56 protein-coding genes are annotated in these 55,597 nt (G+C 56.9%); 33 read left to right on the top strand and 23 right to left on the bottom strand.

Features of this window, described 5'->3' with window-relative positions:
• Nucleotides 1–69: 69 nt before the first annotated feature.
• A complete protein-coding gene (locus OE750_RS10865; protein ID WP_263764206.1) occupies nt 70–450 on the bottom strand; it encodes a winged helix-turn-helix transcriptional regulator in 381 nt (126 codons plus the stop codon).
• 124 nt (nt 451–574) lie between these two features.
• On the opposite strand from OE750_RS10865, the gene OE750_RS10860 reads away from it, so the two are divergent.
• A complete protein-coding gene (locus tag OE750_RS10860) occupies nt 575–1,216 on the top strand; it encodes an NAD(P)H-dependent oxidoreductase (protein ID WP_263764205.1) in 642 nt (213 codons plus the stop codon).
• 24 nt (nt 1,217–1,240) lie between these two features.
• On the opposite strand, the gene OE750_RS10855 is transcribed toward OE750_RS10860, so the two are convergent.
• The gene (locus tag OE750_RS10855) at nt 1,241–1,585 is read right to left on the bottom strand and encodes an antibiotic biosynthesis monooxygenase family protein (RefSeq protein WP_263764204.1); all 345 of its coding nucleotides are present in this window, start codon (nt 1,583–1,585) and stop codon (nt 1,241–1,243) included.
• Nucleotides 1,582–1,905 carry an NIPSNAP family protein gene (locus tag OE750_RS10850; protein ID WP_263764203.1) on the bottom strand — a complete coding sequence of 108 codons (324 nt, stop codon included), beginning with the start codon at nt 1,903–1,905 and terminating at the stop codon, nt 1,582–1,584. The genes OE750_RS10855 and OE750_RS10850 overlap by 4 nt, the downstream gene beginning before the upstream one ends.
• A gap of 144 nt (nt 1,906–2,049) precedes the next feature.
• Between OE750_RS10850 and dapD the strand changes: the two genes are divergently transcribed.
• The gene (gene dapD, locus OE750_RS10845; RefSeq protein WP_263764202.1) at nt 2,050–2,877 is read left to right on the top strand and encodes a 2,3,4,5-tetrahydropyridine-2,6-dicarboxylate N-succinyltransferase; all 828 of its coding nucleotides are present in this window, start codon (nt 2,050–2,052) and stop codon (nt 2,875–2,877) included.
• A gap of 155 nt (nt 2,878–3,032) precedes the next feature.
• Here dapD and OE750_RS10840 read toward each other — a convergent pair whose 3' ends face one another.
• Complete coding sequence (locus OE750_RS10840) at nt 3,033–4,094, bottom strand: transporter substrate-binding domain-containing protein (protein WP_263764201.1); 1,062 nt, start codon at nt 4,092–4,094, stop codon at nt 3,033–3,035.
• Between the two features lie 175 nt (nt 4,095–4,269).
• On the opposite strand from OE750_RS10840, the gene OE750_RS10835 reads away from it, so the two are divergent.
• Together OE750_RS10835 and OE750_RS10830 are read left to right on the top strand one after the other, a co-directional pair.
• The gene (locus OE750_RS10835) at nt 4,270–4,641 is read left to right on the top strand and encodes a hypothetical protein (protein WP_263764200.1); all 372 of its coding nucleotides are present in this window, start codon (nt 4,270–4,272) and stop codon (nt 4,639–4,641) included.
• A gap of 1 nt (nt 4,642) precedes the next feature.
• Nucleotides 4,643–5,641 (top strand): type I glyceraldehyde-3-phosphate dehydrogenase, encoded by a 999-nt coding sequence (locus tag OE750_RS10830; RefSeq protein ID WP_263764199.1) that lies wholly within the window; start codon nt 4,643–4,645, stop codon nt 5,639–5,641.
• A 3-nt stretch (nt 5,642–5,644) separates the two neighbouring features.
• Here OE750_RS10830 and OE750_RS10825 read toward each other — a convergent pair whose 3' ends face one another.
• Nucleotides 5,645–6,079: a c-type cytochrome gene (locus OE750_RS10825; protein ID WP_263764198.1), complete on the bottom strand. Its 435-nt coding sequence runs from the start codon at nt 6,077–6,079 to the stop codon at nt 5,645–5,647.
• A gap of 76 nt (nt 6,080–6,155) precedes the next feature.
• On the opposite strand from OE750_RS10825, the gene cueR reads away from it, so the two are divergent.
• Nucleotides 6,156–6,539, top strand: coding sequence for a Cu(I)-responsive transcriptional regulator (gene cueR, locus OE750_RS10820; protein WP_263764197.1), 384 nt, complete (start codon nt 6,156–6,158; stop codon nt 6,537–6,539).
• Here the strand turns inward: cueR and OE750_RS10815 are convergent.
• Complete coding sequence (locus tag OE750_RS10815) at nt 6,536–7,441, bottom strand: LysR family transcriptional regulator (protein WP_263764196.1); 906 nt, start codon at nt 7,439–7,441, stop codon at nt 6,536–6,538. The two genes, cueR and OE750_RS10815, sit on opposite strands and share 4 nt — an antisense overlap.
• A 123-nt stretch (nt 7,442–7,564) precedes the next feature.
• Here OE750_RS10815 and xdhA point away from each other — a divergent pair, with 123 nt between their 5' ends.
• From xdhA to OE750_RS10765, 10 genes are all read left to right on the top strand, one after another.
• The gene (gene xdhA / locus OE750_RS10810) at nt 7,565–9,025 is read left to right on the top strand and encodes a xanthine dehydrogenase small subunit (protein ID WP_263764195.1); all 1,461 of its coding nucleotides are present in this window, start codon (nt 7,565–7,567) and stop codon (nt 9,023–9,025) included.
• Nucleotides 9,026–11,326, top strand: coding sequence for a xanthine dehydrogenase molybdopterin binding subunit (gene xdhB / locus OE750_RS10805; protein WP_263764194.1), 2,301 nt, complete (start codon nt 9,026–9,028; stop codon nt 11,324–11,326).
• Complete coding sequence (xdhC, locus tag OE750_RS10800; RefSeq protein WP_263764193.1) at nt 11,323–12,138, top strand: xanthine dehydrogenase accessory protein XdhC; 816 nt, start codon at nt 11,323–11,325, stop codon at nt 12,136–12,138. Before xdhB ends, xdhC begins: the two co-directional genes overlap by 4 nt.
• On the top strand, nt 12,135–13,430 hold the full coding sequence (guaD, locus tag OE750_RS10795) for a guanine deaminase (RefSeq protein WP_263764192.1): 1,296 nt from the start codon (nt 12,135–12,137) through the stop codon (nt 13,428–13,430). The genes xdhC and guaD overlap by 4 nt, the downstream gene beginning before the upstream one ends.
• Before the next feature lie 3 nt (nt 13,431–13,433).
• Complete coding sequence (gene ade, locus OE750_RS10790; RefSeq protein WP_263764191.1) at nt 13,434–15,140, top strand: adenine deaminase; 1,707 nt, start codon at nt 13,434–13,436, stop codon at nt 15,138–15,140.
• A 150-nt stretch (nt 15,141–15,290) separates the two neighbouring features.
• Nucleotides 15,291–15,608 (top strand): ATP-dependent Clp protease adapter ClpS, encoded by a 318-nt coding sequence (clpS, locus tag OE750_RS10785; protein WP_412176223.1) that lies wholly within the window; start codon nt 15,291–15,293, stop codon nt 15,606–15,608.
• A gap of 31 nt (nt 15,609–15,639) precedes the next feature.
• Nucleotides 15,640–16,632: a class I SAM-dependent methyltransferase gene (locus OE750_RS10780; protein WP_318527997.1), complete on the top strand. Its 993-nt coding sequence runs from the start codon at nt 15,640–15,642 to the stop codon at nt 16,630–16,632.
• 57 nt (nt 16,633–16,689) lie between these two features.
• On the top strand, nt 16,690–17,493 hold the full coding sequence (locus OE750_RS10775) for an SDR family NAD(P)-dependent oxidoreductase (RefSeq protein WP_263764189.1): 804 nt from the start codon (nt 16,690–16,692) through the stop codon (nt 17,491–17,493).
• Between the two features lie 22 nt (nt 17,494–17,515).
• A complete protein-coding gene (gene hemF / locus OE750_RS10770) occupies nt 17,516–18,394 on the top strand; it encodes an oxygen-dependent coproporphyrinogen oxidase (protein WP_263764188.1) in 879 nt (292 codons plus the stop codon).
• Nucleotides 18,395–18,659: 265 nt separating this feature from the next.
• Nucleotides 18,660–19,703: a cytochrome-c peroxidase gene (locus OE750_RS10765; RefSeq protein ID WP_263764187.1), complete on the top strand. Its 1,044-nt coding sequence runs from the start codon at nt 18,660–18,662 to the stop codon at nt 19,701–19,703.
• Between the two features lie 65 nt (nt 19,704–19,768).
• Here the strand turns inward: OE750_RS10765 and hemE are convergent, their stop codons facing one another.
• Entirely contained in the window at nt 19,769–20,803 is a 1,035-nt protein-coding gene (gene hemE / locus OE750_RS10760) for a uroporphyrinogen decarboxylase (protein WP_263764186.1), read from the bottom strand.
• Between the two features lie 98 nt (nt 20,804–20,901).
• On the opposite strand from hemE, the gene hemC reads away from it, so the two are divergent.
• From hemC to rpsO, 5 genes are all read left to right on the top strand, one after another.
• Nucleotides 20,902–21,864, top strand: a complete 963-nt coding sequence (gene hemC / locus OE750_RS10755; RefSeq protein ID WP_263764185.1) for a hydroxymethylbilane synthase — start codon at nt 20,902–20,904, stop codon at nt 21,862–21,864.
• Nucleotides 21,861–22,367, top strand: coding sequence for a DUF1643 domain-containing protein (locus tag OE750_RS10750; RefSeq protein ID WP_263764184.1), 507 nt, complete (start codon nt 21,861–21,863; stop codon nt 22,365–22,367). The genes hemC and OE750_RS10750 overlap by 4 nt, the downstream gene beginning before the upstream one ends.
• Before the next feature lie 12 nt (nt 22,368–22,379).
• Nucleotides 22,380–22,658, top strand: coding sequence for a DUF5665 domain-containing protein (locus OE750_RS10745; RefSeq protein ID WP_263764183.1), 279 nt, complete (start codon nt 22,380–22,382; stop codon nt 22,656–22,658).
• A 75-nt stretch (nt 22,659–22,733) separates the two neighbouring features.
• The gene (locus tag OE750_RS10740; protein WP_263764182.1) at nt 22,734–23,678 is read left to right on the top strand and encodes a calcium-binding protein; all 945 of its coding nucleotides are present in this window, start codon (nt 22,734–22,736) and stop codon (nt 23,676–23,678) included.
• A gap of 144 nt (nt 23,679–23,822) precedes the next feature.
• Entirely contained in the window at nt 23,823–24,092 is a 270-nt protein-coding gene (rpsO, locus tag OE750_RS10735) for a 30S ribosomal protein S15 (RefSeq protein ID WP_089886928.1), read from the top strand.
• A gap of 142 nt (nt 24,093–24,234) precedes the next feature.
• On the opposite strand, the gene OE750_RS10730 is transcribed toward rpsO, so the two are convergent.
• Nucleotides 24,235–24,948 (bottom strand): SGNH/GDSL hydrolase family protein, encoded by a 714-nt coding sequence (locus OE750_RS10730; RefSeq protein ID WP_263764181.1) that lies wholly within the window; start codon nt 24,946–24,948, stop codon nt 24,235–24,237.
• Nucleotides 24,949–25,249: 301 nt separating this feature from the next.
• On the opposite strand from OE750_RS10730, the gene pnp reads away from it, so the two are divergent.
• A complete protein-coding gene (gene pnp / locus OE750_RS10725) occupies nt 25,250–27,391 on the top strand; it encodes a polyribonucleotide nucleotidyltransferase (RefSeq protein ID WP_263764180.1) in 2,142 nt (713 codons plus the stop codon).
• A 151-nt stretch (nt 27,392–27,542) separates the two neighbouring features.
• Nucleotides 27,543–28,238: an aquaporin Z gene (gene aqpZ / locus OE750_RS10720; RefSeq protein ID WP_263764179.1), complete on the top strand. Its 696-nt coding sequence runs from the start codon at nt 27,543–27,545 to the stop codon at nt 28,236–28,238.
• Nucleotides 28,239–28,307: 69 nt separating this feature from the next.
• On the opposite strand, the gene OE750_RS10715 is transcribed toward aqpZ, so the two are convergent.
• The 6 genes from OE750_RS10715 to OE750_RS10690 all read right to left on the bottom strand — a co-directional run bounded on the left by OE750_RS10715 (nt 28,308) and on the right by OE750_RS10690 (nt 31,647).
• On the bottom strand, nt 28,308–29,087 hold the full coding sequence (locus OE750_RS10715; RefSeq protein ID WP_263764178.1) for an energy transducer TonB: 780 nt from the start codon (nt 29,085–29,087) through the stop codon (nt 28,308–28,310).
• Nucleotides 29,084–29,479, bottom strand: a complete 396-nt coding sequence (locus OE750_RS10710) for an ExbD/TolR family protein (protein ID WP_263764177.1) — start codon at nt 29,477–29,479, stop codon at nt 29,084–29,086. Before OE750_RS10710 ends, OE750_RS10715 begins: the two co-directional genes overlap by 4 nt.
• Before the next feature lie 3 nt (nt 29,480–29,482).
• Nucleotides 29,483–29,845 carry a biopolymer transporter ExbD gene (locus OE750_RS10705; RefSeq protein ID WP_263764176.1) on the bottom strand — a complete coding sequence of 121 codons (363 nt, stop codon included), beginning with the start codon at nt 29,843–29,845 and terminating at the stop codon, nt 29,483–29,485.
• Nucleotides 29,838–30,398: a MotA/TolQ/ExbB proton channel family protein gene (locus OE750_RS10700; RefSeq protein ID WP_263764264.1), complete on the bottom strand. Its 561-nt coding sequence runs from the start codon at nt 30,396–30,398 to the stop codon at nt 29,838–29,840. The genes OE750_RS10705 and OE750_RS10700 overlap by 8 nt, the downstream gene beginning before the upstream one ends.
• A gap of 53 nt (nt 30,399–30,451) precedes the next feature.
• Nucleotides 30,452–30,871: a hypothetical protein gene (locus OE750_RS10695; RefSeq protein ID WP_263764175.1), complete on the bottom strand. Its 420-nt coding sequence runs from the start codon at nt 30,869–30,871 to the stop codon at nt 30,452–30,454.
• Between the two features lie 122 nt (nt 30,872–30,993).
• Nucleotides 30,994–31,647: a peroxiredoxin gene (locus tag OE750_RS10690; RefSeq protein ID WP_263764174.1), complete on the bottom strand. Its 654-nt coding sequence runs from the start codon at nt 31,645–31,647 to the stop codon at nt 30,994–30,996.
• Between the two features lie 136 nt (nt 31,648–31,783).
• On the opposite strand from OE750_RS10690, the gene OE750_RS10685 reads away from it, so the two are divergent.
• Together OE750_RS10685 and OE750_RS10680 are read left to right on the top strand one after the other, a co-directional pair.
• On the top strand, nt 31,784–33,229 hold the full coding sequence (locus tag OE750_RS10685; protein ID WP_263764173.1) for an aldehyde dehydrogenase family protein: 1,446 nt from the start codon (nt 31,784–31,786) through the stop codon (nt 33,227–33,229).
• A gap of 643 nt (nt 33,230–33,872) precedes the next feature.
• Nucleotides 33,873–34,376: an AAA family ATPase gene (locus OE750_RS10680; protein ID WP_263764172.1), complete on the top strand. Its 504-nt coding sequence runs from the start codon at nt 33,873–33,875 to the stop codon at nt 34,374–34,376.
• A 225-nt stretch (nt 34,377–34,601) separates the two neighbouring features.
• On the opposite strand, the gene OE750_RS10675 is transcribed toward OE750_RS10680, so the two are convergent.
• From OE750_RS10675 to OE750_RS10665, 3 genes are all read right to left on the bottom strand, one after another.
• Nucleotides 34,602–35,246: an RluA family pseudouridine synthase gene (locus OE750_RS10675; protein WP_263764171.1), complete on the bottom strand. Its 645-nt coding sequence runs from the start codon at nt 35,244–35,246 to the stop codon at nt 34,602–34,604.
• Between the two features lie 2 nt (nt 35,247–35,248).
• Nucleotides 35,249–38,578: a carbamoyl-phosphate synthase large subunit gene (gene carB / locus OE750_RS10670; protein WP_263764170.1), complete on the bottom strand. Its 3,330-nt coding sequence runs from the start codon at nt 38,576–38,578 to the stop codon at nt 35,249–35,251.
• Between the two features lie 134 nt (nt 38,579–38,712).
• Entirely contained in the window at nt 38,713–39,927 is a 1,215-nt protein-coding gene (locus OE750_RS10665; RefSeq protein WP_263764169.1) for a glycosyltransferase family 87 protein, read from the bottom strand.
• A gap of 183 nt (nt 39,928–40,110) precedes the next feature.
• Here OE750_RS10665 and aspS point away from each other — a divergent pair, with 183 nt between their 5' ends.
• The 3 genes from aspS (at nt 40,111) to OE750_RS10650 (ending at nt 44,768) form a co-directional block, all read left to right on the top strand.
• Nucleotides 40,111–41,961: an aspartate--tRNA ligase gene (gene aspS, locus OE750_RS10660; protein ID WP_263764168.1), complete on the top strand. Its 1,851-nt coding sequence runs from the start codon at nt 40,111–40,113 to the stop codon at nt 41,959–41,961.
• 188 nt (nt 41,962–42,149) lie between these two features.
• Nucleotides 42,150–43,535, top strand: a complete 1,386-nt coding sequence (locus tag OE750_RS10655) for a DUF1800 domain-containing protein (protein ID WP_263764167.1) — start codon at nt 42,150–42,152, stop codon at nt 43,533–43,535.
• 3 nt (nt 43,536–43,538) lie between these two features.
• Entirely contained in the window at nt 43,539–44,768 is a 1,230-nt protein-coding gene (locus tag OE750_RS10650) for a DUF1501 domain-containing protein (RefSeq protein WP_263764166.1), read from the top strand.
• Nucleotides 44,769–44,783: 15 nt separating this feature from the next.
• Here the strand turns inward: OE750_RS10650 and OE750_RS10645 are convergent, their stop codons facing one another.
• Nucleotides 44,784–44,972 (bottom strand): hypothetical protein, encoded by a 189-nt coding sequence (locus OE750_RS10645; protein ID WP_263764165.1) that lies wholly within the window; start codon nt 44,970–44,972, stop codon nt 44,784–44,786.
• Nucleotides 44,973–45,119: 147 nt separating this feature from the next.
• Nucleotides 45,120–45,836: a response regulator gene (locus OE750_RS10640; RefSeq protein WP_263764164.1), complete on the bottom strand. Its 717-nt coding sequence runs from the start codon at nt 45,834–45,836 to the stop codon at nt 45,120–45,122.
• Between the two features lie 169 nt (nt 45,837–46,005).
• On the opposite strand from OE750_RS10640, the gene mce reads away from it, so the two are divergent.
• Nucleotides 46,006–46,410, top strand: a complete 405-nt coding sequence (mce, locus tag OE750_RS10635; RefSeq protein WP_263764163.1) for a methylmalonyl-CoA epimerase — start codon at nt 46,006–46,008, stop codon at nt 46,408–46,410.
• A 30-nt stretch (nt 46,411–46,440) separates the two neighbouring features.
• Nucleotides 46,441–46,740, top strand: a complete 300-nt coding sequence (locus tag OE750_RS10630) for a DUF1467 family protein (protein WP_263764162.1) — start codon at nt 46,441–46,443, stop codon at nt 46,738–46,740.
• Here OE750_RS10630 and OE750_RS10625 read toward each other — a convergent pair.
• Both OE750_RS10625 and OE750_RS10620 read right to left on the bottom strand, forming a co-directional pair.
• Nucleotides 46,691–47,407, bottom strand: a complete 717-nt coding sequence (locus tag OE750_RS10625; RefSeq protein WP_263764161.1) for an EI24 domain-containing protein — start codon at nt 47,405–47,407, stop codon at nt 46,691–46,693. The genes OE750_RS10630 and OE750_RS10625 overlap by 50 nt on opposite strands.
• Nucleotides 47,398–47,970 (bottom strand): nitroreductase family protein, encoded by a 573-nt coding sequence (locus tag OE750_RS10620; protein ID WP_263764160.1) that lies wholly within the window; start codon nt 47,968–47,970, stop codon nt 47,398–47,400. Before OE750_RS10620 ends, OE750_RS10625 begins: the two co-directional genes overlap by 10 nt.
• A gap of 248 nt (nt 47,971–48,218) precedes the next feature.
• On the opposite strand from OE750_RS10620, the gene OE750_RS10615 reads away from it, so the two are divergent.
• Nucleotides 48,219–49,880: an ABC transporter substrate-binding protein gene (locus tag OE750_RS10615; protein WP_263764159.1), complete on the top strand. Its 1,662-nt coding sequence runs from the start codon at nt 48,219–48,221 to the stop codon at nt 49,878–49,880.
• A gap of 54 nt (nt 49,881–49,934) precedes the next feature.
• On the opposite strand, the gene serB is transcribed toward OE750_RS10615, so the two are convergent.
• On the bottom strand, nt 49,935–50,804 hold the full coding sequence (serB, locus tag OE750_RS10610; protein ID WP_263764158.1) for a phosphoserine phosphatase SerB: 870 nt from the start codon (nt 50,802–50,804) through the stop codon (nt 49,935–49,937).
• 263 nt (nt 50,805–51,067) lie between these two features.
• Between serB and OE750_RS10605 the strand changes: the two genes are divergently transcribed.
• Nucleotides 51,068–51,454 carry a hypothetical protein gene (locus tag OE750_RS10605; RefSeq protein ID WP_263764157.1) on the top strand — a complete coding sequence of 129 codons (387 nt, stop codon included), beginning with the start codon at nt 51,068–51,070 and terminating at the stop codon, nt 51,452–51,454.
• Nucleotides 51,455–51,477: 23 nt separating this feature from the next.
• On the opposite strand, the gene OE750_RS10600 is transcribed toward OE750_RS10605, so the two are convergent.
• A complete protein-coding gene (locus OE750_RS10600; protein ID WP_263764156.1) occupies nt 51,478–52,320 on the bottom strand; it encodes a M15 family metallopeptidase in 843 nt (280 codons plus the stop codon).
• 365 nt (nt 52,321–52,685) lie between these two features.
• Here OE750_RS10600 and OE750_RS10595 point away from each other — a divergent pair, with 365 nt between their 5' ends.
• Together OE750_RS10595 and serA are read left to right on the top strand one after the other, a co-directional pair.
• Nucleotides 52,686–53,828 (top strand): phosphoserine transaminase, encoded by a 1,143-nt coding sequence (locus tag OE750_RS10595; RefSeq protein WP_263764155.1) that lies wholly within the window; start codon nt 52,686–52,688, stop codon nt 53,826–53,828.
• A 69-nt stretch (nt 53,829–53,897) separates the two neighbouring features.
• Nucleotides 53,898–55,493 (top strand): phosphoglycerate dehydrogenase, encoded by a 1,596-nt coding sequence (gene serA / locus OE750_RS10590; protein WP_263764154.1) that lies wholly within the window; start codon nt 53,898–53,900, stop codon nt 55,491–55,493.
• Nucleotides 55,494–55,597: the final 104 nt, after the last annotated feature.

Raw genomic sequence — 55,597 nt, 5'->3', positions numbered from 1 at the left:
CGTCTCCGTCATATGATGCTGAGGTGAAAGAACATAGCAGAACGGTAAAATCAAGCGCGATACGGCTGATTAACCGGCCTTGGCGGCCAGTTCGTTGGTGATGTCATAGTCTGCGCGGGCGCTGTCGATTGCTGCGAGATTGTCGAGCGCCCATTTGCCAAGGACTTTTACAGGCTCGCGAAATGACTTGCCGAGTTCGGTGAGGGAGTATTCTACTTTCGGGGGGATCACTGCATGGTAGGTGCGGCTTACCAGCCCGTCGCGCTCAAGCTCTTTCAGGGTCAGGCTCAGCATTCTTTGTGAAATGCCGAGGTGTCGCTTGAGCTCGTTGAAGCGAAGGGTTTCATAGCGGGACAGGGAAATAACGATCAGCACGCTCCAGCGATCACCGACGCGGGCGAGCACTTCGTTGATGCGCTGACAGTCGGGGCATTCGGGGGCTTCAGCCATGGCGGTTCCCTTTTTGATACCTAGGCTCAAGAATGTGCCTTCTTGTTTCATTTTATGGTGCTGACTATATCGTCGGTTACAAATGTATACCATTTTACACACACAGCCAATAGGACGAATGACTATGACAAATACGCCTCTGCAAGAGCGACTCAACTGGCGCTATGCAACCAAGAAGATGGACCCGAGCAAAACTGTTCCGGAAGACAAGGTCGCGCAGATTGTCGAGGCTGTCCAGCTTGCGCCAACATCGAGCGGAACGCAGCCGTTCGAGCTGTTTGTCATCAGCAACCCTGAAGTGCGCGCCGAGATTCGCAAAGTTGCCTGGGACCAGACGCCGATTACCGACGGTTCGCATCTGCTGGTTTTTGCCGCGTGGGATAATTACTCGGAAGCGCGGATTGATGCGGTGGTTGCCGACATGACGGGAGCGCGCGGCGAAATTCCGAAACTCAACGCTTACTATGAAAATCTGAAGCAGATGTATCTGCCACGGGATGCGGACGTGAACTTTGATCATGCCGCGCGGCAAGCTTATATCGCGCTGGGGTTTGCTATGATGGCGGCGGCCGAACTTGAGGTGGATTGCACGCCGATGGAAGGCTTTGAGCCCGACAAAGTGGATGACATTCTCGGCCTGAAAGAGCGCGGGTTGCGCTCGGTTGTGATTTTGCCGCTGGGCTACCGTGAGGCTGGTGCAGACTGGCTCTTGCCGATGAAAAAAGTGCGCAAACCGCTGGCGGAAATGGTCACGCGGGTTGATTGACAGGTAACGAACCGACCCCAAGCGTCAGCCGTGCATCTCGCGGCTGTCGCTTGGGGCTTGGGCGCGCTCGTATTTGCCGTAGTCGCGGATGACCGAGACAACGCGCAGGCGATAGTTGGAGAACATATGATTGCGGCCTGCTGTTTGTGCGCCGCGGTGCTCTTGCAGAGCGCGCCAGCGCTCGACGGCGGCTTCGTCTTCAAAGAAGCTGAGCGAGAGAAGCTTTTCCGGACTGGTAAGGCTTTGGAAGCGCTCGACCGATATAAAACCTTCGACCTGTTCCAGTAACGGGCGCATTTTTGCGGCCATGGCGAGGTAGGCGTCTTGCTGGCCTGCTGCGACTTCAACTTCGAATATCACGCCGATCATTTTTCTCTCCCGTGTGGTGTTGAGGCGAGCTTGAGAAAGGTGCTGTCTTCTCGCAAGAGAAACTTTTCTTTCTGGGCGAACTCATAGTTTTCGCGGCCCAGCGGGTCGGCCGAGAGGCGGGCGCGGTAGGCTTCGTATTCGGCCAGAGACGGGATGTTGTAGATACCGTAGGCGAGTGTCGAGGAGCCTTCGTGCGGGGCGTAGTAGCCGACAAGATCGGCGCCGCAGCGGGGAATGGCCTGCCCCCAGTTCCGGGCGTATTGCTGAAATTGGGCGTGCTTGGTCGGGTCAATCTGATAGCGGATGATGCAGGTGAGCATGGAACTTTCCTTTAGGGTGTGAACCCCTTGTTTAGCCTGAAGGTGGCGCGGGGTGTTTCGCCACGGGGCGAAACGATTGCGCGACGGCAAGAAGGCAGCTAAAGGGAAAGCTGATTTTTTGAACACGCGATTGGGGAGACAGATATGTCTAACGCACAGCTTGAGACAGCGATCGAGGCGGCATGGGACGGGCGCGATGCGATCACGCCAGCCACAACGGGTGAGACCCGTGAGGCTATTGAAGACACGCTCAACGCGCTCGACAGCGGCAAGCTGCGTGTGGCGGAAAAGCAGGCGGACGGCAGCTGGCACGTGAACCAGTGGGCCAAGAAGGCGGTGCTTCTGGGCTTTCGTATCAAGGATATGGAAATTCAGGAAGGCGGCCCGCAGGCCGGCGGCTGGTGGGATAAGGTTGACAGCAAGTTCGCGGGCTGGGGCGAGAACCAGTGGAAATCAGCGGGCTTTCGCGCCGTGCCGAACTGTGTTGTGCGCAAGAGCGCTTACATCGCGCCCGGTGTTGTGCTGATGCCGAGTTTTGTGAATATCGGGGCTTATGTCGACAGTGGCACGATGGTTGACACATGGGCGACTGTCGGCTCCTGCGCGCAGATCGGCAAGAATGTGCACCTTTCAGGCGGCGTTGGCATTGGCGGCGTTTTGGAGCCGATGCAGGCGGGGCCGACCATCATTGAGGACAACTGCTTTATCGGTGCGCGCTCGGAAGTTGTGGAAGGCTGCATTGTGCGTGAAGGATCGGTGCTGGGCATGGGTGTTTTCATTGGCCAGTCGACCAAGATCGTGGACCGCGAGACAGGCGAAGTGATGTATGGCGAAGTGCCCTCGGGCTCTGTGGTTGTTGCAGGTTCGATGCCAAGCAAGAACGGTGTAAACCTTTACTGTGCCGTGATTGTGAAGCGCGTGGACGAGCGCACGCGGAGTAAGACCTCGATCAACGAGCTGCTCAGGGACTGAGCTTTAATCTGTCAAAAAACATCCAATGCGCGGCGACGGAAGTTACCGCGTTTTGCGTTTAAGGCCTGAAGACAGGGAGAATACGCTATGATCAGGCCGGTATTGTTGACAGTTGCGCTCGCATTGGGGCTATGGATGCGAGCGCATGGAATGGCCTAGTTGCCGAAATACTTGCGCTGGATTTCATCGTGCTTTCCGCTTTCGCGCAGGGCAAGTAGGGCGCGGTTTATTTGCTCGGTGAGTGGGCTGCCTGTGGGCAGAACCATGCCATAGTTCTCCCGTTTGAAGACGCGCTCCACAAGGCGGCCTTCGCCATCGCCGCGGGTTTGAAGATACCAGGACAGGACCGGTCCATCAAAAACGATGGCGTCGATTGAGCCACTTTCAAAAGCATCCAGCATTTCCGACAGGGAGGTATAAGCGGTATGGCTGACTTCACGCGTGATGAGGTAGGCTTCGCCAGTGGAGCCTACCGTTGTGGCGACGGTGCGGCCTTCGATATCATTGATGCTGTCGACATTTTCAGCGATGGCCGCGATGGTCATGGCGGCTGTGATTTTCGCGACGAAAACGGATACCACAAAAAGCGATGAGACGACGAGCAGAACACCGAAGAACCGCCCGACGCGCGACTGTGGCACACGCTCTTCAAAGCCGCCGTTGACCACAAGGTTCAGCGCCCACCAGAATGAGGGAAACAGTGCTTGGCGGAAGGAACGCTGGAAATAGGGTGAGTGCTCGCGTTCGAAATACCACATGAGAAGCCCAAAGAAGAACAGGCAGCCGAAGGCGGAAAGCAGGAAAAAGGCGACATCGCGCGTGGCAATGATGGCATAGAGACTTGCGGCGCTGTCATCGCCATGAAGCATAATCTGGAGGCCACCTTCATAGATGGGGTGGCTGAAGTCTATGATCTCTTCGCGTGCGGTGGTGATTGAAATATTGGCGACAGCTCCATCGGCGCGGCCCTCGGTTACGGCTGCAAATAATTCCGGAAACGAGGCGACGGTCTCAAAGCGCACGGGGCGGCCCAGCTCAACGGCGAGCGCCTCGGTTAGGTCAATCGCGAAGCCTGTATGTGTGCCGCTTTCGGAGTGCATTGAGAAAGGTGGCCGCTCTACTGTTACGAACGTAAGGGGCTCAGACTGCGCAGAAGCGTCGAATGCTGATAAGAGCAGGGAGATTCCCCAACTCAGACAAAGGACAATGTGTTTCATTTATAGCGTTCCCCAGTTGCTGCCGTTTATTCGGGCAGATGTTGATGGGTCAAGGGTTAACGCAGGGAAAAGGCCAGAATTGGCCTAGTCATGTGCGAAACGCCGCGTGTGGGCGGGTTGACTTGGCGCACGCGTTTCGACAAGCCTCGGCTGAACATGGCAGAGAGGCTGGAAAATGGCTGAAAAGACGAAAGAGAAAAAGGCCAAGAAGCCTCAAAAGGTTTACACCCTGCTTGTCGAGATTGGCCGCAAGGACGGTGACGGGCTGCCCAAGGGTGCGACGGGCGCGGCACTGGTGATTTATGCCAGCGGCGTGGATGAAGAAGAGGCCGTGCGCGAAACGGTGGCAATTCTGAAGCAGGCCGATACTGCGCCTCTGGATGTGACGGGCTATGGAACGCTGGAAGAGCGTTTGGAGCTTGGCCATGATATTCCTGAAGAAGAGCGCGACTTGATGGCGCGGGCTTTAGCGGAGAACTCGGTGATTGTAGCGCAAATGGAGCCTTACTTCGAGGGGCAGGGTTACAAGAGCGAAAGTGAGCATTGAGATGAACGATAAGCCGGTACGTATTGCGATCAACGGGTTCGGGCGGATTGGCCGCTCGATATTGCGGATGTTGCATGGTGCACGCGCGGGCGAATTCGAGGTTGTGCTGATCAATGATATCGCACCGCTTGAGAGCTGTGCCTATCTGTTTGCCTATGACAGCATTTTCGGCCCGTTCCCCGGCAAGGTGAGCCACGGTGAGCAGAGGCTTGATGTCGATGCGAAGAGCTACCCGTTTCACGACGAAGCGGACATTCGTGCGCTGGATTTGAGCGATGTCGATGTGCTGCTCGAATGCACCGGCGCTGCGGGCAACCGTGCAGTGGCCGAGCGCGGGCTTGAGGCTGGCGCGAAGGCTGTGCTGATTTCGGGTCCATCTGAGGCGGCGGACAAGACTGTGGTTTTGGGCGCGAACGAAACCGAGATTGGCGCGCATAAGATAGTCTCCAACGCCAGTTGCACGACCAATGCGCTGGCGCCATTGTTACGCTTGCTGGACGAGCGTTGGGGGGTCGAGAGCGGGCATATGACGACGGTGCATTGCTATACAGGCTCGCAACCGACGATCGACAAGCCGAGGGGCGATTTGGTGCGCTCGCGGGCTGCGGCGCTTTCGATGGTTCCGACGACGACAAGTGCAGCGCGGTTGATTGACGATGTGCTGCCAAGGCTGGCAGGGCGGATCGAGGCGCGGGCGGTGCGCGTGCCCACAGCGAGTGTTTCGGCGATTGATCTGGCGTTGCAGGTGGCGAAACCTGCGCGTGTTGAGGATGTGAACGCTGTTTTTTCCGACGCTGCCGAGGCAAGCCCGCTATTTGGCTATATCACCCAGCCGCTTGTTTCGACCGATCTGCGCGGGCGGCCCGAGAGCATCATCCTGTCAGGCCGCGAAACGAGTGTATCTGTAGGCGGTTTGTTGCGGGTTTTTGGCTGGTATGACAATGAGTGGGGCTTCTCCAGCCGAATGCTCGACATGGCTGCCTTGATGGCGCGGCGGTAGGGATTAGAAAATTCCGTTTTCGCGTTGAACTTTGCGAATATAGGTTATGATGGTTTCGACTTCGGCGCGGGTGATCCCTTCGATGGGGGGCATATTGCCAAAGCGCCAGTGATGCGCCTGAACACCCATGGCTGCGGCACGCTGGAAGCTTTCATCGCCGTGGTGGCCTGGCTCATAGATTTTGTGAATGAGGGGTGGGGCGGCGTTTACATTGCCTGCTGCATTTAAGCCATGACAGGCGGCGCATTTTGTTTCGTAGGCGATTTTGCCAAGTTGGGCTTGTGCCGAAAGCTCGGTGGGAAGGGTGACTTGCACCATCTCCGTACCGGATGAGAGGGTGACAGGTTCTTCGGCTTGTGGTGTGGCCCGTAAAAGCGTGTAGCCCAGAAAGGCAGCCGCAGTGGCGAAACCTGCGATTATGAGGTGGCTTGTGCGCATTGAGGTATCCTTTTTGACTCCTGTTCAACCTCTGTGTAAGGCTTCCCCTAACTGGAAGGTCAAGCGGGAGTTGGTCATGAATATTTCGGGAGCGGCAAAGGCGGCCGGACTGCCTGTGAAGACGGTGCGGTATTACGCCGACATTGGACTTGTTGAGCCTGCGGCGCGAACGGCGGCGGGGTATCGCGATTATGATGATACCAGTTTGCGCAAGCTTTCTTTTGTGGGCCGTGCGCGGGGGTTTGGCTTTTCGATTGCGCAGTGTCGCGAGCTTTTGGGGCTGTATCAGGACGAGCACCGCACGAGTGCTGAAGTGAAGCAGATTGCGAGCGCACGTTTGGACGATATCCGTGCCAAGCAGCGTGAATTGCAGGCTTTGCACGACGAGTTGGAGCATCTGGTGGGGGCCTGCTGTGGAGACGAGCGGCCTGATTGCCCGATCCTTGATTATCTGAGTTAAGACATCGCTCGAAGCTGGGGTTTGAGCGCCTCGGCGACATAGTCGATGAAGAGACGCACCTTGGGGTCTTGCAGCTTGCGGTGGGGGTAGAGGCAGAGGAAACTTGTGGGCATGGGGGGTGTGTCCGGCAGAACCTCGACAAGCGCACCCGAGGCCAGATGCGCGGAAACTTCAAAGCGCGGCTTGTTGGCAATGCCCTGGCCTGCGAGCGCCCAGTCGGTCAGGATATCGGAGTTGTCAGCATCAAAACGGCCTTGCACATTGAGCTTGAGCGGGCCTTCGGCTGTATTCAGTGTCCAGAAATATTCGGGCGAGCGCGGGTAACGCAGAAGGAGGCAGTTGTGTTGCATGAGCGCTTGTGTGCTATCGGGCGCGCCGTGTTTGGCGAGATAGCCTGGCGCAGCAACGAGCGCGCGGGGCACATCCGCCAGTTTGCGCTGTTTGAAGTTGCTGTCGGGCGGATTGCCGAGCATGAAAGCAATGTCGAGGCGGTCTTCCAGAAGGTCGACCTTGCGATCACTGAGGCGGAGCTGGACCTGCACGTCGGGGTGCGATTCGGCGAAGGTGGGCACGAGCGGAGCCAGCAGCCTTTGACCAAGGCCAAGGGGCGAGGAGACGCGCAGTGTGCCGCGGGGTTGGCCGGAAAAGCCTGCAATGGCGGCTTCGGCATCTTCCAGAGTGTCGATGACTTTGCGCGCGTGATCATAGAAAAGTTTTCCCGCCTCTGTGGCGCGCAGTTTGCGGGTGGTGCGGTCAAACAGGCGCACGCCGAGGCGCTTTTCGAGCTCTTTGATGCGATTGGAGGCAACGGCGGGTGTGAGACGCATATCGCGGCCTCCTGACGTGATGGAGCCAAGCTCGACCACGCGGCAGAATACCTTTATACTTTCGACGTAGGGCATGTGCGGCCCCTCCCTTTTGCAGTCACTTTATAATTATTGTTGAAAGTGTCTAGCCAAAGACACGGTTTCGTTGAAAGCTGGACGGGCGTATTCAAAAGGCAAAGCCAGCGCGGAGGGCAAGACATGACGCAGACGCGACATGAGATCAGATTTTTGTTGAACGGTGAGGATGTACGGCTGCCAGAGGTGGGAGCGCAGGACACTTTGCTGGATTTTCTGCGTATCAATCGGCGGTTGACCGGCACGAAAGAGGGTTGTGCCGAAGGGGATTGCGGCGCTTGCACCGTGCTTGTCGGGCGGCTGGCGGAAGATGGTCTGCGTTACGAGACGGTAAATGCCTGTATCCGCTTTCTGGCGAGCCTTGATGGCTGTCATGTCGTGAGCATCGAGCATTTGCGCGGGGCGGACGGCGGGTTGCATCCTGTGCAGCAGGCGATGGTAGATGCGCATGGCAGTCAGTGTGGTTTTTGCACACCGGGGATTGTGATGTCGCTTTATGCGCTTTGGATGGAGCGGCCTGAGCCCAGCGAGACCGAGATTGAGACCGCTTTGCAGGGCAACCTGTGCCGCTGCACGGGGTATGAGCCGATTTTCAAGGCGGCGCGGGCGGCGGCGGCTTTGGGTGATCCTGCGGCTGATCCGCTGGCACTTGAGCGGAAGGATGTGACAAAGCGGCTTGAGGCATTGGCCGATGGCGTGCGGGTGGATGTGAGCCGTGCAGGGGACCGCGCGATTTTGCCTGGGAATGTGGCTGATTTGGCCGATGTTTTGGCCGTGCATCCTGATGCGACGATTATTGCGGGGGCGACAGACGTTGGCCTCTGGGTGACGAAGATGATGAAACCGATTACGCCTGCTGTGTTTATCGGACATCTGGTCGAGCTGCGCCGGGTTGTTGAAACTGGTGCTACTCTACGGATTGGTGCAGGAGCGAGTTATAGTGAAGCCGAGGCCGCGCTTGGCCGTGTTTATCCGCATTTGTTGCCATACTGGCGGCGGATTGCGGGCTGGCAGGTACGCAATATGGGGACTGTGGGTGGCAATATCGCTAACGGCTCGCCAATTGGGGACACGCCGCCTGTGTTTATCGCGCTGGGGGCGAAGCTTCATTTGCGCAGTGCTTCGGGCGTGCGGGAGCTGCCGCTGGAAAAGTATTTCATCGACTACGGCAAACAGGATTTGCGCGCGGGCGAATTTGTTGAAGCTGTCGAGCTGCCGCTGGCGAGTGCGGGGGTGCATCATGCGGCTTACAAAGTTACCAAGCGACGGGATGAGGATATTACCGCCGTTGCAGCGGGCTTTGCTGTGACTGTGCGGGACGGTGTGATTGCTGAAGCGCGAATTGCTTTTGGTGGAATGGCGGCAACGCCTAAGCGTGCAGCGAATGCCGAGGCAGCGCTGGTGGGTAAACCCTTTGCGAAAGAGAGCTTTGAGGCGGCGGCGATGGCCGTGGCCGAGGACTTTGCGCCGTTGAGCGACTGGCGCGCGAGTGCGGAGTATCGCAGCCTTGTGGCCGCGAACCTTTTCAGGCGCTTCTGGGCAGAGCAGGGTGCTGGCGAAGTGGCCAAGCTGGAGGGTGTGTAAATGACCAAATTTGGACATACGGGCACAGACGCCAACCACGACAGCGCGATAAAGCAGGTGATGGGGCGGGCGGAATATACTGATGATATTCCCGAGCCGATTGGAACGTTGCACGCTTATCTGGGCTGCTCCAAGGTGGCGCATGGCACACTCAAATCGCTTGATCTGAGCGCGGTGATGGCGGCCAAAGGCGTGATCGGGGTTCTGACGGCCAAGGACATTCCCGGGATCAACGATGTGTCGGCGGTTCATGCGGGGGATGAGCCTGTCTTCCCCGAAAACACTGTCGAGTTTTATGGTCAGCCACTTTTTGCGGTGATCGCCGAGAGCCGTGATATTGCCCGCCGTGCGGCGGAGTTGGCAAAAATAGAGATCGACGCGCTGCCGCATGTGTTGGGGCCGCTTGAAGCGATCGCCGCAGGGTATCCTGATGTGACTGCGCCGCTCAAGCTTGAGCGCGGTGATGTAAAGGCAGGGTTTGAGCGTGCGGCGCACCATATCGCAGGGCAGATGGCGATTGGCGGGCAGGATCACATGTATTTGGAGGGGCATATCTCGTTTGCGATACCCGCCGAGGACGATGATGTGGTCATTTATGCCTCAACCCAGCACCCGACAGAGGCGCAGATGATTGTTGCGCAGGTGTTGGGTGTGCCTGCGCATTCTGTTGTGGTGAATGTGCGGCGCATGGGCGGCGGGTTTGGCGGCAAGGAAAGCCAAATGAACCTGTTTGCAGCTGTGGCGGCTATTGCGGCGAAGAAGTGGAATCGCCCTGTGAAGATCCGCCCTGATCGGGACCAGGATATGAGCTCGACCGGCAAACGGCATGATTTTGTTGCAGACTATGAGGTGGGCTTTGACGAGAGAGGCCGTATCGAGGCTGTTGAGGGGCAGTGGGCGGCGCGCTGCGGTTTTGCGGCGGACCTGTCGGGGCCGGTGACAGACCGTGCGCTCTTTCATGCGGACAACGCTTACTTTTATCCGCATGTGCGACTCACATCGCGGCCTATGAAAACCAATACGGTGAGCAACACGGCCTTCAGAGGCTTTGGCGGGCCGCAGGGCGTGATTGTTGCCGAGCGGATGATCGAGGAAATCGCCTATAAGCTCGGGCGCGATCCGCTTGATATCAGAAAGGCGAACTTTTACGGCGTGGGCGAGCGGGACGTGACACCATACCACCAGACAGTTGAAGACAATATACTGGAGCGGCTGATTGGTGAGCTTGAGGAGACATCAGACTACCGTAACCGGCGCGAAGAAATTGTCGCGCACAATGCCAAGGGCGGGATTATCCGCCGAGGGATTGCGCTGACGCCTGTGAAGTTCGGGATAAGCTTTACCGCGACTTGGTATAACCAGGCGGGCGCTTTGTTGCATGTCTATAAAGATGGCTCCTTGATGATCAACCACGGTGGCACGGAGATGGGCCAAGGGCTCAACACCAAGGTTGCGCAGGTGGTGGCGGAGGCGTTTGGCGTGCCGCTGGAAACCGTGAAGATTACTCGCACGACGACGGAGAAAGTGCCGAATACAAGCGCCACGGCAGCCTCTTCGGGCAGTGACCTCAACGGGATGGCGGCGCTGGATGCTTGCGAGCAGATCAAGGCGCGGCTGGTGGCCTATGCCGCGGAGAAGTGGGGCAAGGTGTGCAGCGATGTGCAGTTTGTCGGGGGCAGGGTGCTTTGTGGCGACAAGGATATGAGCTTCAAGGAGTTTATCGCGGGGGCCTATATGGACCGCGTACAGCTCTCTGCGGCGGGGTTCTACAAGACGCCCGAGATTCACTGGGACAGGGCGACAGGCAAGGGGCAGCCGTTTTTCTATTTCGCTTATGGCGCGTCATGCTCCGAGGTCGAGATTGACACTTTAACAGGCGAATACCGCGTGTTGCGCGCCGATGTGCTGCATGATGTCGGCCGCTCGCTGAACTCTGCGATTGACCGTGGGCAAGTGGAAGGGGCGTTCATCCAAGGGATGGGCTGGCTGACAACCGAAGAGCTTTGGTGGGACGACAAAGGACAGCTCAGAACCCATGCACCGAGCACCTATAAAATCCCGCTGGCTTCCGACAAGCCGCGCGAATTTAACGTGCGCCTTGCAGAGTGGAGCGAGAACCCCAAGCGGACGATCAAGCGCAGTAAGGCGGTGGGCGAGCCGCCGTTTATGCTGGGGATTTCGGTGTTTGAAGCGATTGGCCATGCGGTGGCTTCAGTGGCTGATTATACCGAGTGCCCAAGGCTTGATGCGCCAGCAACGCCAGAGCGGGTTTTGATGGCTGTGGAGCGGCTCAAGCGATGAGTGGGCTGGCGGAGTTTCTTGATGCTGAAAGCGCGGTTGTAGAGGTGCGCATTGTCGAGGTGCGGGGCTCTTCTCCCCGTGAGGTGGGGGCTTTTATGCTTGTGCATGAGTCGGCGCTTTGGGGCACTGTAGGCGGCGGGCAGCTTGAATATCTGGCGATGGACGAAGCGCGCGCGCTTGTTCGGTCGGGGGAGCGCAATCGTGAACTGAATGTGCCGCTGGGCCCCGAAATTGGCCAGTGTTGCGGTGGCCGCGTGCGGCTTGAGCAGCGGGTTTTGGAGGCAGAGGATAAGGCCGCTTTGCTAAGGCAAGAGGCCGCACGGACTGCGGCTTTGCCCGAGGTTCTGATCTTCGGGGCAGGGCATGTTGGCCGTGCTTTGGCATATGCGTTTGCGCCGCTTCCCGTGCAAGTGAAGCTGATCGACAGTCGCGCGGAAGAGCTGGCGCGTGCGCCGTTGGGTGCGGGGCGGATTTGCACGCCCCTGCCTGAGGCAGAGTTGCGCAAAGCGGGGGGCGGCGCGGTTTTTATCGTGGCTACGCATGAGCACAGCCTCGACTTTTTGCTGACACAGGAAGCGCTTGCACGGGGGGATGCGGCCTATGTTGGTATGATTGGCTCCAAAACCAAACGCGCGCGATTTGAGAGCTGGACCGAGGGGCTGACAGACGCGCTTACCTGCCCGATGGCAGCGGAAAACAAGGGCGACAGGCGGCCAGAGGTGATTGCCGCTTTTGTTGTGGCCGAAGTGATGGCGAGGCTGGGCGCATCTAAAGGCGCCGTTAGGAAGCAAGCGGTTAAAGGTGATCTATGAGTGAGACGTTAGTTCTGGGCCGCGTGCTGAGCTTTCATCGCCGTCCCGAGGGTGTGGGCGATGAGGCCGCGTTTGCCTATCATGAGGCGGGCGCTGTGCATGTAAACGACGGGCGCATTGTGGCTGTAGGCGAGGCCGAAGCTTTGCGTGCGGGTGCCAAGAGTGCCATGATCGTTGATCATGAAGAACACCTCATTCTGCCCGGTTTTATTGACACACATTTGCATTTTCCGCAGGTGCAGGTGCTGGCGAGTTGGGGCAAGGATTTACTCGACTGGCTCAACAGATACACTTTTGTCGAGGAGCAGCGCTTTGCCGATTTGGCGCATTGCGAGGCGATGGCGCAGGGGTTTTACGACGGTCTTTTGAACAACGGAACCACAACGGGGGTTGCCTATGGTTCGGTGCATGCCACGAGTGCCGAAGCGATGTTTTCTGAAGCCGAACGGCGCGGTATGTGTATGATTGGCGGCAAGGTGATGATGGATTGCCACGCGCCAGATGCGCTGCTTGATACGGCGCAGAGGGGCTATGACGAGAGCCTTGCGTTGATCGGGCGCTGGCATGGCAAGGGGCGGCTTCACTACGCTATCACGCCGCGTTTTGCGCTTACTTCAACGCCTGCGCAGCTTGAGGCGGCGGGGGCTTTGTGTGCCAAACACCCCGAGTGCTACATGCAGACCCATGTGAGCGAGAACCTGCGCGAGATTGAGCGCGCGAAGGAACTTTACGAGGACGCGCCTGATTATGTGGGCATTTACGAGCGCTATGGGCTGCTGAGCGAGCGGGCTTTGCTGGGCCACGCAATTCACCTTGAGCCACGCGAGATTGATGTGATTGCCGACACAGGCGCGAAGCCGGTGTTTTGCCCGACCTCGAACCTTTTTCTTGGTTCCGGACTGTATGACGATGCGGGGTTGCGTGCCCGCGGGATTCACGGCGCGATTGCAACCGATATCGGCGGCGGAACGTCTTATTCAATGTTGCAAACGCTGAATGAGGGTTACAAGGTTTTGCAACTGCGGGGTCAGCAGATGCACCCTTATGCCGCGTTTGACTGGATCACACGGGGCAATGCCGAGGCGCTGGGGCTGACTCACGAGATCGGAACGCTTGAGGTGGGCACGGCTGCGGATATGGTTGTGCTCGATGCCCGCGCGACACCCGAGATGGCCTTGCGGGCAGACCGTATCGAGACGCTGGCGGAAGAGCTTTTCCTTTTGATGATCATGGGCGATGATCGTGCAATTGCGCAGACCTATGTGGGAGGCGCTGCGCAGAAGAGCGGGTGAATTATGCGGCAAAAACGACCAGAACTGGAAGAGTTGATTGCAGTGGCGCGTGGCGAGCGTGCGGCTGACACTGTGCTGCGCGGGGGCGAGGTATTTGATGTTGTCACAGGCGCGCGGATTGCCGGCGATGTGGCCATCTATCGGGGAGTGATTGCAGGGATAGGTGAGGTCTATGAGGCCGAAGAGATTGTCGAAGTTGCAGGGCTGACGCTTGTTCCGGGCTTTATTGATACGCATCTGCATGTGGAAAGCTCGCTTGTTACACCGTTCGAGTTTGACCGCTGCGTTGCGCCGCGCGGTGTGACCACGGCGATATGTGACCCGCACGAGATTGCCAATGTGGTCGGGGTTGCGGGTATCCGGTATTTCCTTGAGGCCTCCGAGCGGGTCTTGATGGATTTGCGGGTGAATCTCAGCTCTTGTGTGCCGTCGACCGAGATGGAAACTGCTGGCGCGCGGATCGAGGCGGATGACTTGGCGCTTTTGATGTCTCACCCTCAGGTGAGCGGGCTGGCCGAGGTGATGAACTATCCCGGAGTGATTCACCGCGATGCGGGGATTATGGCTAAGCTCAAGCTCTTTGAAGGGCGGCACATTGACGGCCATGCGCCGCTTTTGTCGGGGATGGACCTGAACGCTTACGCAAGCGCGGGCATTCGTACAGAGCATGAGGCCACGAGCGCTGAAGAGGCGCGGGAGAAGTTGCAAAAAGGGCTGCGGGTGCTCATTCGCGAAGGTTCTGTGAGCAAGGATCTGGAGGCGCTGGCGGAGATGCTCGATGACTTCACCTCGCCTTACATGTGCTTGTGCACCGATGACCGGAACCCGCTCGACATCGCCGAGCAGGGGCATCTGGATTACATGATCAGGCGTCTGATCGAGCGCGGCTGTTCGGCGCGGGCGGTTTACCGTGCTGCGAGCCTTTCGGCAGCGGAGGCTTTCGGGTTGAAGGACCGAGGGCAAATTGCCCCAGGCAAGCGCGCGGATATTGTGGCCGTGAAAAACCTTGAGGTTTGTGATGTGCAAGCGGTTTGGGCGGGCGGCGTGAAGCTGACCGGTGCAGCCTTTGCAGCGCGGCAGGTTATTGAACCCGTCGGGCGTGGCTCGGTCAAAGCACCGAAGGTGACAGCAGAAGCGTTTCGCACGGGAGGCAACCGTAGCGAGACAGATGTGATCGGGATTGTTGAAGGCAAGATCATCACCGAGCATCTGCACGAGGATATTCCGATTGTGGACGGAGACAAGCGGCCTGATGTGGCGCGTGACCTGGTGAAGATTGCCGTGATCGAGCGGCACGGGAAGAACGGGAATATCGCGACAGGCTTTGTGCGAGGATTTGGCCTCAAGCGCGGGGCGATTGCCTCGACAGTATGCCACGATCATCACAACATTGCCGTTGTGGGTGCGGATTATGACGACATGGCACTTGCCGCGAACCGCTTGGGCGAGATCGAGGGCGGGTTTGTTGTAGTTGAAGACGGCCGCGTGCTGGCCGAGCTGGCGCTGCCGTTGGCGGGGCTTATGAGCCTTGAGAGCTACGAGGAGGTGCGCGAGCAGCTTATTCCGCTGCGCGCGGCGGCAGCAAGCCTTGAGGTAAGTCTGCACGAGCCGTTCCTGCAGCTGGCGTTTCTGGCACTGCCGGTGATTCCGAACCTCAAGATCACCGATCGCGGGCTTGTCGATGTGATGAAATTCGAGATCATCGGGTAGATGAACGCACAGTTTTTTTAAGGTGTTTGCCAGAGTTTGAAAGGCATTCTCGGCGCTGCCTCTTTTCAGTACCTTATCAAGCGTTATATAGAGCGGTGCGCGAGCACATTGAGACGAACGGAACCGATGCAAGAGATTGCGATCATTCGAATGGGTGATGATGATGATAATGGGGGCGACACCTCGGTTATCACCAAAACAAAACCCAAGACCAAGCGGCCACCACTTTATAAGGTGATGCTGCTGAATGATGACTATACGCCTATGGAATTTGTCGTGCATGTGCTGGAGCGGTTTTTTGGCATGGATCATGCGCAGGCGTTCGAGATCATGCTGACGGTGCACAAGCGCGGGCTTGCTGTTGTTGGCGTTTTCTCGCATGAGATTGCCGAAACGAAGGTGACGCAGGTGATGGACCTTGCACGTCAGCACCAACATCCGCTGCAATGCACAATGGAAAAGGAGTGAGGCGCGGCCTCACCCTGAAGGGAATACGGACATGATGGATACACGCTTGTCACTCGCGCTTGAGGCGGGGCATGTGAGCTTGCCCGAGGCGGGCGAGATTGTTGTTTTGGGCGCATCTGGGCAGAGCCTTGCCGGCTTGTCTAAGGAGCGGCTTTTGCTGGTGGTTGATGATGTGATCGCGGCGAGTGCTTACGAGGCGCAGGGGTATGTTGTGAAAAACACCCTACCCGAGGCAGCGGCAGATGCGCTGGTTTTTGTGCCACGCGGGCGGCTTGAGGGGCGTGTGCTTTTTGCGCAGGCGGCCAAGCTGACAGACGGTGCCTTTATCGTTGATGGTGTGAAGACAGACGGTGTGGACAGCCATTTCAAGGAGCTGCGCAAACGTGGCACATGTAGTGCGGCTTATAGCAAGGCGCATGGGAAGATCTTTCGCTGTGAGCTTCCTGCGGGTGCGACGGACGACTGGCTCGAAGCCGGCAAGGGAGGTGAGAACGCTGAGGGTTTCTTCACGGTTCCGGGCGTTTTTTCGGCGGATAAGGCCGATGAAGGATCACGCCTTTTGGCGGCGGTTTTGCCTGAAAAGCTGGGCAAGGAAGTGGCCGACCTTGGCGCAGGCTGGGGCTATTTGGCGCGATCTGTTTTGGAACGTGAAGCTGTTGAAACTCTGCACTTGGTAGAGGCGAGCCACGCCGCGCTGAGCTGTGCCAAACACAATATTACAGACGCCCGGGCGCAATTTCATTGGGCCGATGCAACACGCTGGCAGCCGCGGGCCTCGCTTGATTCTGTTGTAATGAACCCGCCGTTTCACACGGGACGCAAAGGTGTGCCAGAGCTCGGGCAGGCCTTTATTGCTTCGGCAGCAGCGGCTTTGAAGGGCGTGGGGCATCTCTATATGGTGGCCAACCGCCATTTGCCTTACGAGGAGGCTTTGCGCGCCAGATTTGGCTTTGTAGAGGAGCTTGACGGGGGCAACAGCCGCTTCAAGATTATTCACGCGGCCAAGCCGTCTCGCAAGCGCTAGAGTTTTGCGCTAGCATTCCTGTCAGCTTCGGCTGTGGACTTCATGAGAGGAGCGGACATGTCGCTTTCGATAACTGGAAAAACCGCGATTGTGACTGGCGCTGCCAATGGTGTCGGTCTCGCGATTGCGCGGCATTTTGTCGATAAAGGCGCGAATGTGATGTTTGCCGATATGGATGACGCGGCGCTGACCAAAGAAGTGGGCGCGCAGGGTGAAGACAGCCCCATTCGGGCCTTTGCGGGCGACCTGCGGGAAAAGTTGACACTGGCCAATCTGCTCTCGGCCACGATTGATGCGTTTGACCGTGTTGACATTCTGGTCAACGCCTCGCGGCAGGTTATCGCATCTGATCCCCTCAACCCTGATGATGATGCGGTAGAAGTGGCGTTGGAGCAGAACCTTATGACCTCGCTGCGCTTGTGCCAGTTGATCGCCAAGCGGATGATCAAGCAGGCCAAGGATGATGGCGGTGAGGGGCCGGCGGGCTCTATTATCAACCTTTCATCAATCCTGTCACGGCGCGCGCACCCGCAGCTTATGGCACTGTCGATTTCGAATGCGGCTCTGGAGCAGATGACGCGTTCGCTTGCGGTTGCGCTGGCGCCCGAGCGGATCAGGGTCAACGCGGTTGCCATGGGCTCGGTAATGAGCGCGAGCTTGCAAGAGCATCTCAAGGACAACCCTGATTTCCGATCGGTTATCGAGAAGGGCACGCCTATGGGCCGGATTGCGAGCCCCACCGAACTTGCGGAAGCGGCGCAGTTTCTGGCTTCGGACGGGGCCAGCTTTATGACAGGTCAGGTGCTGACGGTGGATGGCGGGCGCACCTTGCTTGATCCTGTCACTGCCCCTGCACACTGACTTGCACACCGAGGAAGACACGATGAGCGATATGATTGATGAGAAAGCCCGCGCGAGTGCTTGGTTTCGTGAGCTTCGCAATCAGATTGTGGCCAGTTTTGAGCGCCTTGAAGATGCTTTTGGCGGCGATGAACCTGCGGGGCGCTTTGAAGTCAGTGAAACCACGCGTCAGTCAGACGATGGCTCTGATGCGGGCGGAGGGCTGATGAGCGTGATGCGAGGCGGACGTGTGTTTGAGAAGGTCGGGGTGAATATCTCGACAGTTTATGGAACACTTGGCGCACGCGCGCAGGCCGCGATGGCGGCTCGCAAAGGGCTTGCGGGCATGGCCGAAGATCCGCGTTTCTGGGCTTCGGGCATCAGTCTTGTAGCGCATATGCAGAACCCGCACAGCCCTGCCGTTCATATGAACACCCGCATGTTCTGGACCCCGCATGGCTGGTGGTTCGGGGGCGGATCAGACCTTAATCCCTGTATTGAATATGCCGAGGACACTGCGCATTTTCATGCTGTTCAGAAGGAACATTGCGACAAGCACGGAAGCGCGCTTTATCCGCGCCTGAAAGAGTGGGCGGACGAGTATTTCTACATCCCGCATCGTAAGCGTGCTCGGGGTGTTGGCGGTATCTTCCTGGACGATCACAACACGGGTGACTGGGAAGCAGACTTTTCCCTTATTCAGGATGTCGGCCGCGCATTTCTGCCTGCCTTCGTGCCGCTCACGGAAAAGCGTATGGCGCAGCCTTGGGGCGAGGCCGAGAAAGACAGGCAGCTCGTGCACCGCGGTCTCTATGCCGAGTATAACCTCGTCTATGATCGCGGCACGAAATTTGGCCTTGAAACGGGGCATGATGCCAATGCTGTTTTGATGAGTCTCCCGCCTATGGCGAAGTGGGTTTAGGTATTTCTCCTCATTCTAGAATGTAATTCTAAAGCTGGCCAAGCGACCTGAGTGGCTATGAAGCTTGCTCGTGCCAGCTTGCATCGCTGGGAAGTTGGACGCTTCTAAAGTGGTTATCCTGTTAAGTATTTGTTGTTATGTAATTTTTTTGTAAGGACATAGATTAGAATTGATCTAAGTCATATTACGCCTGCCTGACTCGCGATACATTGAGAGCAATCGGAAGCGCGCAAGTTCTGACTCTCTTTGGCTAATGGAGGCCTCTATGAAATTGTTTCATCTAATGACCGCAACAGCGCTGAGCTTGTCACTTGCGGGAGCCGCGACAGCAAATGAACTGCGTAACGATGCGCTTGATCTTTTTGCGCCGCTCCCCTCGACAACGCCTGCGGTTAAAGACAACCCCATCACCCCAGCAAAGATCGACCTCGGCAAAGCGCTGTTTTTTGATCCGCGTATGTCAGCATCTGGTGTGTTTTCGTGTAACTCTTGCCACAATCTGGCAACAGGCGGCGATGACAACATGCCAACATCGATTGGTCACGGCTGGCAAAAAGGCCCACGTAACTCTCCTACTGTGCTGAACTCGGTGTTCAACGAAGCGCAGTTCTGGGATGGCCGCGCAGAAGACCTGCGTGAGCAAGCCAAAGGCCCTGTGCAAGCGGGTGTAGAGATGGCGAACACGCCTGAAAACGTTGTCGCAACTTTGAATTCGATGCCGCAGTATGTTGACTGGTTCAAAGCGTCTTTCCCCGATGAAGCGGACCCTGTGACATTTGACAATTTTGCTAAGGCGATTGAGGCCTATGAAGCCACACTCATCACACCCGCGCCGTTTGATTCATGGCTCAATGGTGACGATGCCGCGCTGAATGAGATGCAGACTGCCGGGCTTGAACTGTTTGTTGAAAAGGGCTGTGCGTCTTGCCACAACGGCATCAACCTGGGCGGCACAGGCTACTATCCGTTCGGTCTCATTGAGAAACCAGGCGCAGATATTCTGCCCGAAGGTGACAAAGGCCGCTTCGCTGTAACCGAGACAGCAGATGATGAATATGTTTTCCGCGCCTCGCCTCTGCGCAACATCGACCAGACAGCGCCTTATTTCCACTCCGGTATTGTATGGGATCTGAAGGTTGCTGTTCAGGTTATGGGTGAAAGCCAGCTCGGTGAAGACCTGAGCGATGATGAGGCCGACAAAATCGTCGCGTTCCTCGGTAGCCTTACTGGCGAATTGCCCGAGGTTGTTTATCCGATCTTGCCAGCTGAAACTGCGGATACACCGCGCCCGACTGGTGAAGTGAAATAAACAAGACGCATCATAAACGAAAAGGGCCAGCATTTAGCTGGCCCTTTTTTCTCGTGTAGAATTGTCTAATTCCCGCGCACTGTATCAATCATAAGCTGCACATTTTCGGGGTCGGCATCGGGTGTGATGCCATGGCCGAGGTTGAAGATATGCGGTCCGTTCTTGAATGCATCTACAATTTTGCGGGTTTCACGGACAAGATCATCGCCGCCTGTCACCATGTGCGATGACTTGAGGTTGCCTTGCACGCAGCCGCCTGTTTGCACGTTGGCGGCGGCCCATTCGGCTGTAACACCATCATCAAGTGCGATGCAGTCTGCTCCGATGGCTTCGTGCAGACCGACATAGCGCTCGCCCGCGCCGCGGGGGAAGGCAATGACTGGTGTGTCGGGGTGCAGGGCCTTGAGCGCGGCTGTGATTTGTGCGGCAGGTTTTACGGCGTAGTTGAGAAAGTCGTTGCCTTTGAGAGAACCTGCCCAGCTGTCAAATATTTTGACAACTTCTGCACCCGCTTTGATCTGCTCGGAGAGGTAAAGTATTGTCGCCTCTGTGATCCGCTCCAAAAGCACTTCAAAAACCTCGCGGTTGCCATCTTTTAGCGCGTGGGCCGGGCCTTGGTCGGGCGTTCCGCGACCGGCGATCATGTAGGTGGCCACAGTCCACGGTGCACCGGCAAAGCCGATAAGGGTTGCTTCGGCTGGCAGTTCGCGACTGAGCAACTTCACGGTGTTATAGACAGGTGAGAGGTGTTCATGGATCGCGTCAGCGGGTTTAAGCGCGTCAAAGCCTGCTTTGTCGGTGATTGTGGAGAGCCGTGGTCCTTCACCCGTAACAAACCAGAGATCAGCGCCCAAGGCTTGCGGCACGAGCAAGATATCGGCGAAGAGAATCGCGGCATCAAAGCCGTAGCGACGGATTGGCTGGAGTGTGACTTCGCAGGCGAGATCGGAATTGTAGCAGAGTGAGAGAAAATCACCCGCCTGAGCGCGTGTGGCTTTGTACTCGGGCAGGTAGCGGCCCGCCTGGCGCATCATCCATATTGGCGGTGTTTCAAGCGTTTCGCCTGCCAGTGCGCGCAGGATTGTCTTTTGCTGTGCCATGATACTCTCCTCTTGGGTTTGCCTCTCGTCCCTTGGCTGCGGCGCGATGTCAAGCAAGAGCCGCTTGAAAGGACAAAGCGCCGCGTCTAACAGGGGGTATGGTAAAACAACTTCCAACACCCGCCACACCCCTCAAGATTGGCACCCGCGGCTCGCCGCTCGCTCTGGCGCAGGCCTATGAGACGCGTGCGCGCTTGGCCGAGGCCTTTGATCTGCCACATGAGGCCTTTGAAATTGTCGTGATTAAAACGACAGGTGATGATGCCGCGCTCATTGCCAAAGACAAGCCTTTGAAAGAGCTTGGTGGCAAAGGACTGTTCACAAAAGAAATTGAGGAGCAGTTGCTTGGCGGCGGTATAGATATTGCGGTGCATTCTATGAAGGACATGCCCACATTGCAGCCGGCGGGCTTGTTGCTTGATACCTACCTGCCGCGTGAAGATGTGCGCGATGCGTTTGTGTGCCTGAAGTATAAGTCCTTGGCCGAGGTGCCTGCGGGGGCTGTGATGGGTTCGTCTTCCCTGCGCCGTCGCGCACAGCTTTCGGTGAAACGGCCTGACCTTGTGCTCACGGAGTTTCGCGGCAATGTGCAAACGCGGCTCAAGAAGCTGGAAGATGGTATCGCAGATGCGACTTTTCTCGCGATGGCCGGACTCACGCGGTTGGGTATGATCGGACAAGTGCCTGCAACGGCGATTGAGCTGACAGATATGTTGCCTGCCGTTGCGCAAGGCGCAATCGGGATCGAGCGGCGCAGTGATGACACGCGCGTGGCCGATATGCTTGCTGCTATTCATCACGGCGAGACAGGTCAGCGCCTTGCGGCCGAACGCTCCTTTTTGGCCGCGCTCGACGGGTCATGCGAGACTCCGCTTGCAGGGCTGGCCGAGCTTGACGGCAGCACATTGCGTTTGCGGGGCGAAGTGCTGCGCCCTGACGGAAGTGAAGCGATCAACGATGACCAGAGCGCACCGATTGAAGATGGTGCTGCGCTTGGTCGCGAGATGGCCGCAAAGCTGCTTGAACAGGCCGGCGAAGGCTTCTTTGACTGGCGCGAATGATAGAGCGGACACATATCAAGGGCGATGCGCCTTCGACAGCTGTTTACTCGGATTGTGAAAATTATCGCTACTTGCTGACGCGGGTTTGGGAGCCTGAGGGGCGCAAGGCGTTGTTTATCATGCTCAACCCTTCAACTGCGACAGAGGTGCAGAATGACCCCACGGTTGAACGCTGCGAGCGGCGGGCACGGGCACTCGGGTTTGGCGGCTTCCGAGTCACCAATATTTTTGCGTGGCGTGACACTGACCCGAAGAATATGCGCGCCGCGGCAGAGCCTATTGGCGGCGAGAATGACAAAAGCATTGCCGAGAGTTGCGCTTGGGCGGACCAGATTATCGCGGGTTGGGGTGCACATGGTGAACACTTGCAGCGCGGGCAGGCCGTGGAAGCGCTATTGCGTGCCACGAGGTTGCCTGTGTTTCATTTGGGGCTGACAAAGGCGGGCCACCCCAAACATCCACTTTATATTGCCTATACACAGCAGCCGGAGCGCTGGTTTTGAAGGGAGCCTGAGATGACCGAAAAATCCGATGCCGAGATGAAGCACTCGATTGAAAGGCTGACTCAGGAGGTTGAACGCCTGAACACACACCGATTTGTGCGCATCCATAATTCGATTTGGCGGCTGGTGTCCTTTCAGTTTGTGCGTGGGTTGGCCTTCGGACTCGGGTCTGTGATTGGGGCCTCTTTGCTGGTGTCCATGCTCGTTTGGTGGGCTTCGCAGATCGAATTCATTCCTGTGATCGGTGATTGGGCTGCGCAACTTGTAGAGGAAATACAGACAGATCGTTAACCAGTTTGGCGGTATGGTTTTGACCTTGGCGCGGGTTTCGGGCTTACTGAGCGGGGTTTAGTGTGGAGCGCGGTTATGATATTGCTCGCAGGTTTGATGGGTATGGCTCTTGTTGGTGCGACTGTCTTTATTGGCTTTGATGGTGGCGAAGAAGATGGATTTGTGCCGACGCCTCCCCAAGACAATTCTGATATTGGCGAGGTTATGTCAGGCGGGGCTGGTGATGAAGAGATTACCGGAACAACCGGCGCGGACCAGATTAACGGATATGACGGAGCAGATACGATTGATGGCGGCGCGGGCCGCGATGATCTGCATGGCTGGGCAGGCGCCGACCGTTTGATGGGGGGCTCTGATGCCGATACGCTGCACGGTGAGGATGGCAACGACTTGTTGATGGGTGAAGCGGGCGGTGATGCGCTTTATGGTCACAACAATGATGATACCCTTCTAGGTGGCTCGGGAAATGATATGTTGCAAGGCGGCTCGGGAAATGATGCGCTTTCGGGCGATGAAGGCGATGACGCACTTCACGGAGGCCTGAATGAGGACACTCTCATAGGCGGGGCAGGTCAAGACACGCTTTTTGGAGGCTGGGGAGGCGATATGCTCGATGGCCGCGAGGCTGGAGATGCCGAAGAAGATTATCTCAACGGTGGCGGTGGTGATGATAGTATCGTCGCTGGCGGGCACGACATTGTAACAGCAGGCGAAGGTGTGGATTCGATTTTTATAGGAGATTGGATCGCAGAGGGTGAAGAAGCGCAGTTGAAGGACTTTGACCCGATGGAAGATAGCTTGATCATTGTCTACGATGATGAAGCAAGTGATGCTGTCGAGCCGGAGATAACTATTGCCCGTGACGGTCTTGACCCGGATGTGACCCACATTCTCATGAATGGCGAGATGATTGCAGCGGTGAGTTCTGATATGTCTTTCAGCCTTGGTGATCTGTTGATTATGGCGCAGAGCGACGCAGAGCAGCTTTTTGGCGCCTCAAGCTTGGCAGCGCAAGCATAAGCCATAGAAAGAGGCTTCCCAAACAAGAAGAATCCGCCTATATGGCGCTCTTGCACTCCCGCTTTGCGAGTTTGCACATCTTATGGACCTTGCTGGACGACATCCCGGCTCGTGCCCGAACCCTTAAATTTGAAGGAGATCCTGATGTCGATCACTGTTGAAGAAAAAGCACGCGTTATGAAAGAGTTCGCCACCAAAGAAGGCGATACAGGCTCACCCGAGGTTCAGGTTGCTATCCTGACATCACGAATCACAACGCTGACAGAGCATTTCAAGACCCACAAAAAAGACAATCACGGTCGCCGTGGTCTTCTTAAGATGGTTGCGCAGCGTCGTAAGCTGCTCGACTTTCTGCGTGGAAAAGATGAAGGCCGTTATCAGGACCTCATCAAGAAGCTTGGCATCCGTCGCTAAGACATCCGTCGAAGCTAAAGTTTAGAGAGCCGCGTCCCGATTGGGGCGCGGTTTTTTTGGGCCAGGGCATAAAAACCGCCCTTTCCGGGAGCGTGGTGCCAAGGCGTGCTTCGCACGCAACACCTGTGCGTTCACGTTCGCATCAGCGGGACTGATCGGCGCGCTTGATGATTTGGGCGATCTGCTTGCCTATGATCGTGCTCGCCTTTTTGGAGGGGTGTATCATGTCAAAGCTATGAAAACTTCTGTCTCCCGATGGCACGAGCTGCGCGATGGAGTGGAAGTGAATACCATTGTCGCGCTCGGCCAACGCCGCGAGACGCGCTTCAAAAACGTCACCTTCATCTTTACATTTTTCGATAGGAGATCCCATGCCGGGGCTGCGCAGATAGCCAAGGTAGATGACCTGAGCGCCGGTTTTGCGGATGCGCGCTATCAGCTTCAGCACATCTCCGCGCTTTGTGTCGGCGGTGAGGAGTTTGTTCATGCGCCGCTCGCACCGCGCGCAGCCGCAACCCAACATGAAATCATTGCCACCGCCTGTCACAATTACCCAATCATAGCGTTCGCGCTCGCGAAACTGGTTGGAAATACGCATACCCATCGCGCCCGAAATGGGGAGGGCGTAGACGATACGCGCACCTGAAACAGCGCGGTTCAGCACAGGCTCGCCCAATTCTGCAGCTAAAGAGTCAGCGATCGAGAGATCTTCCCCCCTGTGCCAAGCCATGAGGCTGTCGCCAATGGCGAGTATCTTGGGTTTGGCAGTTTGTGCTGCCTCACCCGTTTGCGCGATCAGAACAGATCCGCTGAACAACACCGCAGCAAACGCGGTTATCAAGAATCGTGCAGCCATGGAAACTCACCTCGTTTGAACGCCAGATTTTACTCATATTGCTGCTCAATACTACCTAGGGCTGATAAACACTTTGTTGCCAAATCGGGTATTTTGCAGCCGGGTGGCCGTTGTGGGCGGGCTATAGGCGCTAAATCCCTTTCATTGCGGGCAAAACTCCTGTAAGGCCGCTCCATCTGAGACGTCGCGCCACGACCCCAGCGCTTCAATTAGGATACCGAAGGGGTCGGCGGCAATGGGGCCGCCATTCAAACAGGAGACACGGGATACGCCCGTGAGTGCTCCGACACAGGAAACGAAAATGTTTAACATTACGAAGAAGACCATGGAGTGGGGCGAAGAAACGCTCACGCTCGAAACGGGCAAGGTTGCCCGTCAAGCCGATGGCTCCGTCATCGCAACACTCGGCGAAACATCTGTCATGGCCAACGTGACATTCGCCAAGCAACCAAAGCCTGGGCAAGATTTTTTCCCGCTGACGGTTCACTACCAAGAGAAATATTATGCGGCCGGCAAAGTGCCAGGTGGCTTTTTCAAGCGCGAGGCGCGCCCGACTGAAAAAGAAACGCTGACAGCGCGTCTTATTGACCGTCCGATCCGCCCGCTGTTTGTTCCCGGTTTCAAGAATGAAGTTCTGGTCATGTGCACCGTGCTTTCGCACGATCTGGTCAATGACCCCGACATGGTTGCCATGATCGCGGCTTCAGCAGCACTGACGATCTCCGGCGCGCCCTTCATGGGCCCGATTGCGGGCGCACGTGTTGGCTTTGTTGACGGTGAATATGTACTCAACCCGACAGTTGATGACATGCAAGACCTGCGTCAGAACCCTGAGCAGCGCCTTGACCTTGTTGTCGCAGGCACAAAAGACGCCGTCATGATGGTTGAATCCGAAGCATACGAGCTGACCGAAGCTGAAATGCTCGGTGCGGTAAAGTTTGCTCACGAGCAAATCCAGCCTGTGATCGACCTGATTATCGAGCTTGCAGAATCTGCGGCCAAAGAGCCGTTTGACTTCCAGGCGCCTGACTACGCCGACCTTTATGAAGCCGTGAAAAAAACGGGCGAAAAAGAGATGCGCGCGGCCTTCGCGATCAGCGACAAGCAAGAGCGCACAGCAGCTGTTTCAGCCGCCCGCGAAACCATCATGGGCGCGCTGACAGAAGAGCAGCTCGCTGATGCGAACCTCGGTTCGGCGCTCAAAAAGCTCGAAGCTGGTATCCTGCGCGGTGACGTTGTGAAAACGGGCAAGCGGATCGACGGCCGTGCTCTGGACACAGTGCGCCCTATCGTTTGTGAAACAGGCCTTCTGCCCCGCACACACGGCTCGGCGCTGTTTACACGTGGCGAAACACAGGGCCTCGTTGTGACAACGCTGGGCACGGGCGATGATGAACAGTTCATCGACGCGCTGCATGGTAACTTCAAATCAAACTTCCTGCTGCATTACAACTTCCCGCCCTATTCGGTTGGTGAAGCTGGTCGCGTGGGCCCTCCCGGCCGCCGCGAAATCGGTCATGGTAAGCTTGCTTGGCGTGCGCTTCAGGCTGTTTTGCCTGCCGCGACAGACTTCCCATACACCATCCGTCTTGTGTCAGAGATCACAGAATCAAACGGTTCGTCTTCCATGGCGTCAGTTTGCGGTGGTTCCTTGTCTATGATGGACGCGGGTGTTCCGCTCAAGTCTGCCGTTGCCGGTGTGGCGATGGGCCTTATCCTTGAAGATGACGGCTCCTATGCTGTTCTGACAGACATCCTTGGTGATGAAGATCACCTCGGCGATATGGACTTCAAAGTTGCAGGGACAGCCGAAGGCATTACCTCGCTTCAGATGGACATCAAGGTCGCAGGCATCACGCAAGAGATTATGGAAAAAGCCCTCGAACAAGCGAAAGCGGGTCGTCTTCATATCCTCGAAGAGATGAACAAGTCGATTGATGGCGCACAGGATTTCTCAATCCACGCTCCACGCATCGAGACCATGCAGATCCCAACGGATAAAATCCGTGAAGTGATCGGCTCGGGCGGCAAAGTCATCCGTGAGATCGTTGAAGTGTCTGGTGCGAAAGTCGATATCAACGACGAGGGCATCATCAAGATTGCTTCGCCAAACGGTGAAGCAATCAAGACGGCTTATGACATGATCCATTCGATCGTCGCAGAGCCAGAAGAAGGCCAGATCTATGACGGCAAAGTTGTGAAGATCGTTGATTTCGGCGCCTTCGTTAACTTCTTCGGCAAGCGTGACGGCCTTGTGCACGTCTCCCAGATCGAAAACCGCCGCCTGAACCATCCTTCAGATGTTCTGAAAGAAGGTCAGGACGTGAAAGTGAAGCTCCTGGGCTTTGACGATCGCGGCAAGGTGCGTTTGGCCATGAAGATGGTTGATCAGGAAACAGGCGAAGAAATCGCGCCTGAAGCGAAAAAAGCCGACGAAGAGTAAATCTTCTTACAAGATACTGAAAAGCCCTGGCCGAAACGCCGGGGCTTTTTGCTATTCGGGTGCAAGAGTTGAAAAATTCCCCGTTCAACATGTTAGGAAGTTTTGCAGGGTCTCAGCGTAAATAGTTTTTTGGTTCGGGAGGGTTAGAGCCATGAAGAAAATGACGGCCGAATTTATCGGCACTTTTACGCTCGTGTTGTTTGGGTGCGGCGCAGCGGTGATTGCGGGTGCGGACGGAACAACAGGCATTGGCTTGACAGGTATTGCATTCGCTTTCGGTTTTGCACTGATCGGAATGGCCTATGGTATCGGCCCTGTATCAGGGTGTCACATCAACCCCGCTGTTTCTCTCGGCGCTGTGGCTGCTGGCCGTATGCAAATGGGAGAAGCCGTACAATACATAATAGCGCAGGTTGCAGGCGCAATCGGGGCTGCGTTGGTGCTTATGATTATCGCATCAGGCAAGGCTGATTACTCTGTCGCAACAAACGGGCTTGGCCAGAACGGCTGGGGCACTGGTTATCTTGGCGAATACAATATGGCAGCTGCCTTCGTGTTCGAGCTTGTTGCAACATTCCTATTTGTGGTGGTGATCCTTGGCGCAACAGCTTCCGGTGCACCGGCCGCTATGGCCGGTCTTGCCATTGGTATTATGCTGACGGTGATTCACCTCGTCGGCATCAAGGTGACAGGTGTTTCCGTTAACCCTGCGCGTTCGATCGGGCCAGCCCTCTTCGCAGGCGGTGCTGCGATCAGCCAGCTCTGGCTCTTTATCGTAGCACCAATCCTTGGGGCAATCGCGGCGGGCTTGCTCTTCAAGTCGGGATTTGGCAGTTCTGCCGAATAACCAGCCCTTATAACTGGTTGAAAAGCCGCGCTGTCACAGGCGCGGCTTTTTCATTCGGACGCTCCCGGTTTAGCGTGCACCTTTGATCTTTAGCGTGAAGCTGCGCTGCGCGCCTGCGGGGGGCTTGGGGAAAGGCGCTGCGCGCTGGATAACCTTAAGCGCGGCACGATCCAGTGACGCAATACCCGAGCTCCGCGCGATTGAGGCCGAGGCCAAGCCGCCATTAGCCGATATTGTAAAGCGCACAGTGGCAGTGCCTGTCGAGCCGACACGCGGCTTGGGCACGCGGGAAATTTTGCGCATGACCGTCCCCGGGTAGTTCGACGCAGCGGCATTCCCTTTTGTGCTGGCTTTGGCGGTGCCTGTCGATTTGGGCTTTTGGGTCGCCTTTGGCCTGCCTTCAGTACTGCCTTTGGTGGCCGCTTTCTTTGCACCTGTCTTTGGTTTTTGCGGCTTGGCCTTGGGTGCTTGCTTTTCCAGCGATTTGGGCCGCTGTTCGGGGCGGCGGGACGACGTGGGTGAGGTATCCTCAACCGTTTGGGCCACCAGAGGTTTTGCGGGCTGCGCAGTTAAGGCGGGTGCCGGGATGGCTGTGTTTGTGCTGGGTGCGGGCTGTGCCGCATATGTCGGTGTAACAGGTTTCAGAGCTTGGGTTGAGGCGGGCAGAGGTGTTAGCACACCTTCCGTCATGTCGGCAAAACTGTCCCCGAGGCGGGTTTCTACTGCAGCGCTTGCGCCTACTGTGCGGGGTGTTTCTTCTGACTGGGCCAACCCCCAGACAAGCGCGCCGTGCACGGCGAGGGCCGCGGCAAGCGCACTCCCTTTGGCCATGAAAGACGAGGCAATCATCGTAGCGCTCTTTCTGTCACAATAAGCACGGAACCGGCACCAGCGGCCCTAAGCTCGGCCCCGATACGAACGAGTGTGGCAGCGGGTGCGGCACGGTCAGGCACAAGGCGTATCGTGGTGCGTTCGGCTTCAGGCAAGCCTGCGACATAGCTTGCGGCGTCGATTTCCTCGCTGCGGAAGCTGAGCCTGCCTTCAGGGCCTAACACAATAGCATCCGGCGGGGTTGCACCTTCGAGATCAGCCGTTTCCACGAGCCTTATTTCACCATCCAGTGGAGCGGCGATTGTTCCGGCAATTAAAAAGAAAATCAGCATGAGAAAGACGATGTTGATCAGCGCGATTGTCGGTTCGCGTCGGCTGGAGAGGTTTGATTTGCGCAAGCTTTTTGCCATGTCTCACCCCGATCCCAGAACAGTGACGCTGAGCCCGTCAAAGCGGCGCAGAGCGACAAGAAGATCGGTCAGCCGCTGGGCCGTTACATCGGGCTTCAGCGATACAATTATGCGTTCTGAGCCATCAGGTAGCACAAGCGTATCAAGGCTTTGTGTTGTGCCGTTCACGGTTATCGCATCGGGGCCAAGCTGCACAAAAAGCGGCGGTGTGTCTGAGGGCGCGCCACTTGTGCCTGCGGCAACAAGCTCTACCTCGGCAAAACGCGAGAAGGTGGATGAGAGCATAAAAAACAGCAAAAGCAGGAAAATCACATCGATGAGCGCAGTCATCGAAAGCCGCCTGCGTCTGCGCGTGGCTCTAAGCATCAGCCTGCTGGCCACGTGGCGCTGACAAAGTCTGAATTGCCATGTCGGCAAACACGCGCTCGGCGTCCATTCGCGCCTCAAACCAGCTTAGGATCACCGCTGTTGGCATAGCGACAGCGAGACCCACTGCTGTTGTGAGAAGCGCAACCCAGATGCCGCCTGCGAGAAGCGAAGGGTCAACCTGACTGCCCGCAGACTGGAGCGATTGGAACGCTTCAATCATGCCAAGCACCGTGCCGAAAAGGCCAAGCAACGGCGCAAGCTGTGCTACAGTGTCGAGCGCGCGGAAGCCGCCTTCGAGGGTTGCGAAACGCTCTTCTGCCTCGGCTGTCAGGCGCTCGGGCGGGGTGCTGTCAAAGCCCGAAGCAATGAGCGGGGCAAGATAGCTGCGGGACTGTTTCAAAGCCGCTTCGGCGTCTTGTTTCTTGCCCGCGTCCCATGAAGCAATCGCACGGCGCAGGGCTTTGTGCTTGCCCACGGAAGAAGCGCGGAACTGCCAAAGCTTGTAGAGCACAAGTGCAAGCGTGAGCACAGAAACCGCCATAAGAACCATCACCACTGGCCCACCCAAAGCAGCAACCTGTGCGAGCGATGTGTAAAGCGCGCTCACCCCTGCACCTTGATGCTCGTGCGGCTGTGCAGTGTAAGCCCGTCTATGCAAGCGTTGCCTTCGACGCCGTCAGCGTGACAAACCTGCGTGCCGTTAAACAGCACTTGCCCAAGCCCTTCACATGCAAGGTCAGGCAACACAAACTGGCGCACGCGCGGGCTGGCGGCGGGCAGTTCGCCCATGTCAAACAAAGTCATCTGCATGACCGTGCCGGAGGAGTCGAACAATACGGTTTCAAACACGGCTTTGGCAATGTCCTGTTCATGGCCGTTGATGATCAGAAACGAAAGCTGGCAGCCTGCGTCTGTTTGTGCGGCAGCGTTCAACTCGATATCGAGATGTGCACCAACGACGGCTTCTTCGGCCTGCGCGAAGACGGCTGTAAAAATCAGAACAAGAGGAAGAATAGCGCGCATATCGGTCTCGTATCACGGTTCAAAAGAATCGTGGGGAGAGTGCCCCAAACAGGCCCGCGCATAAAGGCTTAATCGGGTAGGTGAGCTGCGCGCCGCCGCTTGGACTGCGCGCAGCAGATGTCTTACTTAGGCGCTTTTGTTTTGCGCAGGTAAGGGAAGACAGTTTCAATTTCGCCGAACTTGGCTTTTGCGTCTTCATCCGAAACGCTTGTCGGAACGATCACATCATCACCGATGTTCCAGTTGGCAGGTGTTGCAACACCCTTGCCATTAGCCATTTGCAGCCCGTCAAGTGCACGCAGAACTTCGGCGAAGTTACGGCCAACGTTCATGGGGTAGGTCATGGAGAGCTTCAACTGTTTGTCTGGCCCGATGATGAAAACAGAGCGCACAGAAGCGCTGTCTGCGGCGGTACTGCCATCAGGCAGGTAGGCCTCGGCGGGAAGCATATCAAAGGCTTTTGAAACGGCGAGGTCTTCGTCTGCGATGATAGGGAAACCGGCATTTGTGCCAGCATAGCTTTCGATATCGGTTTTCCAGCCGTGGTGCTCTTCCACGCTGTCAACTGACAGGCCGATCACTTTGCAGCCGCGCTTTTCCCATTCTTCGGAAAGCTGGGCAACAGCGCCAAACTCGGTTGTGCAGACGGGTGTAAAATCTTTCGGGTGCGAGAAGAGAATTGCCCAGCTGTCACCGATCCAATCGTGAAATTTGATCTCGCCCTTGTCGGTCTGGGCCGTGAAATTGGGGACAGTGTCATTGATGCGAAGGCTCATAGCTTGGCTCCTTAGGTGGTTAGATATTAAATTCTGATTTCAGAATATATATTCACGTTGCGTCCGAGTAAAAGGGGCGTCTTGCAGCTATTGCCTCGGAGTGACAAAGTGCCTCGAAATTCTTGGGAGAAATCAGATGATCGAGAAACGCGACTTTTATATCGGCGGCCAATGGGTAGCACCTCAGGCTGGCAAAGACTACCAAGTCATCAACCCTTCAACAGAAGAGCCGTTCGCGGTGATTTCACTGGGCGGACAGGCCGACACTGACGCAGCCGTAGCAGCAGCCAAGGCCGCGCTGCCGGCATGGATGGCGACACCTGTTGAAGAGCGAATCGCGCTGGTTGAGAAGCTGCTCGAAATCTACAAGGCACGTGGTGACGAGATGGGTGAGACCATGTCGCAAGAGATGGGCGCGCCTATTGATATGGCGAAGGCTTCGCAAGTTGGCGCGGGCACTTGGCATTTGTCAAACTTTGTTCAGGCGGCCAAGAGCTATCCGTTTGAAGGTCCGCTGGGCGACCATGCTCCGAATGACCGAATCATTCATGAGGCCGTCGGTGTTGCCGCGCTGATCACGCCTTGGAACTGGCCGATGAACCAGGTGACCTTGAAAGTTGGGGCTGCCGCTATTGCGGGCTGCACTATGGTTCTCAAACCTTCGGAAGAAACGCCGCTTGATGCGATGCTTTTTGCCGAAATGATGCACGAAGCAGGCTTTCCGGCAGGCGTGTTCAACCTGGTAAACGGCGATGGCGCAGGCGTTGGCAGCCAGCTTACGTCTCATGCAGATGTCGACATGGTGAGCTTCACAGGCTCGTCGCGCGCGGGCAAGCTGATCAGCAAATCTGCTGCCGATACGCTGAAGCGCGTAGCGCTTGAGCTGGGTGGCAAAGGCGCGAATGTGATCTTTGCAGATGCCGATGACAAAGCCGTCAAGCGCGGTGTTTTGCATATGATGAACAACACAGGCCAGAGCTGTAACGCGCCGAGCCGTATGCTTGTGCAGCGCGATATCTATGACCAAGCTGTTGAAACGGCTGCAGAAGTTGCCAACAAAGTCACGGTCGGCCCTGCAAGTGAATCGGGCCGCCACATTGGCCCCGTGGTCAACGCTGTTCAGTGGGGGAAAATTCAGGACCTTATCCAGACAGGAATCGACGAAGGCGCGCGCCTTGTGGCAGGCGGTGTTGGGCGGCCGGAGGGGCTCAACAAGGGCTTCTATGTGCGCCCCACGGTCTTTGCCGATGTGACCCCTGATATGACGATCGCGCGCGAAGAAATCTTCGGTCCAGTGCTCTCGATCATGGCGTTTGATACCGAGGAAGAGGCTGTCGCGATGGCCAATGACACGGTCTATGGCCTCACCAATTATGTGCAGACGCAAGATGGTGCGCGGCTCAACCGTATGGCGCGCAGCTTGCGCTCTGGCATGGTTGAAATGAACGGTCAGGGCCGCGGCGCTGGTTCGCCTTTTGGCGGGATGAAACAGTCAGGCAACGGCCGCGAAGGCGGCAAATGGGGGCTTGATGACTTCCTCGAAGTGAAGGCTGTTTCAGGCTGGTCGAACGAAGCCGAGTAAGCTTCAATCGTAAAGCCAGCGCGCGGTGGGATTAACGGCGCGCTGGCGGCTCAAAACGGGGGGGTGAAAAGCGTGCACAAGGCGTGCACCTCCCGTGCACCGCACAATCGTTAAAATCTGTTAACAGAATCAGGTTAACGCTGCGTGCGCTCTGAAGCGTTTCCAGTTTGTTTTGGATCACCAATACCCTGTCACGCCTTCGGCGTTCCCGGAACATTGGCGATGCCTTGTTTCAATGAAAACGGGAAACGCTCTCGTGTTCTGCACCTGATACAAAATGCCCGCGTGAAAGCAGGCCTGACGCCGGGTTATAAAGATCCCGACAGGAAATGTCAGATGACCGCTCCCAGCCCAAAGCGGACCCAAGGCCCTTGGCGCGAGTTTACGATAGCTGACCTTCACCATGAGGGTTATGAAGGGGTAAGATGCGGGACAAAGTGACCTTTCGCTGCAGCTGCGCCAAGGTCCGCTCCACCGCTAGACACTAAGACCCCCACGTGTCACTATAGGTGCATGAAAACCTTCGTTCAGAACTTTGGTCGTCAGGATCAAAATCGAATTACCTTCCCGGTCTGAAAACCGGGCCGGGCTAACTCGTATTTGAACGTCAACTGCGCACGCCGCGCTGAACAAGGTTATTCATATGTCTACGACAACACCAACTCTGCACTTGTTGTGCGGAAAAATTGCCTCTGGAAAATCCACTCTGACTGCCCAACTTAGTCGCACGGCTGGAACTATTGTGATTGCTGAAGATGAGTGGTTGAATGGTCTTTATTCTGAAGAAATGTCGTCGATTTCGGACTACATACGGTGCATGTCAAAGTTTCGCGAGGTCATGGGACCACACGTCGTCTCATTGCTAAATAGTGGAATTTCAGTCGTTTTGGACTTCCAAGCAAACACGATTTCTTCGCGTGATTGGATGCGGAGCATCTTGGAACAGACGCAGGCTGCACACAAACTTCACGTTTTAGATGTCCCTGACGAAGTCTGTATCGCGCGGCTTCATGCTCGCAATGCGCAAGGTGATCATCCGTTTGAGGCAACCGAAGAGCAATTTCGGCAGATTTCGAAACACTTCGTCGCTCCTTCATCGGAGGAAGGATTCAATATCGTGGTGCATCATGTTGGCACGAAACTCTGAGTTAATCGGACCTTTGTCGATGGTGCAGCATTCGGCAAAATGGGCTCCAAGCGGCCTTTCGCTGCACTCTGCACGAATGGCCGCTGCCGTGAACTGGCCATGGCTTTGCAAAGCCCGCTTCCTGCGCAAAGCGGACACTTGGTCCTTCGTTCAAACGACACAAGCGCAGCGGAGGCAGACTGGGACATTGTCGATACATTTGTTTCAGGTTAAAGGCGAGACGCTTTAGAAGGGCGCTTTGGCGAAAAACCGCATGCCTTTGCCGCCGTCGGGGTGGCGCAGGCGCAGGTCTTCGGCGTGGAGCATGAGGCGGGGGTATTTTTCGAAATCATCTGAATAGAACGGATCGCCCAGAATCGGATGCCCGAGGGCCAGCATGTGGATACGCAGCTGGTGGCTGCGGCCCGTCTTGGGGAAGAGCCGCACGCGGGATTCTTCATCCGACGCTTTCAGCACTTTCCAGTCTGTCTGCGCTTGCTTGCCTGTTTCGTGGCAGACCATCTGCAGGGGCCTGTTGGGCCAATCGACGATGAGCGGCAGATCAACAGTGCCTTCCTTCGGCTCAAGCCGCCCGAAGACGCGGGCGATATAGGCTTTCTTGGTTTGGCGCTTTTCAAATTGCAGCCCCAAGTGCCGCTGTGCGTGGGGCGTGGCAGCAAAGATCATGACGCCCGATGTGTCACGGTCAAGCCGATGCACAAGCAGCGCGCCCGGAAAGGCGGCTTGCACGCGGGTGATGAGACAATCCGACAGATGCTCGCCCTTGCCCGGAACGGAGAGCAGGCCTGAAGGCTTGTTCACACAGATCAGTTCGTGATCCGCATGGAGGATATCCAGCGGGTCTTGGGGCGGGTTGTAGTCGCTCGACATGCTCACCCTTGCAGGCTCACCACTCCGAAGTCGCCCTCGCTGCGGGCTTTCATGGCCAGTGCGGCAGAGTGCGCGCCCGAGGCTGTGGTGAAGTAAGGGATGCGATCATAGAGCGCGACAGAGCGGATTTCGCGGCTGTCTTCCACGGCGGCGGCGCCTTCTGTGGTGTTCATCAAGAGTTGGATGTCACCGTTTTTGAGCATATCAACCACGTTGGGGCGGCCTTCGTAGACCTTTTTAACCACTTCGCAGGTGATGCCGTTTTCCTCAAGAAACGCCGCTGTGCCACCTGTGGCGACAATGGCAAAGCCCAAGTCGACAAGCATTTGTGCCGTTTCGATGAGCTGTTTTGTTTTGTCTGCATCCTTGATCGAGAAGAACACGCGGCCCTCGAATGGAAGCACTGTGCCTGCGCCCATCTGTGCCTTGAGGAAGGCCAGCGGGAAGGAGCGATCCCATCCCATAACCTCGCCTGTGGAGCGCATTTCCGGCCCCAGGAGTGTGTCGACACCGGGGAAGCGGGCAAAGGGCAGCACAACTTCCTTGACCGAGAACCAAGGCATGTTCGGGTCGGCCAGTGTCATCGGGTCGGTGTTTTTGATTGTGCCGGGCTTGGCATCTGCGGGGTAAGGGCCGCGGTGTTTGAAATCATCCAGCGTTTCGCCCGCCATGAGGCGCGCGGCGATAGAGGCGATGGCGCTGTCTGTTGCTTTGGCCACGAAAGGCACGGTGCGCGAGGCGCGCGGGTTGACCTCGATGAGGAAAATCTCGCCGTCTTTCACAGCGAACTGGATATTGCAGAGGCCGCGCACTTCGAGAGCGAGGGCAAGCTGGACTGTCTGCTTTTCGATCTCTTTGATGATCTCGGAGGGCAGGGAGTGTGGCGGCAGGCTGGAGGCGCTATCGCCCGAGTGAACGCCGGCTTCTTCGATATGCTCCATCACACCTGCGATATGCACTTTTTTGCCGTCGCAGAGCGCGTCAACGTCAAGCTCGATGGCGCCGGAGAGGTAGCTGTCAAGCAGCACGGGGCTATCGCCCGAGACAACCACCGCTTCGGAAATATAACGCTCCAGATGCGCCATATCGCGGACGATTTCCATCGCACGGCCACCGAGCACATAGGAGGGGCGGATGACCAGCGGGAAGCCGATATCTTCAGCAATGGCGAGCGCTTGGGCATCGGTTGAGGCGATGCCGTTTTTGGGCTGTTTGAGGCCCAGCTTGTTGACCAGCTCCTGAAAGCGCTCGCGGTCTTCGGCGAGGTCGATCGCGTCGGGCGTTGTGCCGAGGATCGGGATGCCTTCGTCTTGCAGCGCTTGTGCGATCTTGAGAGGGGTCTGGCCGCCGAACTGCACGATGACACCGTGGAGCGTGCCGCTTTCCTGCTCGACGCGGAGGATTTCCATCACGTGCTCAAAGGTTAATGGCTCGAAATAGAGGCGGTCGGAGGTGTCATAATCTGTTGAGACAGTCTCGGGGTTGCAGTTGACCATGATGGTTTCATAACCCACATCCGCGAGCGCAAAGCACGCGTGGCAGCAGCAATAGTCGAACTCGATGCCTTGGCCGATACGGTTGGGCCCGCCGCCGAGGATGACGACTTTTTTGCGCTCGGAGGGGCGCGCTTCGCATTCGACTTCGCCCATCATCGGGGATTCGTAGGTGGAATACATGTAGGGCGTTTGGGCCTCGAACTCGGCGGCGCAGGTGTCGATCCGCTTGAAGACGGCTTTCACACCTTTGGCGAGGCGGGCGCGGCGCACGTCATTCTCGGTCTGGTCTGTCAGCTTGGCGAGGCGGGAATCGGTGAAGCCCAGCATTTTGAGGTCGCGGAGGCCTTTTTCGTCGGTTGGCAGGCCGTTTGCGCGGACCACCTCTTCGGCATCGACAATCTCGCGGATGCGATCAAGGAACCAAGGGTCAAACATGGTGACGCCGTGGATTTCGTCGTTGGAAAGGCCGTGGCGCATGGCTTGGGCGATTGTGCGCATACGGTCGGGCGTTTGCTGGCTGATGGCTTTGGTGAGCGCGGCCTTGTCGGGCGCGCCCTCGATCACCACCTCGTCAAAGCCGGTGAGGCCCGACTCCATGCTTGCGAGGGCTTTTTGCATGGATTCGTGAATGGTGCGGCCGATGGCCATGACCTCGCCAACCGATTTCATCGCGGTGGTGAGGTATGGCTCGGAGCCGGGGAATTTCTCGAAGGCGAACTTCGGAATTTTTGTCACGACATAGTCGATGCTTGGCTCGAAGCTTGCGGGGGTCACTTTGGTGATGTCGTTGTCGAGTTCATCAAGGGTGTAACCGACAGCCAGCTTGGCGGCGATTTTGGCGATCGGGAAGCCCGTGGCCTTGGAGGCCAGCGCCGAGGAGCGCGACACACGCGGGTTCATCTCGATGACAACCATGCGGCCATCGGCAGGGTTTACAGCCCACTGGACGTTGGAGCCGCCTGTCTCGACACCGATCTCGCGCAGAACTGCAATCGAGTGGTTGCGCATCACTTGATATTCTTTGTCTGTCAGCGTGAGGGCAGGAGCCACTGTGATGCTGTCACCGGTGTGCACACCCATTGGGTCGATGTTTTCGATCGAGCAGACAATGATGGCGTTGTCGGCTTTGTCGCGGACAACTTCCATTTCAAACTCTTTCCAGCCGAGGAGTGATTCATCGACGAGGATCTGGTTTACGGGGCTGGCGTCCATTCCTGTGCGGCAGAAGTGAATATAATCTTCGCGGTTATACGCCACGCCGCCGCCTGTGCCGCCCATGGTGAAGGCGGGGCGGATGATGGCGGGGAGGCCGATGTCTTCCAGCTCGGCCAGCGCCATTTGCACACCTGCATCGAGATCGGCGCTGCCGTTGTCTTTCTTGGGGGCGGTGATGATTGTGGCTTTCGGGTTTTCGATCCCGAGACGGTCCATCGCTTCGCGGAAGAGCTTGCGATCTTCGGCCATCTCGATCGCTTCGCGGCTTGCGCCGATCATCTCGACACCGAATTTCTCCAGCACGCCCATTTCCTCAAGTGCCAGCGAGGTGTTGAGGCCTGTCTGGCCACCCATTGTTGGCAAGAGCGCGTCGGGGCGTTCTTTTTCAATGATTTTGGCTACAACTTCGGGAGTGATCGGCTCGATATAGGTTGCGTCGGCCAGCTCGGGGTCGGTCATGATCGTGGCAGGGTTCGAGTTTACCAGAATGACACGGTAGCCCTCTTCCTTGAGCGCTTTGCAGGCCTGTGTGCCCGAGTAATCAAATTCGCAAGCTTGCCCGATAATAATAGGCCCCGCTCCGATGATCATGATCGATTTGATATCGTCTCTCTTCGGCATTGGGGACCCCATCTTTTATGCAGCACAAGGGCGCGCCAGCAGGTGCGCGCAAATCGTTGTGGGTTATAGCTGTGGGGGCCGTGGGCGCAAGCCCAAAGCGCTTTATAGTTGAGACGTTTTGGCACAACGCGAGCTTAGCGGAAGTGCAGCGGAACCTCGGGCTCAAATCGTACGGCGCGAAACACCGAAGCAACAAGCGCAAAAAGCAGCCCGCCAAAGCAGAGCACGCCCATGAGCGTGGTCACATAAAGCGCCTCACTCATCGCGAAATAGACGAGATAGGCAGGAAAACTCTGCAAAATACCCAATGCGATAATCCAGCGCCAAGCTGCAAGGCGGGGAAGGATGTGAAAGAGCGTGGGCAATAGAAGAAGCGGCAACACAAAGTAATGCCCCCAAGACGCCGGCCCGAAAAGTGCTGTGGCCAGTGTAAAGCCCGTAAGCAAAACAGGCACAGCCGTGCCGGGCACGAGGCGCGGGCGCATGAGGATGAGCGCTGCGAGGGCTGCGAGCATCAGCGCTGCCATGAGGGTGCTCAGCCAGAACGGCTCGGGTGCTGTGGCCGTTTGGGCCATGTTCCAGCCGGAGCTAGCTGTTCCACCGATAAGCGCTTGCAGTTGATAAAGCAAAAGCTCGGGCGCGTAGTTTGTATTGTCCAGTATGATCAGGTTATCGATCTGGCTGACGAGCTCGAGGAAGCGCGCGTGCTGCGCCCAGCCCGCCAAGGCAAGGCTCAGCGCGGCCAGCGCAAGCCCCGTTGCCACGAAAGCACCTGTTGCGCGCGCGTTGCGCTCCAGAACAAAGATCAGCACCAGAAACAATGGTGAGAGTTTGAACGCCGCCGCTACGGCAAGGATCATTCCCGCCATGGCAAAGCTGCCCGCGCGGTAGCGCTCAAAGGCCAGCAGCACAAGAAACAGCGTGAGGATTTGCGGCTGGTTCTGCCCCAAAGCCTGAAAGAGAGGGGCCGAAACGGCAAGCAGCGCAAAGCTGACAAGCACGAAATGCTCAAGGTTCATATGCGGCGGGTGCACCACTTTCCATGCCAGCCCGACAGAGGTGCAGAGCATCGCCACATGCAAAACCAGTATGGTTTTCGCAAACATATCAAAGCTCACAAGCTGGGTGGCAGGGGCGATAAGCCAAGCCCAAAGCGGCGGGTAAACATAGGGTGCTTCCGTGCTTAGAATGTCGGGGCCGACAGGATAGATCGTTTCGGGCAAACCCGCACTCACGGCTTTGCCGGCCAAGAAGAGCGCCAGAAGGTCAGGTGAGGCCGAATTGATAAACACCGGGGTAAAAAGGCCTGCGAAAATCAGGGCGCAGACAGGGTAGGCAAAACGCTTCATTTAAAAGGGACCGCTCGTTATTTTGCGTGAAAATGGCATATCTGCCGCGCCTTGGATAGAAACGCCGTGAAAAGCGCGGCGCGACAGAGTCTTCCGTGCCACATGGCTTGACTTTTGCCTTTGGGCCATGTGTATCGGCGCGAGCTTTATATGCACACCAGATGCCCTGAAAAGGATAGACCTATGCACGCCTACCGCAGCCAGACTTGCGCTGATCTGACCAAAGCAAACGTTGGCGAGACTGTTCGCCTTTCAGGCTGGGTGCATCGTATCCGTGACCATGGCGGCGTGCTTTTTATTGATTTGCGTGACACCTACGGGATGACGCAGCTGATTTGCGACCCTGACAGCCCTGCTTTTGCCGAGGTCGAAAAGCTGCGCTCGGAGTGGTGTGTGCGCATTGATGGCGACGTGAAAGCGCGCGACGAAAGCCTCGTGAACCCCAAGTTGCCCACGGGCGAGATCGAAGTATTTGTGCGCGATATAGAGGTTCTGGGGTCGGCGGCCGAGCTGCCGCTTATGGTGTTCGGCGATCAGGAATATCCCGAGGAAACCCGCCTGCGCTATCGCTATCTCGATCTGCGCCGCGAGAAAATGCAAGCCAACATGCACCTGCGCTCCGATATGGTTTCGAGCATTCGCCGCCGCATGTGGGACAAGGGCTTCCGCGAATACCAGACGCCGATCATCACGGCCTCAAGCCCTGAAGGCGCACGCGACTTTCTTGTGCCAAGCCGCCTGCACCCCGGCAAGTTCTACGCGCTGCCGCAAGCGCCGCAGCAGTTCAAACAGCTGATCATGGTCTCGGGCTTTGATAAGTATTTCCAGATCGCGCCGTGTTTTCGCGATGAAGACCCGCGCGCCGACCGCTCGCCAACCGACTTTTACCAGCTCGACCTCGAAATGAGTTTTGTTGAGCAGCAGGATGTGTTCGACACGATCCAACCCGTGATGCAGGGCGTGTTCGAAGAGTTCGGCGGTGGCAAGAAGGTTGATACCGACTGGCCACAGATTTCCTACCGTGATGCTGCAAAATGGTATGGCTCCGACAAGCCCGACCTGCGCAACCCGATCAAAATGCAGGATTGCTCCGAGCATTTTGCCGGCTCGGGCTTTGCTATTTTCGCTAAGCTTCTGGAGCAAGAGGGCACGGAAGTGCGTGCTATCCCCGCGCCCACAGGTGGCAGCCGCAAGTTCTGTGACCGCATGAACGCCTTCGCCCAGAAAGAAGGCTTGCCCGGTATGGGCTATATTTTCTGGCGTGACAAAACGGCTGACTCCGTGGCGCAAGAGCTCGGTATCACTGTGAAAGAGGCGCAAGCCAAGATGAAAGCCGGCGAAGTGGAGGGCGGCATGGAAGCCGCTGGCCCGCTGGCGAAAAACATCGGCCCCGAGCGCACAGAAGCGATCCGGGAGCAACTCGGCCTCGGTGTTGGCGATGCGGCGTTCTTCCTGGGCGGTAAGCCTAAACAGTTCGAAGCCGTCGCAGGCCGTGCCCGCAACGTGATCGGCGAAGAGCTTGGCCTCACCGACAAAGACCGCTTCGCTTTCTGCTGGATCGTCGATTTCCCGATCTATGAAAAAGACGAAGAGAGCGGCAAGATCGACTTTGAGCACAACCCGTTCTCGATGCCTCAAGGTGGTATGGAAGCCTTGCAAGGCGATCCGCTCGACGTGCTCGGCTATCAGTATGACCTCGCCTGCAACGGTTACGAGCTGGTCTCGGGTGCGATCCGGAACCACAAGCCGGAGATTATGTTCAAAGCCTTCGAAATCGCCGGCTACGGCAAGGAAGAAGTCGAAAAACGCTTCGGCGGCATGGTCAACGCCTTCCAGTATGGCGCTCCGCCCCACGGCGGCTGTGCGGCGGGTATCGACCGCATGGTCATGCTGCTGGCCGAAGAGGAGAACATCCGCGAGGTTATCATGTTCCCGATGAACCAGCGCGCGGAAGACTTGATGATGAATGCACCGAACGAGCCGCTCGCCGAGCAGCTTATGGAGCTGAACCTGCGCGTTATTCCGCAAGACTGATCTTCCGGTCTTTTTCTTGCTCTAAATATCCCGGGGGTCTGGGGGCAGCGCCCCCAGCCGGTCGGATTTCGCGCAGCGAAATTCGAAGCCCCTTGGCGCAGCATCGCCGATTGCCGCGCTGCCAGTGATATTCCCCTCGCGGCGGTTTCTATCCGTGCTAATCTCTGCTCAAAACCGGAGCAGCCCAAGTGACGTTCACCCGCGAAATCGCCGAGATCCGTTTTGGCACAGGCCTCTCCCCGCGCTTGCGCGGCCCGCGTGATGTTGATGACATGATGCGCCGTTTGACGGGTGATGACGACATGGCCAAGCGCTACAAGATCGAGTCGTTTGATGACTTTGCCAAGCGCATTGCCCGCGTGACGGAGCATTGGAAGGTCCGTCGCGCCAACAGGGGCTCTGATGTTGCCGATAAGGCCACCCAAAAAATCAACTCCGAAAAACGCAAAGCCGTGAAACGGAAGCAATTCTGGCTCTGGAACACCCTGCTGCGCCGTGCTCACACACAAGACGGGTTGCGCGAGCGGCTGGCCTTTTTCTGGGGCGATCATTTCACGGCGCGTGGTAAAGTCTCGCTGATGAAGCGCGCGACATCACCCTATTTCGAAAGTGCAATCCGCCCTCATGTTGCGGGCTATTTTGCAGATATGCTAAAAGCGGTCACGGCCCAGCCTGTGCTATTGCAATATCTTGATCAGAAAACCTCGATCGGCCCGAACAGCACAGAAGGTCTGCTTGCCAAGAAGGCTTCGGGGCTGAATGAAAATCTCGCCCGCGAACTTCTGGAACTGCATACGCTCGGCGTCGAGGCCAGCTATAGCCAGACTGACGTGACCGAACTTGCCGAGTTGCTGACGGGGCTGACCTATAACCAGCAGGGCGTATTCGGGTTTCGCCCTGATTATGCCGAGCCGGGAGCCGAGACTGTTCTGGGCAAAACCTATGGTGGCGGTGAGGCCTCGCTTGCGGATATTCACGCAGCCCTTGAGGATTTGGCCTTGCACCCCGCGACAGCGCGGCATCTGGCCCGCAAAATGGCGGTGCATTTCATTTCTGATACGCCTGACCCTCAGCTCGTTTCGGCTATGGAAGCCCGCTACCGCGACAGCGGCGGGCATTTGGGAGAAATGACCCGCGCCATGCTGGAGCACCCTGCCGCTTGGGCGCCCGAGCTGCTCAATGTCAAACAACCCGTTGATTTTATTGGATCAGCCCTGCGTGCCCTTGACGTGTCTGATGATCACGAAGCTTTCAAGGACTGGCGGCAAATTCAAAGAACCTTTGCAGTGCCGCTGGGTCTGATGGGGCAAAGCTGGCAAGAACCGCTCGGCCCTGATGGCTGGCCGGAGGACGACGGCGAGTGGATCACGCCGCAGCGCTTTGCTGCGCGTGTTGATTGGGCGATGAGCGCGCCCGAAAGCCTGATCGGAGCGCTGCCCGACCCTCGCGAGCTGGTGCAAGCCGCCCTTGGAGATCGCGCGCCCGAGGCGTTGCGCTTTGCCGCAAATGCTGCCGAAGACAGGCGTACAGGCGTTGGTCTGATCCTTGCGTCTCCCGCGTTTCAAAGGATGTAACCCATGCTTTCCACTCTCAACAGACGCTCTTTTCTCACGGGCCTTGGCTGCACCGCTGCCGCCAGCCCGTTTTTGACACCTGTGACTTTTGCCAGCGGCACTGGCGAAAACCGCCTCGTGGTGATCATCCTGCGCGGCGGGATGGACGGGCTGGACGCGCTGCGCCCCTATGGCGATGCGAACTTCAAGTCTCTCAAGGGGCGCGCCGATCAAGCCAAAGTGACCGAACAGCAAGACCTTGACGGTTTCTTTGCGCTCCATCCCTCGCTCACGGGGCTGATGCCGCTTTGGAAGGCAGGCGAGCTGGGTTTTGCCCATGCGGTTTCAACGCCTTATCGCGATAAGCGCAGCCATTTTGACGGGCAGGATCTGCTTGAAGCCGGCGGGGCAGATCTTGACGGAAATATACGGGATGGTTGGCTGAATCGGATGTTGCAGAACTATCCGGGCTTGCAGAGCGAGACGGCTTATGCTGTCGGCCGGGGCGATATGTTTTTGATGAAAGGCACAGCTCCTGTGGCCAACTGGTCGCCTGATGCGGGACTCTACGGGCTCACCCCTCAGGGACTGAGCCTGGCTGGAATGCTGATGGAAGGCGACCCGTTGTTTGAGGCGGCTTTCAGTGAAGCCGTTTCGCTTTCGGGCGAAAGCATGGGGGCCATGGACGTGTCAAACGAGAGTGGCGAAATGGTCATGTCGGCGATGAGGCAGAGCGCCCGCGACGCTGCAAAAGGCGGCGGGCATGTCCAGATTGCCGAATTTGCGGCCTCCAAACTGAAAGAAGCCTCCCGTATTGCCGCTTTTTCGCTCAATGGATGGGACACGCACGCGAACCAGTCGCGCACACTTGCGCAGCCTCTTACCCGTTTGGCCGAAGTCATCCTGAGCTTGCGCAGCGGAGTCGGAGAGGATGTCTGGGGGAAAACGGCCGTTATCGCCATGACGGAATTTGGCCGCACAGCGCGGCTCAACGGCAATGGCGGCTCCGATCACGGAACGGGTGGTTTGATGGTGATGTCAGGGGGCGCTTTGCGCGGTGGTCGTGTGTGGTCGGACTGGCCCGGGCTGGGCGAGGCTGACTTGTATCAGAAACGGGATTTGATGCCGACCCGCGATGTGCGCGCCTATACAGGTTGGCTTATGCGCGGCCTCTTCGGGTTCGATTCGGGCTTCATCGAAAGCACTATCTTTCCCGGTCTGGATATGGGCGCGAACCCCAAGCTCATCACCTGAAGTTCGCTTGCCGGATTATGCGCCGTCGAAGGGTTCGTAAGACGAAAGATATTCGCCTGTGCTTTCGGTGAGCTCGGCTGTGCCTGACTGGATCGCGCCGAAAACGGCTGCGCAAAGTGAGAGCACACCAGCTACGAGCACAACCCAATCAACTGTGATTGCGCCTTTTTCTTCGCTAACAAACTTTTGAAAAAACTTTTCCATTCCTACCTCCGTGCAGGGGGTGTCCTGCTTATCGAGCCAAGATGCAGGAGGATTGTGGCGGCTTTGGGTCTCCTCTGCGGCCAATTATCGTTTATTCCAAGCAGATTTTAACCACTCGGGAAGCCTGTAAGGGGGCAATGCAAGGGATTATATTGCAAGCTGCCTGTCGAGCCGTTTTTGAACAAGGCCGGCCAGTGCCGCGATGGGCTGATGTGTGGGTTGTCGCAAAGCATGGGCCGCAGCGAGGTCTTCACCCGCCCGCGCCAGCACAGTGTCGCGCGCGCTTTTGGCAACGCCGGTGATAAACTGCGCCACATAGCCAACCTGCCGTTCGTCATAGTTTTCGTTGATCAGGCTGGCAACGTGAGCAAGGTCGTCATTATAGGCCAACGGATCAGGATTTACGGTTTCGTCTTTCAGCACGCGCGGGCCGCTGGGGCGGCGGTCGGCGGGCAGGTGGGCCAGAATCGCCTCCTGAAACTGTGCGATGTTCTCGACCGGTTTGGCAAAGAAACCATCAGCGCCGGCAGCCATGACCCCGTCATGCAGCATTTCATCCCCCGAGAGGCCGAGAATGATGTCGATACGCGGGGAAAGCGCTGTCAGCTCTGCGATCAGGTCAAGCCCCGAGCCGTCGGGTAGGCCGACGTCAACCAGAATGACCGAGGGGCGATAAACCTGTAGGTGGCGCTTGGCCGAGGCGATGCAATCGGCCCGACGGATACGCGCACCGCTGCGCAAACACAAAAGGTGCATGGCCTCACAGGCATAGCGGCTATCCTCCACCACAAGCACAGTCAGGCCCAAGAGCGGACGCGCGGCTGTGGGCGAAGGGATGTTGGCGATCGGGTCAAAGTCTTCCATCGGGGGCAGCTCCTTTTGCAGCAGAGTGGTTGTCTCGATTCTCAGCCTAGACAGACAGAGCTAACAGTTGGTTAACCAAACGTGTCTCATTTGCGGTTGCGACGTTGCGCACCTTGCAGTGGCACGTGCGGCGGGTGATAAGTGCCGGAATCAAGCCAAGGAGAGCAAAATGATCGGACGTCTCAACCATGTTGCCATTGCCGTGCCCGACCTTGAGGCCGCTTCCGCGCAATACGCCAACGCGCTGGGCGCAAAAGTCGGCGCGCCGCAAGACGAGCCTGACCATGGTGTGACAGTCGTGTTCATCGAGCTGCCGAATACCAAGATCGAACTGCTCTATCCCTTGGGTGAGAACAGCCCGATTAACGGCTTTCTGGAGAAGAATCCCTCAGGTGGCATTCACCATATTTGCTATGAGGTCGATGATATCATCGCTGCGCGTGACCATCTGAAATCAACCGGCGCGCGGGTGCTTGGCACGGGTGAACCGAAGATCGGTGCGCATGGCAAGCCTGTGCTTTTCCTGCACCCGAAAGATTTCAACGGGTGTCTTGTCGAACTTGAGCAAGTTTAACCAAGCGCTCTTTTATAAGGACGGACTCAAATGGGTATCACTTCGGCCATCGTGCTTTTTGCGGTTTTGTGGTTTGTCACATTTCTCACCGTCATTCCCTTTCGCATCAAGACACAGGGGGATGTCGGCGAGATTGTCCCCGGCACTCAAGCAGGCGCGCCGCATGAGCACGGGCTGAAAAAGAAGGCCATGATCACTACAGCTATTGCGGCGGTTCTCTGGCTGATTTGTTTTTACATTGTTACGTCCGGTGTCATTACGATGCGTGACATTGACATGTTCAACCGGATGGGCCCTGACGCGACACAATCCCATGGAACAGATGAGTAAAGGTCGCCGCGCCTAAAATCGGGACAAACAGGTTCACCAAGGGAAGGCTCAACGGCGCTGCCATGAGCACGCCTGCGAGCCATATTGTGCCCCAGTTGCGGCTGCGCAATTTCTGGGCCTCGGCGCGGCCCAAGCGGCGCGAGGCGGCAAGGGTGAAATACTCCCGCCCCAGTAGAAAACCGTTGAGCGCCCAGAAAATCAGCAGCGCGAAAGGGGCGAAAAACAGATACAAAACAAGCGCCAGCATGTTGGCCCCGATCAGCACACCCAAAAAGTTAATGGTGTCGCGCAACCCGTCGGCAAAGCTGACAGGCTTGGCGGGGGGCAGTTGCGCATAGTGTTTCGCTTCCACAGCCTGGGCCACATCGTCGAGAAACATCGAGGTGATGGCCGAGGCCACGGGGACCATGAGAAAGATCGAAAGCACCAGCATAAACAACAGCGACGCCCCTGACAGCAGGTCATTGAGCCAGCGCACTTCACCGAGCACAGGGAGGTAGGCTTCGGGCCCGATGAAAACCTCCACAAGCCAGAGAAGCCCTGCATAGGCCCCAACCAAAAGCGCCAGCGTCAACGCAACGCCGATGAGCAGCACACGCAAGAAGCGTTTGTCGCCGACTTGCCCGAGCGCGCGGGCAAATGACTGGAGAATTAGAGCTAGAGCCATGTTGTTTTGGCTTTCACATCGGGGCGCGGGCGCTCGGGCGGTGTGTTTGTCTCGGTTCCGATATGGATGAGGCCGGCAATCCGCTCGTGCGGTGTGAGGCCCAGAGTGCCTTCAACAAATCCGCGCTCGTGGCTGATAGCGCCTGAAAGCCAGTTCGCCCCCCAGCCCGAAGCCAGCGCTGCGTTGAGCAGCGCAAGACAGACGGCGCCCGCCGAATATGTCTGCTCGATCGCGGGGATCTTTTCGGAAATCACGGGGCTTTCGATAACGGCAACGGCGCAGATGCCTTGGTCAAACTGGCTGCGTGCCTTGGCGGTTTGCTCTGTATCATAACCAAGCTTCTCGGCTGTGGCTTGTGCCGCATTCGCGAGCTTCTCCATGGACTCGCCCTGAATAACGACAAAGCGCCAGGGCTCGAGCTTGCCGTGGTCAGGTGTGCGCGCGGCAATGGTCAGCAACGCCTCAAGCTCCTCACGCACGGGCGCGGGGGCTGCAAGTGTTTTGGCTGGCCGCGAGCGGCGGGTTTTCAGGAATTCGAGCGCTGCGGCATTGGTTCGGGGCATGTTCCATCCTTTTTCGGTGCTTTCCCTCATGTCAGGTTTCAGTCTGCAAAGGTCAAGGGAGCAAGCGTATTTCCCTGCAAATGCAGCCTGATAGCTTTGTGTTCACAGGCATTTGTGGGGGTGCGAGGGTTGCCCACTCGTGATTCGCTCCTTAGGCTACGCGTGATCGCCTTGGGTACTTAAAGGTAAATCCCTTGTGGCGGCTCATATGTAACGAAGAGCGAATACGCTCTCACAGGGAGAAAATCATGGAATTTTTCACACGCACCGGCAAGCCGATGTCCAAGGTGATTACAGATCAGATCGGCAAAGTCGGAACCGATGATGTCAGCCGCCGCGAGTTTATCGCCATGGCCAGCACCTTTGGTGCAACTGCGGCGACAGCCTATGGAATGCTCGGCATGGCCGCACCTGCGCAGGCGCAAGCTGCGATGAAGGAAGGTGGCACTGTTCGTATCCAAACCGAAGTGCGCGCGCTCAAAGACCCACGCGCATATGACTGGTCACAGATTGCCAACTTCACACGCGGTTGGCTTGAATATCTTGTCAAATGGAACAACGATGGTTCGTTCACGCCCGTTCTGCTCGAAAGCTGGGATGTCAGCGATGATGCGAAAACCTATACGCTCCACGTGCGCAAAGATGTGAAGTGGAACAATGGTGACGATTTCACCGCTGAAGATGTTGCGCGCAATATTGCGGGCTGGTGTGAAAAAGATGTTGAGGGCAATTCGATGGCTGGCCGTATGGCTGTGCTTATTGACGAAGAAACAGGCAAGGCGCTTGAAGGCGCAATCGAGGTTGTCGACAGCCACACTGTGAAGCTCAATCTGCCGTCGCCCGACATTTCGATTGTTGCTGGCATGGCCGATTACCCTGCCGCGATCGTTCACAGCTCGTTCACAGCGGATACGATCCTGAGCAATCCTGTCGGCACAGGCCCTTATCTGCCGGAAAGCCTCGAAGTGGGTGTTAAAGGCGTGTTGGTTAAAAATGATGAGCACTGGTGGAACAAAGGCAACGGTGCATGGGTCGATCGGGTTGAATATATCGACTACGGCACAGACCCGTCAGCATGGGTTGCTGCTTCGGAAGCTGATGAAGTTGATATGCACTACTCGGTTGATGGTGACTTTATCGACATTCTCGGCACGATGGATGGTTGGACCCAGCACGAGGTTGTCACCTCGGCGACAATCGTTATCCGACCCAACCAGCTTGCTGAGGTTGACGGCAAAAAGCCCTACGCCGACAAAAAAGTGCGTCAGGCGATTGCTATGGCAATCGACAACAACGTGCTGCTTGAGCTTGGCTATGAAAACCGCGGTGTTGTGGCGGCGAACCACCATGTTGCGCCGGCGCACCCCGAATATGTTGATATCGGTATGCCAAAGTTTGATCCGGCCGGCGCCAAAGCGCTTCTGGATGAAGCAGGCATGGGCGATTTCGAGATGGAAATTCTCTCGATTGATGACGCATGGCGCAAAAACACAACCGATGCTGTCGCAGCGCAACTGCGCGACGCGGGCTTCAATGTGAAGCGCACGGTTCTGCCCGGCTCGACGTTCTGGAATGACTGGACAAAGTATCCGTTCAGCTCGACAAACTGGAACCCAAGGCCGCTTGGCGTCCAGATTTGGGCGCTTGCCTATCGCTCAGGCGAGGCATGGAACGAGTTTGGCTATTCGAGTGCCGAGTTTGACGAGCTTCTGGACAAGGCGCTTGCCACACCGGATGTCGAGAAGCGCAAGGCGCTGATGGAGCAAGGCGAAAAGATCCTGCAGGACGACGCTGTCACGATCCAGCCTTACTGGCGCTCGCTTTACAACCACACCAAAGACGACCTTCTCGGTGGCGCGCACCACATCGCGTTCGAGATAGAACCCTCGCAGCTGGCGTGGAAAGCCTGAAGCCAAAGCGGCTCGACAAATCGAAAGGGGGGCAGCTTCGCGCTGCCCCCCTTTTTATTTGCTGAACTCTTCTTTTCCGTAGCCTTGCACGAACAGAAGCGCCGTCAGGTCGCCATGATTGATGCGGATATCGCACTCTGCGGCCACACTTGGCTTGGCATGAAGTGCCACACCGCTGCCCGCACGTTTGAGCATACCAAGATCGTTCGCCCCGTCGCCAACAGCCAGCACATCCTGCTCGCTGATGCCGAGGCGCGCGGTGATTTCTTCCAGCGCTTGCACCTTGGCTTCACGGCCAAGGATTGGCAGCGCCACCTTGCCCGATAGCTTGCCGCCCTCGGCCAGAAGCGTGTTGGCGCGGTTTTCGTCAAAGCCGAGCTTGCCCGCAATCGCAGCGGTAAACGCCGTAAACCCGCCCGAAACCAGCGCCGCATAAGCGCCGTTTGCCTTCATGGTTCCCAGAAGCGCAGGGCCACCCGCCATCAGGCTGATCCGCTCGGCCAGCACCTTGGCTATCACGGCCTCGTCCAGCCCCTCAAGCAGTGCCACACGCTCTGTCAGTGCTCCCTCAAAGTCGAGCTCGCCATTCATCGCTTTGGCGGTGATGTCTTTGACATAGGCGCCGACGCCCGCCTCTTCGGCCAGTTCGTCGATGCACTCTTGCTCAATCATCGTGCTGTCCATATCGGCCAGCAGCATCTTTTTCCGTCGCCCCTCAGTGTGCTGCACCACAAGGTCAACGCCCAGCTTCTGCACATCGGCCCAGACATCCCACTGGTTGGCTGGCCGTTGCTCGATCTCGAACTCGGCGGCTTCTCCCTGCGCCAGCCATCGCGCATCGCCTCCGCCCCAAGCGGCTTGCAGGCTTTGCACGAGAGGGGTTTCAAGCTGGCCGGCTTTTGCAATGAGTGTCGCGGTAAACATGGGTGGTCTTCCTGCATTTGAGCGTGGTTATGCCTCTATATCCGTTTCACGCGCGGGAAAACCAGAGCCCCCGTTGCCCGGATTGCGCCATATGGCCATATGAGTGCCCGAACGCCAGTTGCGAGGGGCTCAAAAGCAACAACACGCACTGTGCTTGACATAGGTTAACGCTTTTACTCTACTAATATGCGGTAAATAGTTTTGGCCTCTCTGGCCCTTAGGCTAATCACCCAAAATTTTTTTAGAGAGATGAAGAGATACTCATGAGCATTTTAAAGGCCCTGCCACTCGTCGCGGCTCTGTTTTTTGGAAGTGCTGCATTTGCACAGGAAATAGTAGGCTCCTATGTTGCTTACATCGGTCAAGATGATCTTTATAATTCTAAAGGAGACCGATTGACGGAACCATGGCAGGTGCTTCGTCAGGATCGAGCCAACTATCACCGATACGGAATTTCTCAGCGTGGTGATGAGTGGGATTCTTTTTTTGGGAGCATTGAGAACAGAGGTATCATGGAGCGTATGGTGATGAACGGTTCGATTGACCCGCAAGCCGCCAGAAACCTGGTGCGTGGCGGTGCTACAGTGTTTGTCAGAATTTACGGTCGCGGCAGTCGGGGCGATTACGTTCGGGTTACAGTTGTTCGCTAAGGCGCCCCGCCAATAGTTGTGTCTCAGTTTTTCGCGGACTGCATTAAGCGAGAGTATAAAACAAGCTCTGGCCGGTATTCGAAATGCATTCCGTCATAGTAGTGCCACTTCCCGCCCCATATGAACCCATAGCGCTCAAACTCGGCGACAACCTCGCGAGGTATACGTGAGTGATAGTTACCGACAGACCCCGCTTTGGACCCTGACCATACCCAATACCCCCCTAGCTCTGTATTGAGATCAATTGCAGCACCGTATGAGTGCACACTTAATCTGTCGGTCCCGCTGATGTTTCGCCAGTTGAAGCTGCCACCAACACTCTTGAAAACATCAGGGTGACGGCTTCCGATACGTTCAAAAACAGCGGCGAGTTGACATGATACACCTTGCTTAGCTGTCACTCTAAACTGGGTACCCGAGCTGTCATGTATGACCCTTTTCAGGGATGCTCGCGCACTCGCTTCATCTGAAAAGTATAAGAATTCCATGAACTCACTATTGCGAAGGCGTCCCGGATCGAACCAAGGTTCCAAGCGGGAGGAAAGGTCGTAGTCCAAGGGGTAAACATAAAGAAACTGGTCAGCGAATGATGCTGATATCAACATTTTTTCAGGCGAAGCATCGGTCGCTTCAGTCAAGAATAGTCGCCGGCTTTCTGTGAGGGAGACAAGCTCGTTGCTGGATGCATCATACGAGAGTTGAGGATATGCCATCAGCACCGCATTCAACTGCAAGTTTTCCGAAGCAGAGTTAAGGGGCATTTCCAAAAAATCACGTGGCTCGCATTCCTCTGCGGCACTAGGATGCGCGGAGTATATTGCAAATACCAAAGCCCATAGAACAGGTCGAACAAGGCTCTTTAACATAAGTATTTCCCTGATTTGTAAGGCTGTGGATTGAAAGTGCCTTATAGAGCGCTTCCTGTCATTTATTTTATCTCAGCCCCTCTGGCAGTCGCAGGCGATGCGCAAAGGTCCGGTTTTCCGGTTTGGGTCAGTTTGTGGCGATAAAGTCGAATGCACCAGAGGGTCAGCACGTCGCAAAAAAAAAGCAGTGCAGGCTGTGGTCCCGCAAGGTGTCTGAAGTTTCCGATCGTAGTCGTTCATGTCGCATTTTGGGCTTCAAGCGGCGTGATAGCGTCATTTCTGCGCTTGCGAAAGGGGGCGGTTGGCTTTAGCTGCGTCTTCAGGACACCCCTCCCTAACGAGGGGCTCATATCTGGAAGGGTATCATGACTGATATTTCAAAACCGGCAGCGCGCCCGGCCAACCCGCGCTTTTCTTCTGGCCCTTGTGCCAAATATCCCTCATTCACTTTGCAACAGCTCGAAAGCGCGCCGCTTGGCCGCTCGCACCGCGCCGCTGTCGGCAAAGACAAGCTGAAAGCTGCTATTGAGGAGACACGCGAGCTTCTTGGCGTGCCGGCTGATTATCACATTGGTATTGTTCCCGCCTCCGATACGGGCGCTGTGGAAATGGCTATGTGGAGCCTTCTGGGCGCACGCCCCGCAACTATGGTTGCCTGGGAAAGCTTCGGCGCAGGCTGGGTTACTGACGTTGTGAAGCAGCTCAAGCTCGATGCCACCGTCAAAACAGCCGATTACGGCGAAATCGTCGATATGGCCGCGCTTGATTATGACACCGATGTTGTCTTCACATGGAACGGCACAACTTCGGGCGTGCGTATGCCTGACGGCGATGCCATCCCGGCCACACGCGCAGGTCTCACGATCTGTGACGCAACTTCCGCTGCCTTCGCGATGGACCTGCCTTGGGACAAGCTCGATGTTACAACCTTCTCCTGGCAGAAGGTGCTCGGCGGTGAAGCGGCCCACGGTATGCTCATTCTCAGCCCCCGTGCTGTCGAGCGGCTGGAAAGCTACACGCCTGCTTGGCCAATGCCCAAAATCTTCCGTCTCACCAAAGGCGGCAAGCTGATTGACGGTATCTTCCGTGGCGAAACCATCAACACGCCCTCGATGCTCGCGGTTGAAGACTATCTTCACGCGCTTGCATGGGCACGCTCGGAAGGCGGTCTGAAGGGCCTGATCGCGCGGGCCGACGCCAACGCACAGGCGATCTTTGATTTCTGCGAAGCGCAGCCTTGGATCGACAATCTCGCCACAGATCCGGCCACGCGGTCAAACACATCGGTTTGCCTCAAATTCACCGATGCGCGGATCACCGATGGCGCAGCCTTCGCCAAAGCCGTGGCCAAGCGCCTTGAGGCCGAGAATGTCGCCTATGACATAGGCGCTTACCGCGATGCGCCCGCTGGCCTGCGGATATGGTGCGGTGGCACGGTTGAAACAACTGATATCGAGGCGCTTCTGCCTTGGCTTGCTTGGGCCTTTGAAGCCGAAATCAACGCGTAAAATTTCGCAGGGTGCGCATTTGGTGCGCACCTTCTTCCCCCGACATTTTCATATTGAAGGATGCTCAAAATGGCTCCCAAAGTTCTCGTTTCCGACAAACTCAGCGAAACCGCTGTTCAGATTTTCCGCGACCGTGGCATCGAGGTGGATTTCCGCCCGGAGCTTGGCAAAGACAAAGACGCCCTCGCCGCTGTGATCGGCGAATATGACGGCCTCGCCATCCGTTCTGCCACAAAAGTGACGCCTGCCATTCTCGCTAATGCAGACAAGCTTAAAGTCATCGCCCGCGCTGGCATCGGCACCGACAACATCGACAAGGACGCCGCCTCCAAAAAAGGTGTGATCGTCATGAACACACCGTTCGGCAACATGATTACAACAGCAGAACACGCGATTGCGATGATGTTTGCCGTGGCGCGCCAGATCCCTGAAGCCTCCGCTTCAACCCATGCAGGCAAATGGGAGAAGTCGAAGTTCATGGGGGTCGAGCTGACAAACAAAACCCTCGGCGTCATCGGCGCAGGCAACATCGGCGGTATCGTCTGCGACCGTGCGCGTGGCCTCAAAATGAAGGTCGTCGCTTATGACCCCTTCCTCTCCGTTGCCAAGGCAGAGAAAATGCAGATTGAAAAAGTCGAGCTCGACGAGCTTCTGGAGCGCGCCGATTTCATCACGCTTCATGTGCCGTTCACCGAGCAGACAAAGAATATCCTGAGCCGTGAAAACCTTGCCAAAACCAAGAAAGGCGTGCGTATTATCAACTGTGCCCGTGGTGGTTTGGTTGATGAGGAGGCTCTCGCGGATGCACTCAAATCAGGCCATGTCGCAGGGGCAGCCTTTGATGTGTTTTCCCAGGAGCCGGCAACAGAAAACCCGCTGTTTGGCCTGCCCAACGTGGTCTGCACGCCTCACCTTGGCGCGGCCACAACCGAAGCGCAGGAAAACGTGGCGCTGCAAGTGGCCGAGCAAATGTCAAACTACCTGCTGACAGGCGCGGTTGAAAACGCGCTCAACATGCCAAGCGTGACAGCCGAAGAGGCCAAGGTCATGGGCCCGTGGATTTCTCTCGCAGGCCATTTGGGCAATTTCATCGGCCAGCTCACCGACGAACCGATCAAAGCGATCAATATCCTCTACGATGGTGCAGCGTCGGCGATGAACCTCGAAGCGCTCAACTGCGCTGTTGTGGCCGGTATCATGAAAACAGTAACGCCTGATGTGAATATGGTGTCTGCCCCCGTCATCGCCAAAGACCGTGGCGTGAAAATCTCGACGACCAGTCAGGACAAATCGGGCGCTTTTGAGGGCTACGTTAAAGTCACCGTGGTCACCGATAAGCGCGAGCGGTCCATCGGCGGCACAGTCTTCTCCGATGGCAAGCCACGCTTTATCCAGATCAAAGGCATCAACATTGACGCAGAAGTTGGCCAGCACATGCTTTACACCACAAATGATGACGTTCCGGGGATCATCGGCACATTGGGCCTGACCTTGGGTGAAAGTGCGGTCAACATTGCCAACTTTACTTTGGGCCGCTCCGCCGCAGGTGGCGAAGCCATCGCGTTGCTCTACCTCGACGGTCAACCAGACCCTGCCGTTTTGCAAAAGCTCAAAGACACAGGCATGTTCAAACAGGTCAAGCCGCTTGAATTCGATGTTGTCTAAGCGCGTATAATCTCCGAAAGGCCCGCCATTTGCGCGGGCCTTTTTCATGTCTGCTCACAAATGTTTTCTTGTTAAAAATCTCCCGACCAGTCTCGCATTGGTCG

It is taken from the genome of Lentibacter sp. XHP0401 (assembly GCF_025751535.1).
GTDB lineage: Bacteria > Pseudomonadota > Alphaproteobacteria > Rhodobacterales > Rhodobacteraceae > Lentibacter.
The sequence above is the reverse complement of the archived record's forward strand: the minus strand, read 5'-3'. Positions and strand labels throughout refer to the sequence as shown.

Bases quoted from the DNA above. Each gene is read 5' to 3' on its own strand.
- OE750_RS10865 (WP_263764206.1), bottom strand. From the start codon at position 450: ATGGCTGAAGCCCCCGAATGCCCCGACTGTCAGCGCATCAACGAAGTG.
- OE750_RS10860 (WP_263764205.1), top strand. From the start codon at position 575: ATGACAAATACGCCTCTGCAAGAGCGACTCAACTGGCGCTATGCAACC.
- OE750_RS10855 (WP_263764204.1), bottom strand. From the start codon at position 1,585: ATGATCGGCGTGATATTCGAAGTTGAAGTCGCAGCAGGCCAGCAAGAC.
- OE750_RS10850 (WP_263764203.1), bottom strand. From the start codon at position 1,905: ATGCTCACCTGCATCATCCGCTATCAGATTGACCCGACCAAGCACGCC.
- dapD (WP_263764202.1), top strand. From the start codon at position 2,050: ATGTCTAACGCACAGCTTGAGACAGCGATCGAGGCGGCATGGGACGGG.
- OE750_RS10840 (WP_263764201.1), bottom strand. From the start codon at position 4,094: ATGAAACACATTGTCCTTTGTCTGAGTTGGGGAATCTCCCTGCTCTTA.
- OE750_RS10835 (WP_263764200.1), top strand. From the start codon at position 4,270: ATGGCTGAAAAGACGAAAGAGAAAAAGGCCAAGAAGCCTCAAAAGGTT.
- OE750_RS10830 (WP_263764199.1), top strand. From the start codon at position 4,643: ATGAACGATAAGCCGGTACGTATTGCGATCAACGGGTTCGGGCGGATT.
- OE750_RS10825 (WP_263764198.1), bottom strand. From the start codon at position 6,079: ATGCGCACAAGCCACCTCATAATCGCAGGTTTCGCCACTGCGGCTGCC.
- cueR (WP_263764197.1), top strand. From the start codon at position 6,156: ATGAATATTTCGGGAGCGGCAAAGGCGGCCGGACTGCCTGTGAAGACG.
- OE750_RS10815 (WP_263764196.1), bottom strand. From the start codon at position 7,441: ATGCCCTACGTCGAAAGTATAAAGGTATTCTGCCGCGTGGTCGAGCTT.
- xdhA (WP_263764195.1), top strand. From the start codon at position 7,565: ATGACGCAGACGCGACATGAGATCAGATTTTTGTTGAACGGTGAGGAT.
- xdhB (WP_263764194.1), top strand. From the start codon at position 9,026: ATGACCAAATTTGGACATACGGGCACAGACGCCAACCACGACAGCGCG.
- xdhC (WP_263764193.1), top strand. From the start codon at position 11,323: ATGAGTGGGCTGGCGGAGTTTCTTGATGCTGAAAGCGCGGTTGTAGAG.
- guaD (WP_263764192.1), top strand. From the start codon at position 12,135: ATGAGTGAGACGTTAGTTCTGGGCCGCGTGCTGAGCTTTCATCGCCGT.
- ade (WP_263764191.1), top strand. From the start codon at position 13,434: ATGCGGCAAAAACGACCAGAACTGGAAGAGTTGATTGCAGTGGCGCGT.
- clpS (WP_412176223.1), top strand. From the start codon at position 15,291: ATGGGTGATGATGATGATAATGGGGGCGACACCTCGGTTATCACCAAA.
- OE750_RS10780 (WP_318527997.1), top strand. From the start codon at position 15,640: ATGATGGATACACGCTTGTCACTCGCGCTTGAGGCGGGGCATGTGAGC.
- OE750_RS10775 (WP_263764189.1), top strand. From the start codon at position 16,690: ATGTCGCTTTCGATAACTGGAAAAACCGCGATTGTGACTGGCGCTGCC.
- hemF (WP_263764188.1), top strand. From the start codon at position 17,516: ATGAGCGATATGATTGATGAGAAAGCCCGCGCGAGTGCTTGGTTTCGT.
- OE750_RS10765 (WP_263764187.1), top strand. From the start codon at position 18,660: ATGAAATTGTTTCATCTAATGACCGCAACAGCGCTGAGCTTGTCACTT.
- hemE (WP_263764186.1), bottom strand. From the start codon at position 20,803: ATGGCACAGCAAAAGACAATCCTGCGCGCACTGGCAGGCGAAACGCTT.
- hemC (WP_263764185.1), top strand. From the start codon at position 20,902: ATGGTAAAACAACTTCCAACACCCGCCACACCCCTCAAGATTGGCACC.
- OE750_RS10750 (WP_263764184.1), top strand. From the start codon at position 21,861: ATGATAGAGCGGACACATATCAAGGGCGATGCGCCTTCGACAGCTGTT.
- OE750_RS10745 (WP_263764183.1), top strand. From the start codon at position 22,380: ATGACCGAAAAATCCGATGCCGAGATGAAGCACTCGATTGAAAGGCTG.
- OE750_RS10740 (WP_263764182.1), top strand. From the start codon at position 22,734: ATGATATTGCTCGCAGGTTTGATGGGTATGGCTCTTGTTGGTGCGACT.
- rpsO (WP_089886928.1), top strand. From the start codon at position 23,823: ATGTCGATCACTGTTGAAGAAAAAGCACGCGTTATGAAAGAGTTCGCC.
- OE750_RS10730 (WP_263764181.1), bottom strand. From the start codon at position 24,948: ATGGCTGCACGATTCTTGATAACCGCGTTTGCTGCGGTGTTGTTCAGC.
- pnp (WP_263764180.1), top strand. From the start codon at position 25,250: ATGTTTAACATTACGAAGAAGACCATGGAGTGGGGCGAAGAAACGCTC.
- aqpZ (WP_263764179.1), top strand. From the start codon at position 27,543: ATGAAGAAAATGACGGCCGAATTTATCGGCACTTTTACGCTCGTGTTG.
- OE750_RS10715 (WP_263764178.1), bottom strand. From the start codon at position 29,087: ATGATTGCCTCGTCTTTCATGGCCAAAGGGAGTGCGCTTGCCGCGGCC.
- OE750_RS10710 (WP_263764177.1), bottom strand. From the start codon at position 29,479: ATGGCAAAAAGCTTGCGCAAATCAAACCTCTCCAGCCGACGCGAACCG.
- OE750_RS10705 (WP_263764176.1), bottom strand. From the start codon at position 29,845: ATGCTTAGAGCCACGCGCAGACGCAGGCGGCTTTCGATGACTGCGCTC.
- OE750_RS10700 (WP_263764264.1), bottom strand. From the start codon at position 30,398: ATGGTTCTTATGGCGGTTTCTGTGCTCACGCTTGCACTTGTGCTCTAC.
- OE750_RS10695 (WP_263764175.1), bottom strand. From the start codon at position 30,871: ATGCGCGCTATTCTTCCTCTTGTTCTGATTTTTACAGCCGTCTTCGCG.
- OE750_RS10690 (WP_263764174.1), bottom strand. From the start codon at position 31,647: ATGAGCCTTCGCATCAATGACACTGTCCCCAATTTCACGGCCCAGACC.
- OE750_RS10685 (WP_263764173.1), top strand. From the start codon at position 31,784: ATGATCGAGAAACGCGACTTTTATATCGGCGGCCAATGGGTAGCACCT.
- OE750_RS10680 (WP_263764172.1), top strand. From the start codon at position 33,873: ATGTCTACGACAACACCAACTCTGCACTTGTTGTGCGGAAAAATTGCC.
- OE750_RS10675 (WP_263764171.1), bottom strand. From the start codon at position 35,246: ATGTCGAGCGACTACAACCCGCCCCAAGACCCGCTGGATATCCTCCAT.
- carB (WP_263764170.1), bottom strand. From the start codon at position 38,578: ATGCCGAAGAGAGACGATATCAAATCGATCATGATCATCGGAGCGGGG.
- OE750_RS10665 (WP_263764169.1), bottom strand. From the start codon at position 39,927: ATGAAGCGTTTTGCCTACCCTGTCTGCGCCCTGATTTTCGCAGGCCTT.
- aspS (WP_263764168.1), top strand. From the start codon at position 40,111: ATGCACGCCTACCGCAGCCAGACTTGCGCTGATCTGACCAAAGCAAAC.
- OE750_RS10650 (WP_263764166.1), top strand. From the start codon at position 43,539: ATGCTTTCCACTCTCAACAGACGCTCTTTTCTCACGGGCCTTGGCTGC.
- OE750_RS10645 (WP_263764165.1), bottom strand. From the start codon at position 44,972: ATGGAAAAGTTTTTTCAAAAGTTTGTTAGCGAAGAAAAAGGCGCAATC.
- OE750_RS10640 (WP_263764164.1), bottom strand. From the start codon at position 45,836: ATGGAAGACTTTGACCCGATCGCCAACATCCCTTCGCCCACAGCCGCG.
- mce (WP_263764163.1), top strand. From the start codon at position 46,006: ATGATCGGACGTCTCAACCATGTTGCCATTGCCGTGCCCGACCTTGAG.
- OE750_RS10630 (WP_263764162.1), top strand. From the start codon at position 46,441: ATGGGTATCACTTCGGCCATCGTGCTTTTTGCGGTTTTGTGGTTTGTC.
- OE750_RS10625 (WP_263764161.1), bottom strand. From the start codon at position 47,407: ATGGCTCTAGCTCTAATTCTCCAGTCATTTGCCCGCGCGCTCGGGCAA.
- OE750_RS10620 (WP_263764160.1), bottom strand. From the start codon at position 47,970: ATGCCCCGAACCAATGCCGCAGCGCTCGAATTCCTGAAAACCCGCCGC.
- OE750_RS10615 (WP_263764159.1), top strand. From the start codon at position 48,219: ATGGAATTTTTCACACGCACCGGCAAGCCGATGTCCAAGGTGATTACA.
- serB (WP_263764158.1), bottom strand. From the start codon at position 50,804: ATGTTTACCGCGACACTCATTGCAAAAGCCGGCCAGCTTGAAACCCCT.
- OE750_RS10605 (WP_263764157.1), top strand. From the start codon at position 51,068: ATGAGCATTTTAAAGGCCCTGCCACTCGTCGCGGCTCTGTTTTTTGGA.
- OE750_RS10600 (WP_263764156.1), bottom strand. From the start codon at position 52,320: ATGTTAAAGAGCCTTGTTCGACCTGTTCTATGGGCTTTGGTATTTGCA.
- OE750_RS10595 (WP_263764155.1), top strand. From the start codon at position 52,686: ATGACTGATATTTCAAAACCGGCAGCGCGCCCGGCCAACCCGCGCTTT.
- serA (WP_263764154.1), top strand. From the start codon at position 53,898: ATGGCTCCCAAAGTTCTCGTTTCCGACAAACTCAGCGAAACCGCTGTT.